The sequence below is a fragment of the Pseudomonas chaetocerotis genome, from assembly GCF_015712105.2.
Classification (GTDB): Bacteria; Pseudomonadota; Gammaproteobacteria; order Pseudomonadales; family Pseudomonadaceae; genus Aquipseudomonas; species Aquipseudomonas chaetocerotis.
Genome location: NZ_JACFYX020000001.1, coordinates 399,700 through 457,370 on the forward strand (window position 1 = coordinate 399,700; position 57,671 = coordinate 457,370).

Consider the following 57,671-nt stretch of genomic DNA (forward strand, 5'->3'; position numbering starts at 1 on the left):
TGGTGCAGCTGGAAAAAGCCCTGCAGTAGCCCCCTATCTTCACCCCATTGCTCTCTCTGGAGTTACCCATGAATCAGATCAGCGGCTGGCTGCTGGCCTTGCCCTTCATCGCCGGCGCTGTGCTGCCTCTGCAGGCCGGCATCAACGGCCAACTCGCCCGCCAGCTTTCCAGCGTCTTCGCCGCAGCGCTGATCTCCTTCGCTGTAGGCAGCCTGGCGTTGTTGCTGATGACCCTGAGCCAGCGCGAGATGCCTGGTTTCGGCGCACTCAAGGAATTGACCTGGTGGCACTGGAGTGGCGGCCTGCTCGGCGCCTTCTTCATCGCCACGGCGGCCTTCGCCGGGCCACGGGTCGGGGCACTGCTGTTTATGGTGCTGGTGATCGCCGGGCAATTGGCCATGGCCATTACCCTCGATCACTTCGGCTGGGCAGGTTTCCGCGAAGCGCCCATCACCTTTGGCAAGGTGGCGGGCTTGCTGCTGATCGTTGCCGGCATCTGGCTGATCCGCCGGGGGTGAAACCTCATTGGCGTTGCAGCCGGTAGAAGAGATTGGGTTCGCTGGCCAGGTAAAGATTTCCCTGTGCATCGAAGGTGACACCTTCGGCCTGCGGCACACTGCCATGCAAGCCTGCGAAGCCCCGAAGCAGGGAACGGAAGCTGATCAGTCGCCCATCGTTGCCCAACTCGATGAGCAAGCGCGATTCATCGCTCAGCAACACTAGATGGCCGGTGCGCTCATCGAAATGTACGGACGACAGATCGCTCGCGAATATCCGGTGGTCTATCCAGTCCTGACGATCGATCACTTCAAGGCCGAACTCGCCCTCCAGACTGCGTTTGAGACCGCGAATCTCGTAGAGCTTGCGCGGTGAGTGTTCCTTGACGACGAACAAACGGTCGCCAGCCCGATCGTAGCCGAGCCCTTCAAAGCCCTGGTTGCCACCCAGATCGATACCAAGGGTCAGTGCACGATAATCGGCACGCTGCAAGGTCCCCTCACTGTGCGGCACAGGCACCGCAACCAATGCTTGCTTGCGCTCCTCGGCCAGAAGCAGCAGGTCATCACCGAGGTAGGTCACCCCCTCGATATCCTGAAAGCCATGCAGCGGATAGCGGCCCAGGACCTCGCCATCGAGGCTCAGCCTCAACAGTTGCTCCGGGTTGTTGAGCACGGCCCAGATCTGATGGCGGTCGTCGTCGTAGCTGAGACCAGAGAAATTATCGGCAACGCCAACGACCGGTTTGGCATCGACCTCGACCCGATACTCCGGCAGCCACAGGCTGCGGTGCGCCCAGTCATCCTGATGCCAGGACGTCGTGATCCAGAAATAGAGACGGTCGTCCAGGTGCATCGCTTTCATCTGGTAGGCAGCCAGCACGGCCCCCAGCAGCAACGCCCATTTCCATGGACTCAGAACAGGAAGCTTTCCAAGCATCCCCTTGGCTGCGGACATCATCGCGTAGCGCTCGCATGAAGGTGGATGGTGCAGTGTGCGGCGGATTTGTTGCAGTCGTTCGAGACAACGAATCCTGGGCTCTGACTGCCTGCAGAGCGGCGGGTTCGCCGCAGGCAGGCGGCAAAGGTAATAAGGTGTTGAGGACTGAACGGCGCAGGATGCTGGCCAATCGACACCCTTGCTGCAAGCAAAAAGCGCTATGCTCACGCGAGAGCATTCTGTGATCACAAAAATGACCGACGCTGAATTACCGCGCCAACCCAATACCTTCGCCCTGTGGCGTGAAGTGGATGACACCCGCATCCGCACGCGTCTGGGAGGAGTCTTCTACCTGCTTGCCTGGCTGCTGACCTGGGTGTTCAGTGCCGATCCTGGCAGCCTGATTCCAAGCGGTGTGCTGGGCTGCACGGTGTTCGCCGTACTATTGGCTGCACGCCTGCTGCACCGTCCTGATGGAATCCACCACCCTGAGCAACTGCAACGTTGGCTCGATCATCACTGGGGGCTGATCCTTCTGACCGCCTTGTGCTGGGGGCAGGCTCACGCGCTGGCGCTATACAGCGACGCCTACAACGACTCGGAAATGATCGCCACCCTCGCCACGGTGGCCTTCGGTACGGCGATGACCTTCAACTTCGCCATGCGCCGTGGCCGCGCCCTGCTGGCCCTGGCCCTGCTCTACCTGCCGGGCCTGGCGGTGATGGCGCTGAATTGGCAACACCAGCACGCGATGCTGATCACCCTGACCTTCTACCTCGGCTATCTGATTCTGGTGTTGGGCCGCAATCACCGTGAATACCGGGCGACCCTCGACCTGGAGCTGAAGCTGCTGGAGCAGCAGAGTCAGCTCGATCTGCTCAGCCGCACCGACAGCCTGACTCAGCTGGGCAACCGCTATCAGTTCAACAACCTGTTCCCCAGCCTGGTAGCCAATGCGGTGCGCCAGGGCGAGCCGCTGTCGCTGGTGCTGATGGATATCGACTTTTTCAAGAAGGTCAACGATGAACACGGCCACGCCGGTGGCGATGCTTGCCTGAGCGCATTCGCCGAACGCATGCGCAAGGTGTTTCGCCGTGATGCCGATGCCCTGCTGCGCCTGGGTGGCGAAGAATTCGGCGTACTGCTGCCGGGCACCACCCTGGCCCAGGCGTGGGATCTGGCCGAGCAATTTCGTCAGGAACTGGCAACGGAAGGCCTGCTGCTGGCCGGTCAGCGCCTGGAGCTGACCACCAGTCAGGGCGTCGGCTGCTTCAGCAGCAGTCATGACGGCGACGCCGACGCCTTCTTCAGACGCGTCGACGGTGCGCTCTACCGCGCCAAACGCGAGGGCCGCAACCGCCTGGTTACGGCCGATCACTGAGGCTCCGCTGGATCGTGCGGGGCTTGGGCGGGATGCGCCGCACGCACCAGCAAGTCTGCGGCGATAAGCGGTGCACACGGCGCCCCCCACCGAGGCTGCATCCCGACTAGAGGCGGAACTTGCCCATCTGCCCGGCCAGGTCATCCGCCAGGCGGCTCAGGGTCTGGCAATCCTCGCGGCAGGCGCGCACCTCACCAGTGGTGGCGTGCGCCAGATCGGCGATGCCCTGCACGTTGCGGTTGATCTCCTCGGTCACCGAGCTCTGTTCTTCGGTCGCCGCAGCCACCTGGGTGTTCATGTCACTGATGCGCTCGACCTGCTCGGTGATGGCGCCGAGAGACTGCCCGGTGCGCTGACTCGCCTCGACGCCGGTGCCGGTGGCCGCTTGCCCCGCGTGCATGGAGCTGACGGCCGTTTCCGCGCCCTGCTTGAGGCGTTGAATCATCTGCTGGATCTCGTCGGTCGACGCCTGAGTACGGCTTGCCAGCGTGCGCACTTCGTCAGCCACCACAGCGAAGCCGCGCCCCATCTCCCCGGCGCGTGCCGCCTCGATGGCGGCGTTGAGCGCCAGCAGGTTGGTCTGTTCGGAGATACCGCGAATCACCGCCAGCACCTGATCGATGGAAGCGACCTGCTCTGCCAGCTCAGCGACCGCACCCGCCGCGCTGCCAATATCGGCGGACATTCGCTCGATATGGGCGATGGACTGGCCTACCTCCTGGCGCGCGCTCTGCGCCTCGTCGCGTGCGCTGTGCGAGGACTGCGCAGCGTTACTGGCGTTGCGCGCGATCTCCTGCACGGTCAGGCCCATCTCGTGTACGGCGGTGGCCACCATGTCGGTCATTTCCTGCTGCTGGCCGGTACGCCCTGCGGTGTTCTCCACTACCCGCGCCACCTGGCCGACTGCGGTACGCAGCCGCTCGCTGGTGGCCAGCACATCGCCGATCAGGTCGCGCTGACTGGCGAGAAAGCGGTTGAAGCCACGGGCCAGATCGCCCAGCTCATCGGCCCGCGACTCATCCAGGCGGCGCGTCAGGTCACCACCGCCACCACCGATTTCCACCAGTGCCTGGGTCACCTGACGGATCGGCCGCACCAGACCGCGAGCCAGCAGCACCACAAGCCCCAGGAACAACAGTGCAACAGCCACACCAATCAGGCTGGTCATCAGCAGCGCCTGCCGAGCCTCGGCGTAGACTTCGGCCTCAGGTACCTCGCTGACCAGCAGCCAGTCGATACTGGCGAACTTCTGCGCCACGGCGAGAAAGATCTCGCCATCGCGCTCGAACCGTACCGCCCGGTTGTCGCCTGCAAGCACCTGACGGCTGGCGTCGGCGCCGAAGAGTTCGGCGAGCTTGCCACTGCCGCTCAGCTGCGAACGCGGGTGGACCTTGACGCTGCCCTGGCTGTCGATGAGAAACACCTGGCCGCGCTCGCCGAAACGGAACTCGCTGATCATCTTCGACATGTCCGCCAGGTTATAGCCCAGCCCCGAGACGCCGAGCGTCTTGCCGCCACGCTTGATGCGCTGATTGATGAACAGCGTGGGCAGCCGCGTGGTCTTGTCGATGTCGATTTCCAGCACTCGGTCACGGTCGCTGTCGACCAGGCGATAGAACCACTGGTTCTCCGCCTGACTGCGGTCCAGGGTGCGCATCAGCCCTTCACCGGTGGTGTAGTTGCCACTGGCCAGGGCGACGATGGAGGTGGTCATGGCGTTCTGCTGAGCGCGCACGCCCTCCAGATAGCGCGCGAATTCGTCACGCCGGGTGGCATCCTCGCCAGCAGCCAGCCAATCCTGCACCAGGCTGTTCTCGGCAATCGAGGCGTTGGCGGTAATGGGCGCAGTCAGCACCCGCTCCAGGTCGTTGCGGATCGCCAGCACCCGCGCTGGCAGCGCTTCTTCGATCAGGTAGCGTTCAGTCAGGCGATTGACCACCGCCGAGTAGATGCCGACGACGATCAGAATGCTGGCCAGCAGGGCAGCGCCCATGCTGAGGATCAACTGCCACTGAATACTGCGTTGCCAGAGGCGCATGGAGGCTTCTCCCGGTTATTATTCTTGAGCTCGCCCGAGCAATTGGATACAAAAATGTACACAAATTGCAAATCGATTACCGCCAGGTTTCATATCGGCGGCTCACGACAGAGCTTTATTCGCTCCAGGCGAGATCATGTGCAGTGATGATCAGGGCGCAGGCCAGAGCGGTCGGCGCCAGCGGCGTGCTTTACGGCCCTACGTTGAATTCCAGACGAGCGGTCTGGCCACCCTCGTCGAGCACGCTCAGTTGATGCCTGCCGCTGTCGAAGGCGTGATTGAAAGGTGCATCCAGCGCTGTGTCACCCAGCGGCCGGCCATCGAGGAACCACCAGCGCCGGCCACTTCCCCCCAGCGCTGAAAGGCTGAGCCGCAGCGGCTCATGCATGCCCTGCGGGCGACGCAGACGATCACCATCGCGCACGCCGACGATGGACAGCGGCGCCACCTGGCTACTGCGCGGTGGCGGGCAGCTCGGATCGACACTAGGCAAACGTGCCGTGCGTTGTTCACGACGCGGTAGCCAGGGCTCCAATGGCGCCGGCCACAAGGCCAGTTCACGCACCTCGCCCCCCGGGCAGCCCGGACCAACGCGACGCCCATCGGCATTCAACCAATAGCGCTCGCGCAGGCCGCTGCCCAACGGCTGATCAGCGGCCAGCAGCGTGGGTGGCGTGGTGCCTTCGAGCGTCCAGGCAAAGCGCAGGCGCCGGCAGTTGGGATCATCCTTGCTCATCGGCTGCCCCAGCGGCCAACAGATGGCGGCCACGCCAACCTCGGCTGGCTGTGGATCGGCCGGCGCAGCGATGCCGCGCTGGCTGTCACGATTGACCAGCAGATCATGCACCTGCAGCAGCAGCGGGGCAGCGGAAGCCAGGCCGAACTGGCCGGGCACCGGGGTGCCGTCCGGGCGACCGATCCAGATGCCGATCAGATGACGCGGACCAACGCCGATGGCCCAGGCATCGCGAAAGCCGTAGCTGGTGCCGGTCTTCCAGGCCAGGGTCGGCCGTTGCGCCAGGTAGGCGCGCGGGTCGCGATCCGGGCGTGCCTGGCCGCTGAGAATGCGCCTGATGATCCAGGCCGAGCCGGGCGACAGCAGGCGCCGCTCGCGCAGTTGATCATCTGGTTGCAGGCGAGGTCTGGCCGCCATGCCGCCGCGCGCGAAGGCACTGTAACCCGCCACCAGCGACTCCAGGCGCGAACCGCCGCCACCGAGAATCAGCGCCAGGTTCGGCTCGGCCAGCGCCGGCAGGCGGATCGGCACACCGGCACTGCGCAATTCGCCGGCAAAGCGCTTCGGTCCGTAGGCTTCGAGCAACTGCACGGCAGGCAGGTTGAGCGAGGTGGCCAGCGCCTCGCTGGCCGACACCGGGCCGATGAAGCCGGTAGCGAAGTTGCCGGGCCGGTAGTCGCCGTAGTGCCGGGGCACGTCCTGCAGCAGCGACTCGGAGTGGATCAGCCCGGCATCCAGGGCCATGCCGTAGAGGAAGGGTTTGAGCGTCGAACCGGGCGAACGCAGGGCGCGCACCATGTCGACATGACCGAAGCGCGAGGTGTCGGCGATATCCACCGAGCCGAGATAGGCGCGCACAGCCATGCTCTCGTGTTCCACGACCAGGATCGCCGCCGAGGTGCGCTCCGGCAGACGTGCCCGCCAGCCCAGCAGCAGATCCTCCAGACGCAGCTGCAGGCCGGCATCGAGGGTGGTGTGGATCAGCGGCGGACTGCCGGCGCGATTCAATCGCCGCGCCAACAACGGCGCCAGACTCGGCTCACGGCGCGGCGCGAGAAACACCGGTTCCTCCAGCGCCTCATCCACCTGGGCCTGTGGCCACACCTGAAATTCGCCCAGACGCCGCAGCACCTTGTCACGCGCTGCCTGGGCGCGTTCGGGATGGCGGTCCGGGCGCAAGCGGCTGGGCGCCTGCGGCAGCACCGCGAGCAGCGCGGCATCGGCACGCGTGAGCTGACCTGGTGGTTTGCCCAGGTAACTCCAGCTCGCCGCCGCGACGCCCTCGAGGGTGCCACCGAAGGGCGCGCGGTTCAGATACAGGGTGAGGATTTCATCCTTGGACAGGTACCACTCCAGCTGCGCCGTGCGCCAGAGTTGCTTGAGCTTGCCGGGCAGGTCACGGCCATGCGGGTCGAGCAGACGTGCCACCTGCATCGACAGCGTACTGCCGCCGGACACCACGCGCCCGCCGGTGAGGTTCTGCCAGGCCGCCCGTGCCAGCGCCAGCGGATTCACCCCGGGGTGCTGGCGAAACCAGCGATCCTCGTAGGTCAGCAACGCCTCCAGGTAATAGGGCGAAACTGCGTCCGGCGTCACCGGATAACGCCATACACCGTCACGATCGGCGAAGCGCCACAGCGGCGTGCCGTCCTCGGCCAGCACCACCCGCGCCAGATCGTCCTCGGGCAGGGGCAACGGGAACAGTTGGTCGGCGAGCCAAAGCAGGAATAGCGGAAGCAAGAGGATAAGGAGCCAACGGCGGGTTAGGCGGGGCATGCAAGACCCTCTCCCCCAGCCCCTCTCCCATAAATGGGAGAGGGGAGCGGATCAGTGTTATGCCAAGATTTACGGCGAAGCTCATAGACCATCTTGCTCGCCAATTTCAAGACGAATCTGTTCAAGTACCGCCTCCGTTTCGGCCAGCACCTGATGATTCCAGAAACGCAGCACACGATAGCCTCGACTCTCCAGATAATGCTCACGTTGCTGGTCGTATTCGGTCTGCTGCTGGTGTTGGCCACCGTCCAGTTCGATGACCAGCCAGCATTCGGTGCAGATGAAATCGACGATATAGGGACCAATGGGTTTCTGCCGTTTGAACTTCAGGCCTAGGAAGCGGTGAGCACGCAGGTAATACCAGAGCCGTTGCTCGGCATCAGTCATCTCATGGCGAAGGCGTTTGGCGTTGTCGAGTAAGGTCATGGTTCCTCCTTGAACCGTTCTGCCCTCTCTCCCAACCCCTTTCCACTGGGCGTGCCCCCGACAAGCGGGAGAGGGGAGCGGTTCGGCGCGCGGCCGAAGCTGTTCACGATCAGCCCCCTCTCCCATTCATGGGAGAGGGTTGGGGAGAGGGTCGCTTTTAGCGCCCCCTCACCACCAGACTATCCGGCGCACTGCCCAGCGCCTGCCAGCTCGGCCGGTACATGGACTCGACCTGCGGTGGCGGCACGCGATAGCTGCCAGGCGTCACCGCGCGGGCCAGGTAGAGCAGATGGGTGGTGCCGTAGCCTTCCACATCCACCGCTGCCACGTAGCGATCACCGCGATACTCCTGATGCTTGATCCGCGCATTCTGCATGGAACGACGCCATTCTTTGACATTGCTGCCGGCGTCATCGAGGCTCGCTGCGCTTTGTGCCAGGTTCTGGTTCTCCAGCTCCAGGCCGGCCGGCAGCAGGTCGACGACCAGCGCATCCGGCACGCGCTGTCTGGCGCGCACTGCCAGGTGCACCAGCACCAGCTCGCCGCTGTCCAGGCGCTGTAGATCGAGCGGGCGGCCATCCATGCCGAGGTATTCGCGCTCGATGCTGAGGTTCTCGCCACCGGCGCGCGGCGTCTGACTCGGGTAACCGGACAGGGTCAGTTGCTGATACAACGTGGCACTGCCGGCATTGCTCACGCTCAGCGGTTCGGCCAGTTCGCCACGCTCCAGCTTGATACCCGGCTGCTGGTTGCTCAGGTCGAATTGGAAGGCACCACTGGCCAGTTTGGCGCTCCAGGCCTGCTCGGGTTTGCCGAGAATGCCGCGGCCGGCGAGGAACAGCGAGTTGCGCTCCTGGGTTGACAGCCAGCGCTGGCCGGCCAGTTCATCCGCCAGGTTGAACAGACGCTGCTCGCGCTGACCGGCGGCCAGGTCGTGCTCTTCCAGCAGGGCGAGGATCAGTGCCTGGTCACGTAGCGGGCTGCCATAGTCGGCCATCCAGCGTTCGCCATCGCGCGGCTGGATCAACCCCTGATTCAACGCCTGCTCGGCACGCGGCGCATCGCCCATCAGTTTCAGCGCAGCCGCCAGATGCACCAGCGGCAGGCCGGAACGCGCTTCGCTGCGACGGTCGAACAGACTGCGCAACGCACCCAGCGGCGCCTGCTGGCTGCGCGCCAGAACGTAGCCGGCGTAGGCCTGCACGGCGAAACGGGTATGGGCGAAGTCCTGGCTGTAACTGGCCTCGATCAGGCTGCTCTGCTGCAGGTAGCGCAGCAGGCGATCGGTGGCCTTCTTCAGTGCCTCTGGCGGCACGCCGAAGCCTTGCTCACGGGCACGCAGGAGGAAGTCGGTGACATAGGCAGTCAGCCAGTATTCCTCTTCGCTCTCGGCGCTCCACAAGCCAAAACCACCGTTGTGACGCTGCATGCCGAGCAGGCGCTCGATGCCCAGCTCGATGCTCTTGCGTCGCTGCTCATCCGGCTCGCCTTCCAGCCCCAGGCGTTTCAGACTCGCGGCGTCGGCGTAAAGCGACGGGTACAGGCCACTGGTGGTCTGCTCCAGGCAACCGTAGGGATAGGCCTTGAGCGCACGAATCTGCTCACCGAGGTTCAGCGGCGGCCGGCTCGACAGGGCCAGCACGGCCTCCAGCCCGGCAGGCTCGAACTGGTTGAGGGTGCCAGCCGGCATGCTCCAGGGCTCGCCTTCGCCGAGAACCGCACGGAAGTGTTGCAGTTGCGCCGGATAAGCCGGGCGAATCCCCAGCGTCCACTCGCGGCTGAAATCACCCAGCGTCTCATCCGGCAACGCCAGGCCCTGCACCTCGACATGAATACGGCCTTGCCCCAGACCGCCTTCGGCACGCACCGGAATTCGCAAGGTGGTGCGTTCGCCATCTTTCAGGCTGATCGGTGATTCCCCCTTGCCGAGCAGGCGCAGCTGACCTTCAACGCCGAGTTGCACGTCGAGCTTCTGCTCGCTGCCGGACAGGTTGGTCAGATCCAGTGCCAGGGTGGTTTCGTCGCCACCGGCGAGGAAACGCGGCATCGACAGCTCGGCGATCAGCGGCGCTGCGACCACTGTCTTGGCCTCGGCCATGCCGAAGCGCTCGTCGGTCCAGGCCTGCGCCATCAGACGCAGCTCACCGTTGAAGTCGGGGATATCCAGGCTGACTTCGCCCTCGCCCTTGTCGTTCAGCTTCAGTGCATCGCTCTGCAGCGCGACGATCAGCACGCTGGTATCCGGGCGTTTGCCACCGGCAGCGAGGCCGGCGTCACCGCCGAAGGCCAGGCTGGCGACACGCCCCTGAGCCTCGATCAGTTGACCGTAGATATCCAGTTGGTCGGCCCCATAGGCCTTGCGCCCGAAGAAATTGGCGAAAGGATCGGGCGTGGCGTAGCTGGTGATGTTGAGAATGCCCACATCCACCGCAGCGACCAGTACATGCACCTTCTCGGGAATGCTGCCGTCGGCGTTACGCGCGCTGACCTTGACCTTCAGCGGCTGCTTCGGACGCATCTTTTCCGGCGCGTCCAGGCTCAGCGCCAGCTTGCGCGGGGCGCGCTCCAGGGGCAGGTGCAGCAGGCCAACGGCACGCTTCGGCGTGACCTGCGCCTTGCGCTCGCCGGGGCGAATGACCAGTGCACTGAGGTAGAGATCGTGACGCGCCCATTTTTCATCAATGGGCAGCTCGAAGGTCTTGCCTTCGGCCGGCACGCTGATCTCCTGCCACCACAGCGGTCCCTCGCTGGACTCGACCAGCAGGTAGCCGTTGCCGGCCGCCGGCGGGGTGACGGTGATCTTGGCCACGTCGCCAGCAGCGTAGGCTGGTTTGTCCAGCGCCAGCTTGACCTGGTCCGGGCGTACCGCACCGCCATCGGCGTTGTCCTGCCAGCGGTAGCCGGCCCAGAAACGCAGGCTGCTGACCAGGCCGGTCTGGTTGTCCACCACCTCGACACGGTACGGGCCCCACTCCACCGGGAAGCTGACCTTGGCGGTGCCGCCAGCGGCGATCTTCAGCGGCTCGTCGCTGAGGGTGAGGAATTTCTCGTTGTAGTTGTGACGCCAGCCTTCACCGTCGGAGAAGCTCCAGAAGTAGTCGCGACGCTCGCGCACCAGGCGCACGTTGAGGTTGTCGGCGGCCAGCTTGTTACCGGCGGCATCGGCCACCAGGATTTCGAACTCGGCCAGGCTGTCGGCATCGACCTCCTCGCCCTCGAACAGCCCGCGCAGACCTGGCAGACGCTCGGCCGGCCATACCGGCTGGATGATACGCCGGGTGATCGGACGGCCACCGGACTCCTGCAGGCTGGCCTGAAGGATCAGACGCAGCGGCGACCTGGCGTCGCTCCAGCGGTTTTCCGGACGCAGCACGGCGCGACCCTGGTCGTCGAGATTGACCTCGTCGAGCTCCTGGTCCTGGCTCAGGTCGGCCTCGGTGATGTCGCCGAACTGATAGCCCGGCAGGCCGGCCACCGCTTCACGCAGCGGGCGCACGTAAAGCTGCCCGGTCAGGCGGTTGCCAGCGGCCGGCGCACCGTAGAGGTAACGCCCGGTCACCGCAAATTCGGCACTGTCGCCCGGCGCGTAGGGCTGCTCCTGGCCCTTGAGCTCCAGGGCCAGGCGCTCGGGGAGGAAGTCCTCGACGAGGAATTCGTAGAGCTGCGGGTTGCCGTCGCCCAGGTCCAGCAGCAACTGCCAGCGGCCGGTCGGCGCCTCTTCGGCAAGCGGCAGCTGATACTGATAGAGGCCGTCATCGCCAGCGTTCCAGACGAACTTGCGGCTGATCTGCTCATCCGGGCGGCGCACCTCGACGCTGACCGGCTGAGCCTTGACCGGGCTGCCGTCAGCATCACGCAACAGGCCATTGAGCAGCACGGTCTCGCCGGGGCGATACAGATCGCGCGGGCCGAACACGAAGAACTGCAGGGCATGCGCTTTCGGGCCGGTGATGTCGAATTCGGCCAGATCCAGCGCCGGCGTGTTCAGGCGCAGCAGGCTGGTCTGCTCGTCCTGCTTGGCTAGCAGCACCTGGGCCTTGGCTGGCAACGGCAGTTGCGCATGGCCAGCCGAATCGGTCTTGCCTTCGGCGAGCAGGGCACCTTCACCGTCGAGCAGCTCGAGCTGCACGCCGGACTGCGCCTTGCCCCCTTCCAGCGCCTGGGTGAACACGTCGAGACGATCGCGATAGCGGTGCGCGGACAGGCCGATATCGCTCAGGGAAAACAGCGTCGCCGGTTGCGAGTAGCTGTAGCTGCCGGCCTCACGCATCACCGCCAGGTACACGCCCGGCTGCTTGAACGGCTCCAGGCCGGCGATGGGCAGCAGCAGGGTTTCGCGGGTGTTTCGCGCCGGGTTGAGGTCGAAGCGCCCGCCATAGACCAGATCGGCCATCGGCAACAGTTCGCGCGCCTCCCAGGTATCCAGATTGCTGGAACGTCCCCAGCGGGACAGGAAACGCGGCAACGCCTCGGGCTTGATGCGGAAGAACTCGACGTTGACCTTGTCGACGTTCAGCGCGATCACTGGCAGGCCTTCAGCCAGCCGTGTCGGCAGCAGCGAACCACGGCTGGCGAAACCGACGCTGGCCTGCAGGTCGCGGGTTTCGAAGCGACTGACATGTTCGGCAGCGAGCTTGCCACCATTGATCGACTTCAGGCCGGCATCGATGGTCAGCACCAGTTTGCGCTGCGGCTCCAGATGGCGCAGGCGCAACTCGCTGATGTTGTCGGTCAGTTCCCAGGCGCCGTCGACCTTACCGGTCTTGCTGTCGACCAGATGCAGGCGCTCGGCGAAGGACTGGTCGGGGTCCAGCGGGATGGAGAAGGTCACCGACAGCGCGCTGGCACCGTCGAGCTGCACTTCGGAAACGTCCACCACCTCTAGCTCGCGGCCGGCATAGCGCTTGGCCAGCGCGTCGCGGTCGACCGCAGGCGCAGGCACCTGCGGCTGTTGTGCGGCAGGCGCGGCGGGGGTCACCGTGGCAGGGGGTTCAGAAGAATCGCAGGCACTGAGCAGGGTCAGGGGCAGTGTGAGTGCGAGGGCCAGAAGCAGTCCTTTGTTCGGCATTGCGGGCTCCGGAATCAGGGGGCGCAGAAGCCGACAACTATAGCCGAGGCGCCCTGCCAACGACGAGCCTTGCAGAAGAATTCGCCAAGCCACTCACACTCCTGAGGCGACGTGCGACCACGCCAGCGCTGTGCCTATAATCGGCGCTTTGACGGAGCCGTCCATGTCCGCCCTGCTCGATGCCTGGCGCCACGCCCCGACCCAGCGCAAGGTCTGGGCCCTTGCCGCACCGATGATTCTCTCCAACCTGTCGGTGCCCATGGTGGCGCTGGTCGACACTGCTGTCGTCGGCCATCTGCCGCATGCCCACCAATTGGCTGCCGTGGCGGTGGGCGGCAGCCTCTATACCCTGCTGACCTGGGCCATGGGCTTTCTGCGCATGGGCAGTACCGGCTTCGCCGCTCAGGCAGCAGGGCGCGAGGACGGCGGCGCACTGCGCCAGGTATTGGTGCAAGGGCTCGGGCTGGGCGTGTTCATGGCCTTGCTCCTGGGCCTGCTGGCTTTGCCCTTCAGTAACGCCGCGCTGAGCCTGATGCAGCCCTCGGCCGAGCTGGATCAACTGGCGCGCCAGTATTTCCATATCCGTCTGCTCGGCCTGCCCGCCAGCCTGGCGACCTACGCCCTGATCGGTTGGCTGCTGGGTACGCAGAGCGCCCGTGGTCCTTTGGCCATTCTGCTGACAGCCAACCTGATCAACGTGGCGCTCGACCTGCTGTTCGTGCTCGGGCTCGAATGGGGTGTGGCCGGTGCGGCCTGGGCCTCGGTGATCGCCGAATGGAGTGGTGCCCTGCTCGGCCTGTGGCTGGCCCGAGGTGCGCTCGCACACTATCCCGGCCACCTCGACAGTAGCGCGCTGAAACGCTGGAGCAACTGGCGTCCGTTGCTGGCGGTCAACCGCGATATCTTCATCCGCACCCTGGCGCTGCAGTTGGTGTTCTTCCTGATCACCGTGAAAGGCACTCGCCTCGGCGATGCCACGGTGGCGGCCAACGCGCTGCTGCTCAATGGCCTGACGCTGACCGCTTACGCCCTCGACGGTCTGGCCCATGCCGTCGAGGCCCTGTGCGGCCATGCGCTGGGCGCGCGTGATCGCGCTGCGCTGCGCCGTTCGCTACTGGTAGCCGGTGCCTGGTCGCTGCTGGCCAGCGCCGGCTTCGCCCTGTTCTTCCTGCTCGGCGGGCACTGGTTCGTCGGCATGCTCACAGATATCGCCGAAGTGCGCGAACTGGCCCTGCACTTCTTGCCGTATCTGGCCATGCTGCCGCTGCTGGCCGTATGGAGTTACCTGCTCGATGGCTTGTTCATAGGAGCAACCCGTGCCCGCGAGATGCGCGACGCCATGCTCATCGCGCTGGTTCTGGCCTTCCCGCTGGCCTGGTGGCTGCAAAGCCTGGGCAATCACGGGTTGTGGTTGGCATTTCTGGCCTTCATGGGGCTGCGCAGTCTGGTACTGGCTGGCTATGCTTGGCAACTGAGCCGTCGCGACCTGTGGTTCCCTTCCCCGGCATTAGGAGAGATCGCCCATGCTCAACGTCCCGCTGCCCGCCAATGAAGCCGAACGCCAGCAGGCCCTCGATCGCCTGGAGCTGCTCGACACCCCTGCCGACCCCTACCTCGATACCCTGACGCGCCTGGCGCACGACCTGTTCCAGGTAAAAACCGCACTGGTCACACTGGTCGACCGAGATCGCCAGTGGTTCAAGAGCCGCCAGGGGCTGGATGTAGCAGAGACGCCGCGCAGTCTGTCCTACTGTTCTCATGCGGTATTGCGCGACGAACCGCTAATAGTCGAGGACAGCCAGGTGGACGAGCGCTTTGCCGGTACCGAACTGGCCCGCGGCACGCCGGATGTGCGCTTCTATGCCGGCTGGCCGCTGCACGACGCCGATGGCCTGCCGCTGGGCACCCTGTGCCTGGCCGACCCGAAACCGCGCCTGTTCGGCAGTCAGGAGAGATGCCAGTTGCGCGACCTGGCCTTCCTGACCGAAAACTATCTGCACCTGCAGCACTGCTCGCAACAGGCCAACGACCTGCGTGACGCTCTTAGCCGCGAGCAGCGCAAGGGCATGCTCGACCCGCTTACCCAGTTGTGGAATCGCGCCGGGCTGCTGCACTTTCTGCCGCTCGAGCAGGCCGCTGCCGAACGCAGCCAGCTGCGCCTGGGCGTTATCTATTGCGACCTGGACCACTTCAAGCAGGTCAACGACAGGCATGGCCACGATGGCGGCGACCACGTGCTGTGGGAAAGCGCGCGACGCATGAGCAGTGCCCTGCGCCCGCAGGATGTGGTGACCCGCAATGGCGGCGAGGAGTTCGTCATCCTCACCCAGGTGCACGATGACCAGGAACTGCTGCAGATCGCCGAGCGCATCCGTCTGGCCATCGCCAGCCAGCCGATGCAACTGGAGCACGCCCAACTGCAGCAGACCATCAGCCTGGGCTGCACGCTGCTTGGCCCCGGCGAGAGCAGCGTGGATGCACTCAAACGCGCCGATCAGGCGCTCTACCGGGCCAAACATGGCGGCCGCAACCGCAGTGAAATCGCCCCAAGTTCCCACTGAAAGGAAGCAATCATGGCTGCCGCGCTCGTCGCTTATCTGCACTACCTGTCAATCTTCGCGCTGTTCGCTCTGCTCAGCGTCGAACACGTGCAGTTCAAGGCGCCGCTGGATCTGCGCCGTGCGCGCAGCCTTATGATCACCGACCTGGTCTACGGCATCTGTGCCGGTCTGGTGCTGGCCACCGGTGTCGCCCGCGTGCTGTGGTTCGGCAAGGACGCCGCCTACTACATGGGCAACAGCCTGTTTCATGCCAAGGTGGGGCTTTTCGTCCTGGTTGGCCTGCTGTCGATCCTGCCCACGGTGGTGTTCATCAAGTGGCGCAAACCCGTGAAGGCCGGCCAGGTGCCCGAGCCGAGCGCCCGGCAGATCGCCCTGGTGACCTGGAGCATCCGTATCGAGCTGCTGCTGTTGCTGGCGATCCCGCTGCTGGCGGCGCTGATGGCGCGTGGCTACGGGATGATCGGCTGAATCTTCGGCTCGGTGCGCACGGCGCACCCTACAGTAGGGTGTGCCGCGCGCACCAAGGGCCTCAGGAAGCACCGGAGTCCGGATGCAATCCGGGAGCGATGCCCGACGTTGCGCCACCTCCGGATTGCATCCAGGCTACCGAAGTTGCCGCTGACGGCTTACGAAGCCAGGTAGGACGAGCGGGTCAGCCCCAGACGCAAGGCATCGAGGAACTGCGTACGCTCACGGGCGCTGATCTTGGCGCTGGCCACCTTGTCGCGGTAGTGGGTCATCAGCTCTTCCGGCGACAGGTGCACGTAGCGCAGCATGTCTTCGATGGTGTCGTGAGTCTCGATACCGGCGTGCACCACGCTGCCATCGGCGCCCTGGTAGATGTTCACCGAGTCGGTATCGCCGAACAGGTTGTGCATGTCGCCGAGGATTTCCTGATAGGCGCCGACCAGGAAGATGCCCAGCACATAATCCTCACCTTCACGAATCTCGTGCACCGGCAGACTGGTCTCGATGGACTGCTCGTCGACGTACTGGCGGATCTTGCCGTCGGAGTCGCAGGTCAGGTCCTGCAGCACCGCGCGGCGCAACGGCTCCTCATCCAGACGCGACAGCGGCAGGATCGGCAGGATCTGGCCGATGGCCCAGGTGTCCGGCAGGCTCTGGAACACCGAGAAGTTGCAGATGTACTTGTCGGCGAGCTTGTCGTTGAGTTCGTCCAGCACCGCACGGTGCGAACGCTGACGCGCCTTGAGCTGGTTGTGCAGACGACGGCAGATGGCGAAGTAGCACTGCTCGGCCAGTGCCTTCTGCGCCAGGCTCAGCTTGCCGGCCGAATACTGCGCAGCCACTTCCTCGATGTAGTGGGTGGCGCGCCAGTAGGTTTCGGCGACCATTTCCGGGTCGCTGTCTTCCAGCAGCTCGATCAGCACTTGCAGCACTTCCGGCTGTTCGGCGCTGGCATCGATCTCCGGCACCTTGTCGTTGTGCCGCTCGACGTCGGTGACCTGCACCAGCAGCACGGCATGGTGCGCGGTCATCGCCCGGCCACTCTCGGAGAAGATGTGCGGATGGGGGATTTCCTGGCGGTCGCAGAATTCCTTGAGCATGTCGACCACGGCATCGGCGTAGTCCTGCATGTCGTAGTTGATCGAGCTGGCGTTACGCGAGTGAGTACCGTCGTAGTCCACGCCGAGGCCACCGCCGACGTCGATGTGATCGACCGGCAGACCCATGGCACGCAGCTCTCCGTAGTAGCGGATAGCCTCGCGAAAACCCTTGCGGTAGTCGGCGATGTTGGCGATCTGCGAGCCCATGTGAAAGTGCAGCAGGCGAATGCCCTGATCCAGCCCGGCCGCGCGGAAGCGCTCGACCACCTGTAGGATCTGCGCAGCGGACAGACCGAACTTGGACTTCTCACCGCCGGTGTCGGCCCACTTGCTCGACGCCAGCGAGGACAGACGCACGCGCAGGCCGATCTGCGGCGCGACCTTGAGTTCAGCCGCCTCCTCGATCACCAGGGCGACTTCCGACTCCTTTTCGATGACGATGAATACGTTGTGGCCGAGCTTCTGCCCCATCAGCGCCAGGCGAATGAATTCGCGGTCCTTGTAACCGTTGCAGACGATGGTGCCGCCCTTCGGTGCCAGCGCCAGCACGGCCAGCAGCTCGGGCTTGGAACCAGCCTCGAGGCCGATGGAGACGTTCTGCGTGGCGATGATGTTCTCGATCACCGCCTCCTGCTGGTTGACTTTGATCGGGTACAGCGCGGTGTAGCGGCTCTGGTATTCCAGGCGCTCGATACTGGCATCAAAGGCCCCGGTCAGGCGGCGCACGCGGTCTTGCAGAATGTCAGGGAAACGCACCAGCAGCGGCAGCGACAGGCCGCTCTGACGCAGCTCGTCGACTTGCTGATAAAGATCGATGGGCTGGCTGTCCGGGCCGTTGGGACGCACCTCGATACGCCCGGCATCGTTGATCGAAAAGTAACCGGCGCCCCAATGGCGAATGCCATAGACACTGCGGCTATCGGCTACGGTCCATTGGCTGCCGTCGTCTTTGCGGGTGCGTCGTGCGGACATCGGGTTCTCCCATGAGAAAAGCCTGACCTTGCTGGCGGCCAGTTTAGAAATGATGAAAGCAAGATGACGTTTGCTCGGTGGTTGACCGTATGAACGTCATCCAAGATTAGAAAAGGACTTATCAGCCGCCGGACTTCTTCGCGGTAAAGCCGCGCTTGCTCAGTTCGGCCAACAGCAGATCGACGTGATCACCCTGGATCTCGATCACCCCATCCTTGAGCGCGCCGCCGGTGCCGCAGCGTTTCTTCAACGCGCTGGCCAGTTCCTTGAGCGGTTCCTCGGCCAGTGGCACGCCGCTGACAGTGGTAACGGTCTTGCCACCACGGCCCTTGGTTTCACGACGCACACGGGCAATGCCGTCGCCTTCAGGAATGCGCGTCTGCTTGCAGATGCAGGCATCCACCGCCTGGTTGCAATCCGGGCAATGACGACCGCCATCGGTGGAATAGACGAGACCGCTCAGGGCGGAGAATGAAGAGGCTTTCTTGACCACCGGCTTGTCCTCGTAGGGGTCAGGATAGCGACTGGCTGAACGGGTTCAGCCGCGAAGCCCCACTCAGGCAGGGGCAGCGCAAGCGGACAGACGTCCGCCGAAAAGGCCGGGCAGTGTAACGGCAAAGGCGGCGCTTGCTAAGTATGGATTTGCGTCATTGTGCGGCACGATGGCGACGCCGTTCGCCATCGTGCACGGAGCGCTCGGAATCCGCGACGCTGCAGCGAGCTCGGCCCGTAGGGTGCGCCGTGCGCACCAGCCCCAGCATCCGAAGTAAAACCGGTGCGCACAGCGCACTCTACGAGCTCGACGACACACAGGAGGCGACACAACCACCCTCTCCCGCCATTCGGGCACCCTCTCCCACAAACGGGAGAGGGACATCAGCCGGCCGCAAGCGGCCTTTTTATGTAGCGCTCCAGCGCCGCCAGCGAATCCGGGCAATACGGCAAGCGATGGGTTTCCTCCAACGCCTGATCGATGCTGATGAAGCGCGCCTCCAGCACCTCCTCCGGCTGCAACACCAGCGGCGCATCGGATACAGCCGAGTAGGCCATGCACCACAGGCGACTTTCCGGAGCGTCATAGAGAAAGTGCGCATGCTCGGTCAGCTGGGCATCGACGATACCCAGCTCCTCGGCCAGCTCACGCTCGGCGGAGAGTCGGTAGTCCTCGCCTTCGAGCACCATGCCGCCGGCCGCCACGTCCCAGTATCCGGGATACAACGCCTTGCTCAAGGTGCGCCGATGCACGCACAGCAGCCCAGCCGTGTTGAACAGGAGAATGTAGGTGCCACGCCCGATCAGCCGGCGCTCGCGCAGCTCGACACGAGAAACACCGCCCAGCGGCCGGTCGTGCTCATCGACCCAGGCCACGCGCTCGCGGTCAGAGGCAGCACGATGCGCCGCCTCCGCTGCCGAAATCGCGACCATCAACCCTGGCTCAGCAATTGACGCAGGTCGATCAGCCCCGCGTTGGCGCGGGAGATGTAGTTGGCCATCACCAGCGAGTGGTTGGCCAGAACGCCGTAGCCGCTGCCGTTGAGGATCATCGGGCTCCACAGGGTGGCCTGCGCGGCTTCCAGCTCACGAATGATCTGGCGCACGCTGACGGTGGCGTTCTTTTTCGCCAGCACGTCGGCGAAGTCCACCTCCACAGCGCGCAGCAGGTGAGCCAGTGCCCAGGCCTGACCGCGAGCCTCGTAGAACACATTGTCGATCTGCAGCCAGGGCGTCTCGTAAACGCCGCCCTCACCCACCTGCCCGGACTCTTCGGCATCGCTGCCCACCTGCAGTTTCTCGTTCAGGCGCACTTGCCCCACGCTGGCGGACAGGCGCTGAGACAGCGACCCAAGACGTGTGCCGGCATCACCCAGCCAGTTGTTCAGGTTGTCGGCACGCGCGTAAAACTGCGCGTTTCTCTGCGCCGGGTCGGCCAGACGAGCCAGGTAGCGATCCAGCGACTTGATGCCCTCTCGGTACTCGGACTCGGACGCCGGTAACGCCCAGCTCTTGTTGTCGAAGTGAAAACGCGGCTCGGCCTTGGCCAGGTCCGGGTCCTCGGTGGACTGCGACTGCGAACGGGCGAAGTCCTTGCGCAGGGCACGCGAGAAGTCGCGTACCTGCACCAGCACGCCATATTCCCAGCTCGGCATGTTGTCCAGCCACAGACCGGGCGGCGCTAGATCGTTGGACAGATAGCCGCCCGGTTTGTCGAGCAGCGTGCTAGCGACCTGCTTGAGGGTTTCCACCGAGGTGTAACCGGTGACCATCTGCCGTTGCGCCTGCTGCGCCGAACTCTGGGCATGCTGCTGGACCTGGAAGACAGACGGCTCCTGGCTCCAGTACCAGCCGACCACCAGGGCGATGAGCAGATAGACACCAATCAGACCGCCCAGAGCTCGAGCGATCAGGCTGCCGCCACTGCGACTGCCTCCTGAGGTCTTGGCGGCGCCGCCCTGCGAGTTCGTCGCGCGATTCTTCCAGTCCAGCATGGCAGTGTCCTTTTCAAGCGAATTCGAGTGTTCGACCACAACCCAAGCAACGGGTTGCGACCTGCTACGCACTATAAGGCAAGCCCACAGCAAAACGCAGGGCAGAGGGGCAAACTTAACGCGGGTAGGGGAAAACTAAAATTCTGTCGCTTATTCGACAGAAATACCGACGCCAATTGATCGACGGCAATGTCAGCGCCTCCAGCAAGTGATAGCATCGAGCCACCACTGACTTAACCATTTATAGAAGTCGGCCCATGACCGAGCACCCGGATCCCAGTCGAGATCGACTCAAGCACCATTTCGCCCAGCGCGTCATTCACCAGGCACGCCAGGTGCTGGAAGTCTGGCAGCGCCTGCAACGCAGCGAATGGAACGATGCCGGCATGGCTGAGCTGAGCGAAGCCAACCTGCGACTGCTGCGTTACGCCGAGCGTTTCGAACAGACCGAGCACGCGCAACTGGCGCAAAGCATTGGCGTCAGCCTGGATGAAGTAGTCAAAAATCGCGGTCGCCTCAACAGCACGCTGATCGCCCGCCTCAATCAGGCCATGCAGCGCTTGTCGAGAACCGGCCTGCGTCATAGTGATGCCTTCGAACAGACCTTCCTGCCCCCACTGCGCAAACCGGTTTATCTAGCCCTGCAGGATGCCCAGCGCGCCGAGCGTCTGGCCCAGCAACTGGATTTCTTCGGCCTGGCGGCGCAGGCCCTGGGCGATGAGTTCGCCTTCCGCGCCGCCATCAGCGAGCGACACCCGGCCGCCATCGTCATGGACGTCGACTTCGCCGGCGCAGGCCTGGAACTTGCCGACTCGGTGCAAGAAGGTCTGGAGCAGAAAATTCCGCTGCTGTTCTTCAGCCACTGCGATACCGACACCCCGACGCGCTTGGCTGCCGTACGCGCCGGCGGCCAGGAGTTCTTCACCGGCTCACTGGATGCATCGAGCCTGCTCGAACGCATCGAGGTACTGACCCACGTCTCGCAGTACGACCCGTACAAGGTGCTGATCGTCGACGATTCCAAGGCCCAGGCGACCCACACCGAGCGCGTACTCAACAGTGCCGGCATCCTCACCCACACCCTCACCGAGCCGATCCAGGCAATGGACGCGCTGGCCGAATTCCAGCCGGACCTGATCATCCTCGACATGTACATGCCCGAGTGCAACGGCACCGAACTGGCCAAGGTGATCCGCCACAACGACCGCTACGTCAGCGTGCCGATCATCTACCTGTCGGCCGAGGACGACCTGGACAAGCAGCTCGACGCCATGAGCGAGGGCGGCGACGACTTCCTCACCAAACCGATCAAACCACGCCACCTGATCGCCACCGTGCGCAACCGCGCAGCCCGTGCGCGCAACCTCAAGGCGCGCATGGTGCGTGACAGCCTGACCGGCCTGTACAACCACACTCATACCCTGCAACTGCTCGATGACGCCTGCTTTCGCGCACGCCGCGAAGAGCAGCCGCTGGCCTTCGCCATGCTCGACATCGACCACTTCAAGAAGGTCAACGACACCTACGGTCACCCCATGGGCGACCGGGTGATCAAGAGCCTGGCGCTGTTCCTCAAGCAGCGCCTGCGCAAGACCGACCATATCGGTCGTTACGGCGGCGAGGAATTCGCCGTGGTGCTGCCCGATACCGACGAGCAATCGGCGCTCAAGGTGCTGGAAGAGATTCGCCAGCGCTTCGCCGAAATCCACTACCCGGCCCAGCCGCAGGACCTGTCCTGCACCTTCAGCTGTGGTATCGCCATGCTGCAACCGGGCCTGGATGGCAACACACTGTCCAAGCGCGCAGACCAAGCGCTGTACAAGGCCAAGCACGGTGGTCGTAACCGGGTGGAGCTGTACAGCAGCGAGTGACTCGCCGCAGAACGTGACACAGCTCACAGCGTCATCAGCCTGTAACCAAACCGCAATAAGCTCGCGGGCATCGTTCAGTCGTCGATCGAGCCCGCCATGCGCCTCAAGCTGCTCACCAACCTAAACACCCTGCTGCTGGTCACCGTTTGCGTTGCGCTGGCGGCGACGCTCTGGTGGTCGCAGCGCGCGTTGCAGCAACCAGTGCAACTGATGGAGCGCTACCTGACGCTGTCCCAGCAGTTCCAGCGCGAGGTGGCCGACAACATTCAGGCCTACCTGGCCAGTGGCAACGCCGTGCAACACAGCAGCGCGACCCTGGCCATCGACGCCTTCGACGACTCTCTCGAACAACTGCCGCAACAATTGACCACCGAGCTGCGCCCAAGCCTTGAGCAACTGCGCGACTTCAGCGCCAATCAGCTGCTGGCGGCCGGCAAACTGGCCGGTGATCCGCAGGGCCTGCTGTTGCAGGCCGAACGCGAGATGCTCGCTGCGCTGGAACAACTGACCCAGTACGTCGCAGATGCCAGCAGCCCTGCCGCCGGTGAGTATCGCAAACCGCTGCAGGAAGCCGGTTCGCGCCTGCTGAAGCTCGCCCACGCCCGCGAACGCTTCACCAGCCAGGGCCGTAGCGAACTGCTCGGCGATGTCGAACGCGAACTCAAGGCACTTGCCCAGCTGGCAGAGGCACTGGACAAATTGCCGCTACTCGGCGTGCAACAGGCCGACAGCTCTGCCAGCGTCGGCTTCGCCGCGCTGCTCGGGCTGGATGACACACAACAGGAGCAACAGGCAGAGGATCGCGGCATCGAGCTGAAACGCGAACTTAGCTCACTGGTGCGTCGCTACCCCAGCGAACTGCAACGCACTCGCGAGCTGGTCGAGCAACGCCAGCAACTGGCCTTGACCACCACCGAACGCGTGACCCAGGTGCAACAGGCACTGGCTGCGCTGGAGCCCCTGGTAAAAGGCGAATACGCACGCATTCAGGGCGAGGTACGGCTGATTCAGGGCCTGATGATCGGCCTGATCCTGCTCATCGCCCTGCTCATCGACCGCATCCAGCGGCGCCTCTCGCAGGTGCTCGAGCGCCTGGTACCGGCACTGTCACAGTGGGCCAAAGGTGATTTCGCAACGCCGATCAGCATCCACTCCCGCACCCGTGAGCTGCGCGATATCGAAGACTCGCTCAATCACCTGCGCCGCTATCTGGTGGAGCTGGTCGCCAGCATCCGCGGCCATGCCGAGCATGTCGCAGGCTCCAGCCGTACCCTGGCCAATCTCAGCGGCGGCCTGCACGGCGGCGCCGAGCGCCAGGCCGGCGATACCGCTCTGATCCGCGACGCGCTGGGCGAGCTGGAAGCGACCATCGGCCAGGTCGCCCAGGACGCCAGCCAGACCGCCGACGCCAGCCGCGATGCAGATCGCGCCCTGGCCCAGGGCCAGCAGGTCATCGGCCAGAGCCTTCAGGGGCTGCACGCCCTGGTCAGCGAGGTGCAGGACAACGCCCAGGCCATCGAGCGCCTGGCCGACGAGACCGCCACCATCGGCAGCGTGCTCACGGTGATTCGCGGCATCGCCGAACAGACCAACCTGCTCGCCCTCAACGCCGCCATCGAGGCCGCTCGCGCCGGCGAGGCCGGCCGTGGCTTTGCCGTGGTCGCCGACGAGGTACGCTCGTTGTCGCAGCGCACCGGCAGCGCCACTGCAGAAATCCAGGATGTCATCGGCCGCCTGCAACAGGCTGCGCACCAGTCGGTACAAGCCATGCGCGCCCAGGTCGAACACGCCGAAGCCACTGCCGGCAAAGCCGAGGCCGCCGATGGCGCGCTGGACGAGATCGTCAGCGCTATCCGCACCATCGCCAGCATGGCAGAGCGCATTGCCGAGGCCACCGCTCAGCAGAGTGACGCCGTCAGCGAGATTCGCGAACACGGCGAACGTATCCACCAATTGGGCGACGACAACCTCGGCCTGATCGCCAACGGGCGCAGCGAGAGTGAACGCCTGCTGCACCTTGGCGGCCAGTTGCACAGCGCCGTGCAGGCGTTTCGCGTCTAACTGCCTGCGACACGACAGCGCAGGCTCGATCTGCGCGGGAACTCTACAAGGCCGGCCTCCTCCAAGGTGCCGCTCATCCCCGGCAATCGACGTCCCGGCGCGGCAGCGACGATGCGGGCGGGCGCTTTCCGGTATCATGCCGCCACCTTCCGCCGAGATATTCGCCCGATGTCACTGCGTCGACTGCTACTTCCCCTGTTTCTGCTCTGCCTGAGCCTGCCCGCCAGCGCCAATCTGTTCGACCAGCGCCCAGCCGCCTCACCGATTGGCGCGCCGCTGAACAACAGCAGTGACTTCCTGCCGGTGCGCGAAGCCTTCAAGCTGAGCCTGGTGAGCAGCGATGCACAGGCAGTGACGTTGCGCTTCGTCGCGACCGAGGGTTACTACCTCTATCGCCATCGTTTCAATTTCAGCGTCGAACCAGCGGATCTGGTGCTCGGTGACGCCGAGTTGCCGGCAGGCGAGGCCAAGCACGATGAATTCTTCGGCGATGTCGAGGTGTACTACGGCGTGCTGGATATCCGCGTGCCACTGGACAACCCGGACAACCGCCCGCTGCGCCTGCAGGTCGGCTACCAGGGTTGTGCCGACAAGGGCCTGTGCTATCCGCCCGAGACCGAATACATCGAGATCGGTGATATGCCGGCGACGAGCTCCGCAAGCGCCCTGTCGACCGTGGCTAACGTGGCTGCAGCCTGGAACTGGAAAGAACTGACGTTGTTCTTCCTCGGCGGCCTGGCGCTGACCTTCACCCCCTGTGTGCTGCCGATGCTGCCGATCCTGTCCGGCGTGGTGCTGCGCGGGCAACTGGGGGGCTTTCGCAGCCTGACTCTGTCGCTGGCCTACGTGTTGCCGATGGCGATCTGTTTCGCCGTCCTCGGCACACTTATGGGGCTGTTCGGCGCCGGCCTCAATCTACAGGCGCGTCTGCAATCAGCTTGGGTGTTGGTGCCTTTCGCCGCCTTCTTCACCCTCTTCGCCCTGGCCATGTTCGGCCTGTTCGAGCTGCGCCTGCCGCGTTTCATCAGTGAACCGCTGGATCGCCTGGCCGGCAAGACCCATGGTGGCTCGCATCTGAATGCCGCAGTGCTCGGCGTACTCTCCAGCCTGCTGGTCAGCCCCTGCGTCTCGGCGCCGCTGGCCGGTGCCCTGCTTTATATCAGCGCCAGTGGCGATGCCTTGGGCGGCGGCCTGAAGCTGCTCGCGCTCGGCCTCGGCATGGGTACGCCGCTGGTGCTGTTCGCTGTTGGCGGTGGTGCGCTGCTGCCGAAAACCGGCACCTGGATGGTGAGCGTACGCAATGCTTTCGGCGTGCTGCTCCTGGCCGTTTCGATCTGGCTGCTCGAGCGCGTACTGCCGGGCAGTCTCAGCCTGGCCCTGTGGGGCCTGCTGGCGGGTGGTGTGGCAGTATTCCTCGGTGCGCTGGAGTTCGGCCCCAAAACGCATCGACAGAAACTCGGCCAGATCGCCGGTCTGGCACTGCTGGTCTATGCCCTGGCCGCCTGGGTCGGCGCCCTGCAGGGTGCGAGCGATCCGCTCAAGCCACTCGGCCAGCTGCAGGCTGGTGCCAGCCAGAGCAGCGCCAAGAGTGGTGCCTGGCAAACCCTGAGCAGCCCCGCCGAGTTGGACGCCGCACTGGCCGCAGCCAAATCCGCCGGTCAGCCGCTGCTGCTGGACTGGTACGCCGACTGGTGCATCAGTTGCAAGGTCATCGAGCGCGAGGTGTTCGGCAATGCCGAAGTCGGCAGCAAGCTTGCTGACTGGCGCCTGATCCGCTTCGATATCACCGAAAGCAACGCCGCCCAGCGCGCCCTGCTGGACCGTTACAAGTTGTTCGGCCCGCCTGCCATCCAGTTGTTTGCCGGCAATGGTGACGAACTGCTCGATCTGCGTGTCGTAGGTGAAGTCGATGCCGCCACCTTCGCTGGCCGCCTGGATCAGGCCAGCAGCCGCCTGGCAGGTCGTTGAGCGCTGTCGACGCGATCATCGCCCGCACGCTGCAAATGTCCTGGCAACGACCAAAACCAACGCTATAGTCATATTTCTGCCGTAAACAGCAGGCATCGTGTCGACTATTGCTGACATCGCGCAGCTGCGGCATAGTCCTGCGCAGCCTGAACAACAAGGAAAGCGACCATGGCCACCCTACTGGTGCTGCACGGCCCCAATCTGAATCTGCTGGGTACCCGCGAGCCCGACAAATACGGTGCAACCACTCTCGCCGAAATCAATCAGGATCTGGAACGCCGCGCACGCGAGGCGGGCCACCATCTGCTGTACCTGCAAAGCAATGCCGAGTACGAACTGATCGACCGCATTCACGCCGCAAAGGGTGAAGGTGTCGACTTCATCCTGATCAATCCTGCCGCTTTTACCCATACAAGCGTCGCATTACGTGACGCATTGCTGGCAGTGAGCATCCCATTCATCGAAGTGCACCTGTCCAACGTGCACAAGCGTGAACCTTTCCGCCATCACTCCTACTTTTCCGACGTTGCAGTAGGGGTGATCTGCGGCCTTGGCGCCAGCGGTTATCGGCTGGCCCTGGAAGCGGCACTCGAACAACTGACCGGGCGCGCCTGACGCGTAGCCTGGTAGACAAGTCCTACCTCACCTCTGGGAGTTGACCATTCATGGATATCCGTAAAGTCAAGAAACTGATCGAGCTGCTGGAAGAGTCCGGTATCGACGAGCTGGAGATCAAAGAGGGCGAAGAGTCCGTACGCATCAGCCGTCACAGCAAACAACCGGCCTATGCCCCGCAGCCGATGTACGCACCGGCACCGGCTCCGATCGCGGCGCCTGTCGCCGCAGCCGCAGCCGCTCCGGGCGCTGAAGCCGCCCCGGCCGCCGCACCGAAACTGAACGGCACCGTGGCGCGTTCGCCGATGGTTGGCACGTTCTATCGCGCCGCCTCGCCGACCTCGGGCAACTTCGTCGAAGTCGGTCAGACCGTGAAGAAAGGCGACATCCTCTGCATCGTCGAAGCGATGAAGATGATGAACCACATCGAAGCCGAAGCCAGCGGTGTGATCGAATCCATCCTGGTGGAAAACGGCCAGCCGGTTGAGTACGACCAACCCCTGTTCACCATCGTTTGATGCACGGGGAGCCTGCAATGCAGAAGCTGGAAAAAGTCCTTATCGCCAACCGTGGCGAAATCGCCCTGCGTATCCTGCGCGCCTGCAAAGAGCTGGGTATCAAGACGGTTGCCGTGCACTCCACCGCCGACCGCGAACTGATGCACCTGGGCCTGGCCGACGAGTCCGTCTGCATTGGCCCGGCAGCCGGCGCTCAGTCTTACCTGAACATCCCGGCCATCATCAGCGCAGCTGAACTGACCGGTGCCACGGGCATCCACCCGGGCTACGGCTTCCTCGCCGAGAACGCCGACTTCGCCGAACAGGTGGAGAACTCCGGTTTTGCCTTCATTGGCCCGAAAGCCGACACCATCCGCCTGATGGGCGACAAGGTATCGGCCAAGGAAGCCATGATCAAAACCGGCGTCCCGGTGGTTCCCGGTTCCGACGGCCCGCTGCCGGAAGACGAGGAAGAAGCTCTGCGCATCGCCCGTGAAGTGGGCTACCCGGTGATCATCAAGGCCGCTGGCGGCGGCGGTGGTCGCGGCATGCGCGTGGTGCACAAGGAAGAAGACCTGATCAAATCGGCCAAGCTGACCCGCACCGAAGCCGGTGCTGCGTTCGGCAACCCGATGGTCTATCTGGAAAAGTTCCTCGGCAACCCGCGCCACGTCGAAGTCCAGGTGCTGTCCGACGGCCAGGGCAACGCGATTCACCTGTACGACCGTGACTGCTCGCTGCAGCGCCGTCACCAGAAGGTGATCGAAGAGGCTCCGGCCCCGCTGATCGACGAGAAGGCCCGCGCCGAAGTGCTCAAGCGTTGCGTCGATGCCTGCATCGAGATCGGCTACCGTGGCGCCGGCACCTTCGAGTTCCTCTATGAAGACGGCCGTTTCTACTTCATCGAGATGAACACCCGCGTTCAGGTGGAGCACCCGGTCACCGAAATGGTCACGGGTATCGACATCGTCAAGGAGATGCTCAGCATCGCCGCTGGCAACAAACTGTCGATCAAGCAGGAAGACGTGAAGATCCTCGGTCACTCGGTCGAGTGCCGGATCAACGCCGAAGACCCGGACAACTTCATGCCCAGCCCCGGCAAGGTCAAGCATTTCCATGCGCCGGGCGGCAATGGCGTTCGCGTCGACTCGCACCTGTACAGCGGCTATAGCGTTCCGCCGCATTACGACTCGCTGATCGGCAAGCTGATCACCTTCGGCAAGGACCGTGACGAGGCCATGGCCCGTATGCGCAACGCTCTGGACGAGATCGTGGTCGACGGCATCAAGACCAACGTGCCACTGCACCGCGACCTGACCCGCGACAAGGGTTTCGTCAAAGGTGGCGTGAACATCCATTATCTGGAAAAGAAACTGGGTATGGACAAGCACTGAGTCCATGACCTGCTGCATCACAGGGGCTGCCGTCGGGCGGCCCCTGTCGTTTCAGCGGTCGAACTGGCAAGCCGCCCGCCCCTTCAAGTAAGCTGCGCGGCCAAACGCGCGCCCTTCATGAGGTTTTCCATGCCCTGGCTACAAGTCCGTCTCGCCATCACTCCTGAGCAGGCAGAAACCTACGAGGATGCCCTGCTGGAAGTCGGCGCCGTATCGGTAACCTTCATGGACGCCGAAGATCAGCCGATCTTCGAGCCGGATCTGGGCACCACGCCGCTGTGGTCGAATACTCACCTGCTGGCCCTGTTCGAGGCCGACACCGACGAAACCGCCCTGCTCGCCCACCTGCAGTTGCTGTGTGGCGGCGCGCTGCCAGAGCATCATGTCGAGCGCATCGAGGATCAGGACTGGGAGCGCAGCTGGATGGATGGCTTCCAGCCCATGCGCTTCGGCCAACGCCTGTGGATCGTGCCAAGCTGGCACGCCGCGCCGGAGCCGGACGCCGTCAACCTGCTGCTCGATCCGGGCCTGGCCTTTGGCACCGGCACCCATCCGACCACCGCACTGTGCCTGGAATGGCTCGATGGCCAGAACCTGGACAACTGCAGCGTGCTCGACTTCGGTTGCGGCTCGGGCATCCTCGCCATCGCCGCACTGTTGCTCGGTGCACCGCAGGCAGCGGGTACCGATATCGACCCGCAAGCCCTGGAAGCCTCGCGCGACAATGCCTCGCGCAACGGTATCGATCCGGCGCGCTTCCCGGTGTATCTGCCTGCCGACCTGCCGCAGCAGCCTGCCGACGTGGTCGTCGCCAACATTCTCGCCGGCCCGCTGGTTTCCCTGGCACCTCAGATCACCACACTGGTCAAAGGCGGTGGACGCCTGGCGCTGTCGGGTATCCTCGCCGAGCAGGCCAAGGAAGTCCGCGCCGCCTACGCAGGTGCCTTCGACCTCGACCCGACGGCCATCAAGGACGGCTGGGTGCGCATCAGCGGCGTCAAGCGCTGAACCGCGCGCAGTCGTTGCGTTAGACTAGCTGCTTGGATTTTCCGGACCCGCGCATGAGCGAAAGCCACGTCACCCAGTGCCCCAATTGCCGTACCAGCTTCCGCGTCAGTCAGGCGCAGCTGGCTGCTGCCCATGGCGCAGTACGCTGCGGTGCCTGCCTGCACGTGTTCAACGCCGCCGAGCAACTGTTCGGCCCCCGTGCAGCCGCACCTGCGCCAGCGACCGCCAAAACGGTAAGCACTGCGGTCAAGGCCCAACCCGACACCCGCACCAAGTCGCCAGCGTCCAATCCCGCCGACGATACCCTGTGGATTCATGACGACCTCGACCTCGACAACCTCGATCTCGATGAGGAACTGGCCAGGCTGGAAGAGCAGGAACAGCAGCTGTCGCAGCAGTTCCTCGCACTGGAACAGGCGCCGCGCTATGCCGAGAATTTCGCCAGCCGCGCAACGGACGAGCACGACGACACGCATGACGAGGCCTGGGCCGAAGCCCTGCTGCGCGACGAGCCAGTCAAGCGCGAGCGCGACAGCTTCGAGCTGCAACCAACCGAAGAGCAGCCGGAGCCCACCGCTGCACCTGAGCCCAAAGCTGCCATTGAGTTCATTCCTCCCGCCACATCCCGCAAGCAGCCCATCGCCGATGACCTCGACGAATCCGCTGAGCCGCGCCTGGGTGATATCGATGACGAGCAACAGGACGAAGGTCTGCGCACGGAGCGTGAAGAGTCCAAGGCAATGCGCAACGAGCCGGGTCTGCGTGAGGAGCGCCTGTTCGAACTGGACGACGAACCCTTGCAACTCGACTGGAGCCAGCCACAGAGCACGTCATGGGGGCGCCTGCTCGGCTGGGGAGTGCTCAATCTCCTGGCGGCTGGCGGCCTGCTGGCACAATACGCCGCCTACAACTTCGATGAACTGGCACGCCAGGACCGCTATCGCCCCTGGTTCGAACAACTGTGCCCGAACATCGGCTGCACCCTGCCATCGAAAGTGGACATCAGCCAGATTCGCAGCAGCAACCTGGTAGTACGCAGCCACCCGGAATTCTCCGGCGCCCTGATCGTCGACGCCATCCTTTATAACCGCGCTTCCTTCGCCCAGCCCTTCCCGCTGCTGGAGATGCGCTTCGCTGACCTGGGTGGCCAACTGGTCGCCAGTCGTCGCTTCAAACCCAGCGAGTACCTGGCCGGCGAGCTGGCCGGACAGAGCGAGATGCCACCGCAGACGCCCATCCACATCTCCCTGGACATCCTTGATCCGGGCACCCGCGCGGTGAATTACAGCCTGAGCTTCCACTCGCCCGAGTAGTCTGGAGACGGCGCGACCCGTGGTCGCAGGCCTTCCATCTAACTACTGGCGATAAGCCCATAGCTGTTCAGAATTTGTTCAAAACGACCTTTATCCGGTCATCCAGAGCGGGTATCATGCCCACCCTTTCGCGAGCACCGACCCACCGCCGTTTCCCCTGAGGACACAGTGGAGGGCGGGTGTTGATCGCCCTTTGTCTCAACTGCGCACCAACAAGCAGGGACGCCCCATGTCGGCCCCATGTATTGGCCCTTACACATTGCCCAATCGGTTGATCCTGGCCCCCATGGCCGGCGTCACCGATCGCCCGTTCCGCCAACTGTGCCGCCGTCTCGGTGCCGGCCTGGTGGTGTCGGAGATGGTCACCAGCGATGTGCGCCTGTGGAATAGCCGCAAGTCCAGCCTGCGCTTGCTGCACGCTGGTGATCCCGAGCCGCGCTCGGTACAGATCGCCGGTGGTGATCCGCAGATGATGGCCGACGCGGCGCGCAAGAACGTCGAGTTGGGCGCGCAGATCATCGACATCAACATGGGCTGCCCGGCCAAGAAGGTCTGCAACAAGGCCGCCGGCTCCGCCCTGCTGCGCGACGAGCCGCTGGTACGGGAAATCCTCGCTGCCGTGGTCGGTGCGGTGGACGTGCCGGTGACGCTGAAGATTCGCACTGGCTGGGACCGCCAGAACAAGAACGGCATTACCGTGGCGAAAATCGCCGAAGATGCCGGCATTGCTGCGCTGTCCGTACACGGCCGCACCCGCGCCGACCTTTATACCGGCGAAGCCGAGTACGACACCATCGCCGCCATCAAGCAGGCGATATCGATTCCGGTGTTCGCCAATGGCGACATCGACTCTCCACAGAAGGCCAAGGCCGTGCTCGACGCCACTGGCGCCGACGCGCTGCTCATTGGTCGCGCCGCCCAGGGGCGGCCGTGGATCTTCCGTGAAATCGAGCACTACCTGAGTACTGGCGAAACCCTGCCGGCACCGGGCCTGCCCGAAGTGGAATGCATTCTGCTAGAACACCTGGCCGCACTGCACGCCTTCTACGGCGAATTGATGGGCACGCGTATCGCCCGCAAGCATGTCGGCTGGTATCTGGCAACCCTGCCGGGCGCCAGGGAGTTTCGCGCCCAATTCAACCGTCTGGACAGTACGGACGCACAGTGCGCCCACGTTCGCGCGTTCTTTCGCGAACGGCACAACGATGGAAACGAGGTGGCCGCATGACGTTGATGACAGAGACCTTAGTGAGTGGAACTGCACCCGTGAGTGACAACACCAGCCTTAAACAGCACCTGAACACGCCGAGCGAAGAGGGCCAGACCCTACGCGGCGCCGTTGAGAAGGCGCTGCACAATTACTTCGCCCATCTCGAGGGCGCGGACGTCACCGACGTGTACAACCTGGTGCTCACCGAAGTCGAAGCGCCACTGCTGGAAACCGTCATGAATTACGTGAAAGGTAACCAGACCAAGGCCTCCGAACTGCTCGGCCTGAACCGCGGTACGCTGCGCAAGAAGCTCAAGCAGTACGACCTGCTGTAACCCTGAACTCCCGAAAAGGGCGGCCCGCATGAGCCGCCTTTTTTGCTGATATCCCCGCTCTGATGGATAGTGAAATGACCGACCAGACCACCCTTCTGCCCGTCCGCCGCGCGCTGATCAGCGTTTCCGACAAGACCGGTGTCCTCGAATTCGCTCGCGAACTGGCGGCACTCGGTGTCGAGATTCTTTCCACCGGCGGCACCTACAAGCTGCTCAAGGACAACGGCGTAGCCGCAGTGGAAGTAGCCGACTACACCGGCTTCCCGGAGATGATGGACGGCCGCGTCAAGACCCTGCACCCGAAGATTCACGGCGGCATCCTCGGCCGTCGTGCGCTGGACGGCGCGGTGATGGACGAGCACGGCATCAAGCCGATCGACCTGGTGGCGGTCAACCTCTATCCCTTCGAAGCCACCGTGGCCAAGCCTGATTGCGACCTGGCCGACGCCATCGAGAACATCGACATCGGTGGTCCAACCATGGTCCGCAGCGCGGCGAAGAACCACAAGGACGTCGCCATCGTGGTCAACACTGGCGATTACGCCGGCATCGTCGCCTCCCTCAAGGCTGGCGGTCTGAGCTACGCCCAGCGCTTCGACCTGGCACTCAAGGCCTTCGAGCACACCGCGGCCTACGACGGCATGATCGCCAATTACCTGGGCACCATCGACCAGGCGCGTGACACCCTGTCCACCGAGGGCCGCGGCGCCTTCCCGCGCACCTTCAACAGCCAGTTCGTCAAGGCGCAGGAAATGCGCTACGGCGAGAACCCGCACCAGAGTGCGGCGTTCTATGTCGAAGCGAAGAAGGGCGAAGCCAGCGTTTCCACCGCAATCCAGTTGCAGGGCAAGGAACTGTCGTTCAACAACGTGGCCGACACCGACGCCGCGCTGGAATGCGTGAAGAGCTTCGTCAAGCCGGCCTGCGTCATCGTCAAGCACGCCAACCCCTGCGGCGTGGCCGTGGTACCGGAAGACGAGGGCGGCATCCGCAAGGCCTACGACCTGGCCTACGCCACCGATACCGAATCGGCGTTCGGCGGCATCATCGCCTTCAACCGCGAGCTGGATGGCGAAACCGCCAAGGCCATCGTCGAGCGTCAGTTCGTCGAAGTGATCATCGCCCCGAAAATCAGCGCCGCCGCCCGTGAAGTGGTGGCCGCCAAAGCCAACGTGCGCCTGCTCGAATGCGGCGAGTGGCCGGCCGAGCGTGCTGCGGGTTGGGACTTCAAGCGCGTCAATGGTGGCCTGCTGGTGCAGAGCCGCGACATCGGCATGATCGCAGCGTCCGACCTGAAGATCGTGACCCAGCGCGCGCCGAGCGAGCAGGAAATCCACGACCTGATCTTCGCCTGGAAAGTGGCCAAATTCGTCAAATCCAACGCTATCGTCTACGCCAAGAACCGCCAGACCGTGGGTGTCGGCGCCGGCCAGATGAGCCGCGTCAACTCCGCCCGTATCGCCGCGATCAAGGCCGAACACGCCGGCCTGCCGGTGCCCGGTGCGGTGATGGCCTCGGACGCCTTCTTTCCCTTCCGCGACGGCATCGACAACGCGGCCAAGGCCGGCATCACCGCCGTGATTCAGCCCGGTGGCTCGATGCGCGACAACGAAGTGATCGCTGCTGCCGACGAAGCGGGGATTGCCATGGTGTTCACTTCGATGCGCCATTTCCGTCATTGATTGGCCGGTGGATGGCTTCGGCCATCCACCCTACGTCACCCTGATTTCGTAGGGTGGATAACGCTTTTCTTATCCACCAACCGGGCCAACGGCCCGCCTCCACAAGGAGACAGACATGAATGTACTGATCATCGGCAGCGGCGGTCGCGAACACGCCCTGGCCTGGAAAGTGGCGCAGGATCCGCGCGTCGAGAAAATCTTCGTCGCCCCAGGCAACGCCGGCACCGCTGTCGAAGCCAAGTGCGAAAACGTCGCCATCGATGTGCTGGCTATCGAGCAGTTGGCTGACTTTGCCGAGAAGAACGTGCAACTGACCATCGTCGGCCCGGAAGCGCCGCTGGTCAAAGGCGTGGTCGACCTGTTCCGCAGCCGCAAGCTGGATATCTTCGGCCCCACCGCCGCAGCCGCTCAGCTGGAAGGTTCCAAGGCGTTCACCAAGGATTTCCTTGCGCGCCACAAGATCCCCACCGCCGATTACCAGAACTTCACCGAGATCGAACCGGCGCTGGCCTACCTGCGCGAGAAGGGTGCGCCCATCGTGATCAAGGCCGACGGCCTGGCCGCAGGCAAGGGCGTGATCGTCGCCATGACCCTGCAGGAAGCCGAAGACGCGGTGCGCGACATGCTCGCCGGTAACGCCTTCGGTGAGGCCGGTTCGCGCGTGGTGATCGAGGAGTTCCTCGACGGCGAAGAAGCCAGTTTCATCGTCATGGTCGACGGCGAGAACGTGCTGCCGATGGCCACCAGCCAGGATCACAAGCGCGTCGGCGACGGCGACAGCGGCCCGAATACCGGCGGTATGGGCGCGTATTCGCCTGCGCCGGTGGTCACCGCCGAGGTGCACAAGCGTGTGATGGACGAGGTGATCTACCCGACCGTGCGCGGCATGGCCAGCGAAGGCAACGTCTACACCGGCTTCCTCTATGCCGGCCTGATGATCGACAAGGCTGGCAAGCCCAAGGTCATCGAGTTCAACTGCCGCTTCGGCGACCCGGAAACCCAGCCGATCATGTGCCGCCTGGAAAGCTCCCTGGTGCTGCTGGTCGAGGCTGCACTGGCCAAGGCGCTGGACAAGGTCGAAGCGACCTGGGATCCGCGTCCGACCGTGGGTGTGGTGCTGGCCGCTGGTGGCTACCCAGGCGACTACGCCAAAGGCGACGTCATCGAAGGCCTCGATGACGCCGCCAAGCTCGACGGCAAGGTGTTCCACGCCGGTACTGCGCTGAAAGACGGCCAGATCGTCACGGCGGGCGGCCGCGTGCTGTGCGCCACCGCCATCGGTCGCACGGTGGCCGAGGCCCAACAGCAGGCCTACCGCCTGGCCGAGAAGATTCGCTGGAACGGCATGTTCCATCGTAACGACATCGGTTATCGGGCTATCGCCCGCGAACGCGGCGAAGACTAGGGTCAGAGCCGTTCGACGAATGCGGCGCGGATAGCGTAAAAAGCCCTACCGCGCCGTATTCTCGCGAGCAAATGCTTGGCTATAATCCGGCCACTCATTTAGAAGGATTTTGCCCGTGCGCCGGCTCAGGATTGCCATCGGACTATTCGCCAGCATGCTGTTTATCAGCTTTGCGCTGACAGCCAGTGCGAACTCAGCCCCGACCAGCACGCACAGCTGGTCCTATCTGGTCGACGCCAGCGCCCGCCTGGGCCTCGAAGAAGTCCGCGCCCAGCGCCAGCAGTTCAAGCCTCTCAGCAAGCAGTCCTTCACCTTCCCGCCCAGTGACCATGCCGTCTGGCTTCGTGCCGAGCTAGCTGCGCAGCAGCAGCCCGCCTGGCTGTGGATCTTCTCACCACGGGTGCAGTACCTCGATTACTACCTGCTGAGAGACGGCCAGCTGGAGCAGAACCTGCACACCGGCGAAGCCATGCCGCTGGATTCGCGACCGCTGCCGTCGCGCTTCTACCTGATGCCGTTGCCGAATGACGGCCAGGCTCGCGTCGCCTATGTGCGCCTGACCTCCAACCACCCGCTGATGACCTGGTTCAAGGTGATGGATCAGGCCGAACTGGTCAGCCTGGAAAAGCCCGCCTACCTCTACGGCATGCTGTTCGGTGCTCTGCTGCTGCTGACCCTGTACAACCTCATCCGCTTCATCTACAGCCGCAGCTCCAGTGGCCTGTGGCTGGCCGGGGTGAACATCGGCCTGGCCGTGTGCTCGTCGGCCAACCTCGGCATCTTCGCCCAATGGCTGCCCGGCCTGGGTTACAACCAGTCACTGGTCGCCGACCTCTCCGCGCTGTTCGCCGCCTTCAGCGTCCTCGCCTTTGGCCTCGGATTCATGCATGGCACGCCCGTTCAGCACAGCCCACTCAATCGCCTGTTGCAGGGCAACGCCCTGTTGATACTGGCTTACGCCCTGTGCATCGTCGTCACCGGGCTGTTCTGGTACAGCTCGCTGGTCTACCTGCTCGTGGCCTTGAGCGCAATCAACCTGCTGCTGGTGAGCAGCCGGCACTGGCGCTCCGGTTATCAGCCAGCGCGCCTGATCGCCCTGGGCATGCTGGTCTTCAACATGGGCTTCGGCTTCTTCGTGCCGGTGCTGCTCGGCTTCGATCAGCTCAATCCGGGTTGGCTGGTGCTGGGCGTGTTCAGTGTCGCCACCCTGGCTGGCCTGATTCTCAGCGTGTCGCTGACCGAACGGCAGCGGCAGATCCAGCGCGACACCCTGCAGGAAAGCACCGCCCTGGCCGCCAGCAGCGCCGAGCTGCGCGCCAAGGCCGAATTCCTGGCCAAGATCAGCCATGAGATCCGCACGCCGATGAACGGTGTGCTGGGCATGACCGAGCTGCTGCTGGGCACGCCACTGTCGGCCAAGCAACGCGACTACGTGCAGACCATCCACAGCTCGGGCAACGAGCTGCTCACCCTGATCAACGAAATCCTCGACATATCCAAGCTCGAATCCGGGCAGATCGAGCTGGACGACGTGCAGTTCGATCTCGGCGCACTGATCGAGGACTGCCTCGACATCTTCCGCGCCAAGGCCGAACAGCAGCGCGTGGAACTGATCAGCTTCATCCAGCCGCAGGTACCGCGCGTGATCAGCGGTGACCCTACGCGCCTGCGCCAGGCCCTGCTGAGCCTGCTGGACAACGCCTTCAAGCAGACCGACGAGGGCGAGATCCTACTGGTCGCCGCCCTGGACAGCAGCGACGGCCAGCATCGCCTGCGCGTCGCCGTACAGGACAGCGGCCGTCCGCTGCTGCCGGAAGAGCGCGACGCGCTGCTCAATGCCGAACTGCAGAGCCGCGATTTCCTCTCTGCCACTCGTCTAGGCGGGCGTCTCGGCCTGATCATCGCGCGCCAGTTGGTGCGCCTGATGGGCGGCGAGTTCGGCATCCAGGGCAGCGGCAACCAGGGCACTACCCTGTGGCTGACCCTGCCGCTGGACGCCGCGCGCCTGGAACAGCCGGAAGCCGATCTGGACAGTCCACTGCAGGGCGCGCGCCTACTGGTGGTGGACGACAACGACACGTGCCGCAAGGTGCTGATGCAGCAGTGCAACGCCTGGGGCATGCAGGTCAGCGCCGTGCCCTCCGGCAAGGAGGCCCTCGCTCTGCTGCGCACCAAGGCGCACATGCGCGAATACTTCGATGCGGTACTACTCGACCAGGACATGCCCGGCATGACCGGCATGCAGTTGGCCGCCAAGATCAAGGAAGACCCGAGCCTCAACCACGACATCCTGATCATCATGCTCACCGGCATCAGCAACGCGCCGAGCAAGGTGATCGCGCGCAATGCCGGGATCAAGCGCATCCTGGCCAAGCCGGTGGCTGGCTATACACTCAAGACCACCCTGGCCGACGAACTGGCCCAGCGCCCCAACGACACCCCGGCGCAGGCCGCACCGACACCGGTCAGCACACCACTGAACGTACCGACCGACTTCCGCATCCTGGTCGCCGAGGACAACAGCATCTCCACCAAGGTGATCCGCGGCATGCTCGGCAAGCTCAACCTCAAGCCGGACACGGCCAGCAACGGCGAGGAAGCCCTCAGTGCAATGAAGGCCCAGCCTTACGACCTGGTGCTGATGGATTGCGAGATGCCAGTGCTCGATGGCTTCTCGGCTACCGAACAGCTGCGCGCCTGGGAAAAGAGCGAGAAGCGTCCGCGTACGCCGGTGGTGGCGCTGACCGCGCATATCCTGAGCGAACACAAGGAACGCGCGCGCGCCGTCGGCATGGACGGCCACATGTCCAAACCGGTGGAGCTGTCGCAGCTGCGCGAACTGATCGAGCACTGGATCGCCGAGCGTGAACTGCGTCGCCAGCGGGAAGTGTCTTAGAGACTGTTCACAATCTCGCGAGCTAGAACACTGCAAGGCACAACGACCAGCGGGAGTAACAGCCGAAGGCTGGCCCGCAGAGCGAGCGCCAGCGAGTCAAACAGGCGAGGAAGCGGAGTCTACGAGTTGTTAATAAGCGTTTGACCGGGCTGGCGTTCCAGCCTGTTTTTAACCCAGCAGGGTCGACGCGTAGCAGATCGTGAACAAGTTCTTAGGGCGGGTGACCCCGCCTGACTAACGATGGCGGGTTGCACCCGCCCTACTCTCAAACGAGCGCCCCATGTCCGAGTTGTTCAGCCTGTACCTGAAGATGCTGGTGCTCTACAGCCCCTTCTTCGTCCTCTCCTGTTTTATCGGCCTCAGCCGCGGCTACACCCTCAAGGAGCGCAAGCGCCTGGCCTGGAAGGTGGCGCTGGCCACACTGATCGCCAGCGTGCTGCTGTACCTGTTCGGCAAGCACATCTTCACCCTGTTCGGCATCACCATCGACGCCTTCCGTATCGGTGCTGGGTCGGTACTGTTCATCTCCGCCCTCGGCATGGCCCAAGGCAAGTCGGCGGTGCAGAGCGACAACGTGCAGCAGGACGTGACCATCGTGCCATTGACCATTCCCATCACCGTCGGTCCCGGTACCATCGGCGCCCTGCTGCTGATGGGCGCCAGCCAGCCGCACTGGGACGACAAGCTGGTGGCGGTGGCGGCGATCTTCCTCGCCAGCCTCACCGTGGGCGTGGTGCTGTACCTGTCCAACCAGTTCGAGCGCCTGCTCGGTGACCAGGGCCTGCAGATCGTCAGCCGACTGATGGGCCTGTTCGTCTGTGCCCTCGCCGCACAGATCATCTTCACCGGGGTGAAGAACTACCTGGTGCCCTGAGACAGCCGGGCCGGCAGCAACTTCGCCCCCCCGGTGCGCATGGCGCACCCTACCTAACCTCTGCAGGCCCCACAGTCCCGTTGGTGCGCCGTGCGCACCAACCGCTCACTGCACCATCTGCTTGCAGCACAGCTCCGGCTCGGTGCACGCCATCCAGCATTCGCCCCTCCGACACCCGCTGATCCCGCGGTAACACGGGCGTTCGGGGAACTGGCATCGTCATTGCTCTGCTGATCCCAACTTGGATACAAGATGGAATCTCGAAGCATGTCCAACGCACCGATCGCTTTCACCCTCGCGCAGTGGCAACAGGCCTACCGCGGCGGCCAATCCCCTGCCGAACTGCTGCACGCCCTGCGCCTGCAACTGCGCACTGACGACAGCGCCTGGATCGCCCTGGCCAGCGAAGCGCAGCTAAACGCTCAACTCGATGCCCTGGCCAGCGCACTTGAAAGCGCAGCCGGCGACCTGAGCACGCTGCCGCTTTACGGTGTGCCCTTCGCCATCAAGGACAATATCGACGCCGCCGGCTGGCCGACCACGGCCGCCTGCCCCGAGTTCGCCTATCAGGCCGAGGCCGATGCCACCGTGGTCGCTCGTCTGCGCGCCGCCGGCGCCATCCTCATTGGCAAGACCAACCTCGACCAGTTCGCCACCGGCCTGGTCGGCACCCGTTCGCCTCACGGCGCGGTGCCCAACAGCTTCAATCCGGATTACGTCAGCGGCGGTTCCAGCTCCGGCTCGGCCAGCGTGGTCGCGCGCGGCCTGGTGCCCTTCTCGCTCGGCACCGATACCGCCGGATCGGGCCGCGTACCAGCCGGTTTCAACAATATCGTCGGGCTCAAGCCGACCAAGGGCTGGCTGCCGAACACCGGCCTGGTGCCGGCCTGCCGCACGGTCGACTGCATCTCGGTATTCGCCCTGACCGTCGCCGATGCCCTGACCGTAGCCAACATTGCTGGCGGCTATGACGCCGCCGATGCCTACAGCCGCAAGAACCCTAACAACGCCAAGGTCGGTATGCCAGTCCAGCCGCGCCTGGCCGTGCCGGCCAACCCCGAGTTCTTCGGCGATAGCCAGAACCAGGCCGTCTATGAGACAGCCCTCGGCAAGCTGCGCGAACTGGGCGCCGAGCTGGTGGAAATCGATTTCGCCCCCTTCCAGCAACTGGCCGAGCAGCTTTACTACGGCCCCTGGGTCGCCGAACGCACCGTCGCGGTAGAGGGTGTGAACCCCGAGCACATCAACCCTGTGGTGCGCGGTATCGTCGAAAACGGCCACAGGTACAGCGCCTGCGACGCCTACAAGGCCGAGTACATTCGCGCCGAGTTGAGCCGCACCATCAACGATGCCCTGGCCGGCTTCGACGCCATGGTGGTGCCGACCTCGCCAACCCTCCGTACTCTGGCCGAGATGGAAGCAGAACCGGTGCTGTTCAACAGCCAGTTCGGCACCTACACCAACTTCACCAACCTCGCTGACCTGTCAGCCCTGGCCGTGCCAGCGGGCCTGCGCGCCGACGGGCTGCCAGCCGGCATCACTCTGCTCGCCCCGGCCTGGCATGACCAGGCACTGGCCGCCTTCGGTCAACGCTGGCAGCAGGCTGTCGATCTGCCGCTGGGCGCCACCGGCAAACCGCTGCCAAAGCAGACCGCCAGCGACAAGCCGGCGCCCGGCTGCATCCGTGTTGCCGTGGTCGGCGCGCATCTGACCGGCATGCCGCTGAACGTCCAACTCACCACGCGCGATGCCGTGCTGGTGGAGCAGACCACCAGCGCCGTCAGCTACCGCCTCTTTGCCCTGCCCGGCACCGTGCCGCCCAAGCCGGGCCTGGCACGTGTGGCCGAGGACGGCGCGGCGATCATCGTCGAGCTGTGGGACGTGCCGCAGGCGCGCTTCGGCGAATTCGTCGCCGAAATCCCGCCGCCGCTGGGCATCGGCAACCTGGAACTGGCCGACGGACGCTGGGTCAAGGGTTTCATCTGCGAGCCCTATGCGCTCGATGGCGCGCGTGACATCACCAGCTTCGGTGGCTGGCGCGCGTTCATCGCCAGCACCAAGGCCTGAGCCCGTTCATGCCACGTGCCACTGAGCGCCCGCAGAGCCTGGCTGAGCGTACCTACGCAAGGCTCAAGGACGATATTTTCGAATTCCGCCTGATGCCCGGTGACCGTTTCTCCGAAGGCGAGGTCGCCGCGCGCATGGCGGCCAGCCGCACGCCGGTACGCCAGGCGCTGCACCGCCTGCAGCGCGAGGGTTTTCTCGATGTGCACTTTCGCAGCGGCTGGCAGGTGCGCCCACTGGACTTCGTGCAGTTCGACGAATTGTACGAGCTGCGCATCGTCCTCGAACTGGACGCCGTGCGCCGCCTTTGCCAGCGCCCCACGGACGAACAACCACCTGCACTGCAGGCCCTGAAGCGCACCTGGTTGGTGCGAGAAGAGGCGCGACTGCAAGACGGCGCCGCCGTTTCGCGCCTCGATGAGGCGTTCCATTGCCAACTGCTGGAGGCCGCCGGCAACCAGGAGATGGCCCGCGTTCACCGCGAGGTCAGCGAAAAGATCCGCATTCTAAGGCGGCTGGATTTCACTCAGGCACAACGCATCGACCTGACCTACGCCGAACACGGACAGATTCTTCAGGCAATCCTGACTCGTCGCTCAGAAGAGGCACAGCAATTGCTCAAGAGCCATATAGAGGTCAGCAAGGCAGAGGTGCATTCGATCACCTTGCACAAGCTCTACGGCGCTCGCCAGCACGTAGAGCCCATGCCGGAACAACCGGGCCATGACCTTCACGTATGACCAATAACAACGCTGTCCACTGACTCACACTTGTGAATGGAGATCGCACCATGCAACGTCGCAGTCTGATCAAGGCCTTTACCCTTTCCGCTTCCATCGCCGCCATGGGCCTGTCCTGGTCCATCCAGGCCGCCGAGACCATCAAGGTCGGCGTCCTGCACTCGCTGTCCGGCACCATGGCCATTTCCGAAACCTCGCTCAAAGACATGGCGCTGATGACCATCGACGAGATCAACGCCAAGGGTGGTGTACTCGGCAAGCAACTGGAAGCGGTGGTGGTCGACCCGGCCTCCAACTGGCCGCTGTTCGCCGAGCGTGGTCGCCAGCTGCTGACCCAGGACAAGGTCGCGGTGACCTTCGGCTGCTGGACCTCGGTATCGCGCAAGTCCGTGCTGCCGGTCTATGAAGAGCTCAACGGCCTGCTGTTCTACCCGGTGCAGTACGAAGGCGAAGAGATGTCGCCGAACGTGTTCTACACCGGCGCAGCGCCAAACCAGCAAGCCATCCCGGCGGTGGAATACCTGCTCAGCGAAGACGGCGGCGCCGCCAAGCGCTTCTTCCTGCTCGGCACCGACTACGTCTACCCGCGCACCACCAACAAGATCCTGCGCGCCTTCCTCAACAGCAAGGGCATCGCCGACAAGGACATCGAAGAGGTCTACACCCCCTTCGGTCATAGCGACTATCAAACCATCGTCGCCAACATCAAGAAGTTCTCCGCTGGCGGCAAGACCGCCGTGGTTTCCACCGTGAACGGCGACTCCAACGTGCCCTTCTACAAGGAACTGGCCAACCAGGGCCTGGAAGCCACCGATGTGCCGGTGGTGGCCTTCTCCGTGGGTGAAGAAGAACTGCGCGGCATCGACACCAAGCCGCTGGTCGGCCATCTGGCGGCCTGGAACTACTTCCAGTCCGTTGAGAACCCGGTCAACGAGAAGTTCGTCGCCGACTGGAAGGCCTACGCCAAGGCGAAGAATCTGCCGAACGCCGACACCGTGGTCACCAACGACCCGATGGAAGCCACCTACGTGGGCATTCACCTGTGGGCGCAAGCCGTCGAGAAAGCCGGCACCACCGACGTCGACAAGGTGCGTGAAGCCATGGCTGGCCAGGAGTTCGCGGCGCCGAGCGGCTTCACCCTGAAGATGGATGAGAAGAATCACCACCTGCACAAGCCGGTGATGATCGGCGAGATCCAGGAAGACGGTCAGTTCTCCGTGGTCTGGGAAACCGAAGGCCCGGTTCGCGCCCAGCCGTGGAGCCCCTTCATCGAAGGCAACGACAAGAAAGCCGATACCCCGGTGAAGTCGAACTAAGGCAAAAGCCTCTCCCTGCGCTGGCCGCGCAGGGAGGGGACAACCGTAGCCCGGATGCAATCCGGGGAGAGCTGCCCCGGATTGCATCCGGGCTACGCCAAGGACCCCCTCATGCCCACTGCCCTTACCCGAATTCTCCTGAGCCTGCTGCTGTTGCTGCCACTGGCGGCGCAGGCTGGTGAGGCCGACGATTTCGTCGCCGCCAACGCCAGCAAGCAGGCCAAACTGCTGCAGAACTGGGCCGCCGCGCCCAAAACCGAACGCATGCCACTGCTGCAAGCCCTGCAGCAGGGCCGCGTCGGCAGCGATGCCGACAAACGTGCCTTCATCGAGCAGGACGACACCTGGCAAGCCGCAGGTGGCGCAGCCGAGGCCAACGGTACGCCGCGCAAAGTGCGCCTGAACAACCGCCTGCGCGGCCTGATTGCCTTCGCCGTGGCCAGCCATCAATTGCTCGACGACGATGCCGCCTTACGCCTCGGCGCCGCCCAACACTTGCAACGCAACACACCGCCGGCGCTGCTGCCTTTGCTGGAAAACCGCCTGAGCATGGAAGCCGACGAGAACGTGCGTGACGCCATTACCCTGGCCCTGGCCAACCTGCAGCTGGAGGCCAGCGACCCGGCCGTGCGCCTGGCCGCCGTGGAGCGCCTGGGCAAGACCGGCGACCCGCTGGCCCGCACGCGCCTGCAAAGCCTGCTCGATGGCGAGGAAAGCGATACTGCCGTGCGCACTGCCGCCGAGCAGAGCCTGGCCCAGGTGAAGAACAAACTGCTGATCGGCGAACTGCTCGGCCAGGCCTTCAGCGGCCTGTCGCTGGGATCGATCCTGCTGCTCGCAGCCCTGGGTCTGGCCATCACCTTCGGCCTGCTCGGGGTGATCAACATGGCCCATGGCGAAATGCTGATGCTCGGCGCCTACACCACCTACGTGGTGCAGCTGAGCTTCCAGCGCCTGGCCCCCGAATACCTGACGCTCTATCCGCTGGCTGCGTTGCCTGTCGCTTTTCTGGTCACCGCCTGCATCGGCATGGCCCTGGAGCGCACGGTGATCCGCCACCTCTATGGCCGCCCGCTGGAAACCCTGCTGGCCACCTGGGGCATCAGCCTGATCCTGATCCAGCTGGTGCGCGTCACCTTCGGCGCGCAGAACGTCGAAGTGGCCAACCCGGCCTGGCTGTCCGGCGGCATGCAGGTGCTGCCCAACCTGGTGCTGCCCTACAACCGCATCGTCATCATCGGCTTCGCGCTGTTCGTCGTGGTCCTGACCTGGCTGCTGTTGAACAAGACGCGCCTGGGCCTGAACGTGCGCGCAGTGACGCAGAACCGCAACATGGCCGCCTGCTGTGGCGTGCCCACCGGCCGCGTAGACATGCTGGCCTTCGGACTCGGTTCGGGCATCGCCGGCCTTGGCGGCGTGGCCCTGAGCCAGATCGGCAACGTCGGCCCGGACCTCGGCCAGAGCTACATTATCGACTCCTTCCTGGTGGTGGTGCTCGGCGGCGTCGGCCAGCTGGCCGGTAGCGTACTGGCCGCCTTCGGCCTCGGCGTGGTGAACAAGTTCCTCGAACCGCAGATCGGTGCCGTACTCGGCAAGATCCTCATCCTCGCGCTGATCATTCTGTTCATCCAGAAACGCCCGCAAGGCCTGTTCGCATTGAAAGGAAGGGTGATCGACTGATGACCATGCCACTGAATCAAACGCTGCTGGCCCGCGCCAGCGCCAAACTCGGCCCGCAGGTATCCATCGCCATCGGCCTGATGGTGCTGGCGATCCTGCTGGCCATGCCGTTGCTGCATCTGCTGCCGGCCGACCATGCCCTGCACGTCTCGGCCTACAGCCTGACGCTGGTGGGCAAAATCCTCTGCTACGCCATCGTCGCCCTGGCCCTGGACCTGGTTTGGGGCTACGCCGGCATGCTGTCGCTGGGCCATGGCCTGTTCTTCGCCCTCGGCGGCTATGCCATGGGCATGTACCTGATGCGTCAGAGCGCAGGGGATGGCCTGCCGGCCTTCATGAGCTTTCTGGCCTGGAGCGAACTGCCCTGGTATTGGTACGGCACCTCCAGCTTCCTCTGGGCCATGTGCCTGGTGGTGCTGGCGCCCGGCCTGCTGGCGTTGGTATTCGGCTTCTTCGCCTTCCGCTCACGGATCAAGGGCGTGTACTTCTCGATCATGACCCAGGCGCTGACCTTCGCCGGCATGCTCTTGTTCTTCCGCAACGAAACCGGTTTCGGCGGCAACAACGGCTTTACCGGATTCACCCGCATCCTCGGCTTCGACATCACCGCGCAGGGCACCCGTGCCGTGCTGTTCTTCGCCACCGTGGTGCTGTTGGTGGGCAGCCTGTACCTGGGCTTTCGCCTGGCCCGCAGCAAATTCGGCCGGGTGCTCACCGCCCTGCGTGACGCCGAGAACCGCCTGATGTTCTGCGGCTACGATCCGCGCGGCTACAAGCTGTTCATCTGGGTATTGAGCGCGGTGTTGTGTGGCCTGGCCGGTGCGCTGTACGTGCCGCAGGTGGGCATCATCAACCCCAGCGAGATGGCGCCGACGCAGTCCATCGAGGCCGCCGTCTGGGTCGCCCTGGGCGGTCGCGGCACGCTGATCGGCCCGCTGCTCGGCGCTGGTCTGGTCAACGGCATGAAGAGCTGGTTCACCGTGGCCTTCCCCGAATACTGGCTGTTCGCACTGGGCGCGCTGTTCATCGTCGTCACGCTGTTCCTACCGCGAGGGGTCGTCGGTCTGCTTCGCAAGGAGAAGGATCAATGAAAGCCACTCCGGTACCCGAAACCATGCTTGAAGCCGCCTTCGACCCCACCGGCCTGGCGCTGGACACCGGCAAGAACGTCGGCAAGGGCGTCAACGTCCGCCACGGCACCATCCTTACCCTGGAAGACATCAATGTCAGCTTCGACGGCTTCAAGGCGCTGACCAACCTGACGCTGTACATCGGCGTCGGCGAGCTGCGCTGCATCATCGGCCCCAACGGCGCCGGCAAGACCACCATGATGGACGTGATCACCGGCAAGACCCGACCCGACAACGGCGTGGCCTACTTCGGCGAACAGTACGACCTGAGCGCCATGAGCGAGGTGGAAATTGCCCAGGCCGGCATCGGCCGCAAGTTCCAGAAGCCGACGGTGTTCGAGGCACTGACGGTGTTCGAGAACCTGGAGCTGGCGCAGAAGACCAACAAGTCGGTATGGGCCAGCCTGCGCGCCAAACTCAGTGGCGAGCAGAAGGATCGTATCGAGGAAGTGCTGGGCACCATCCGCCTGGAAACCTCGCGCAACCGCCCGGCGGGCCTGCTCTCTCACGGTCAGAAGCAGTTCCTCGAGATCGGCATGCTGCTGATGCAGGAGCCGCACCTGCTGCTGCTCGACGAACCGGTGGCTGGCATGACCGATGCCGAGACCGAGTTCACCGCCGAGCTGTTCAAGTCCCTGGCGCGCAAGCACTCGCTGATGGTAGTCGAGCACGACATGGGCTTCGTCGGCTCCATCGCCGATCACGTCACCGTGCTGCACCAGGGCAGCGTGCTGGCCGAAGGCTCGCTGGAGCAGGTACAGAACGACGAGCGGGTGATCGAGGTTTATCTCGGTCGCTGACACTCGGTGCGCACGGCGCACCCTGCCCGGCGCGGCGTATCCCGTAGGGTGCGCCACGCACACCGCATGCTTGAGGACATCGATATGCTGCAAGTTGAGCAACTCCACCAGTATTACGGCGGCAGCCACATCCTCCGTGGCCTGTCGTTCGACGTGAAGGTCGGCGAGGTCACCTGCCTGCTCGGCCGCAACGGCGTGGGCAAGACTACCCTGCTCAAATGCCTGATGGGCCTGATCCCGGCCAAGGACGGCAACGTGCAATGGGAAGGCAAGCCAATCACCGGCTTCAAACCGCACCAGCGCGTGCACGCCGGCATCGCCTACGTGCCCCAGGGACGCGAGATCTTCGGCCGCCTGACGGTAGAGGAAAACCTGCTGATGGGCCTGTCGCGCTTTCCCGGCAGCCAGGCCAAGGCCGTGCCGGAATTCATCTACGAGCTGTTCCCGGTGCTGCGCGAAATGAAGCATCGCCGTGGCGGCGACCTCTCCGGCGGCCAGCAACAACAGCTGGCCATCGGTCGTGCCCTGGCCAGCCAACCGCGCCTGCTGATCCTCGACGAACCCACCGAAGGCATCCAGCCCTCGGTGATCAAGGAAATCGGCGCGGTGATCAAGAAGCTCGCCGCCCGTGGCGACATGGCCATCCTGCTGGTCGAGCAGTTCTACGACTTCGCCGCCGAACTGGCCGACCAGTACCTGGTGATGAGCCGCGGCGAGATCGTCCAGCAGGGTCGTGGCGAGAACATGGAAGCCGAAGGCGTGCGCGGGCTGGTGGCGATCTAGAAGAGTGCGCCGCGCGCACCGCGGCGCCCTCGAGACATAGGTTCCCACTGCCGCTTGCAGGAGCGCTTTAGCAGCGGACGGTTCATCGGGAAAGTGTCACAGCCTCTGGTGCGCACGGCGCACCTTACATGAGCGCGACGCGGCGTGTCATGCGCACCGAATTGGTTCAGGGCACGCCTCTTGCTTGCCCACTCGGTCAACTATCCTGCGGAACCGCTGCCCCATCATGAATTTGCCTGCCGCCCTGTTCACGCCAAGCTGGTCTGCCGAGCTGGAACTGGCCTACGCGCGCCACGGCGAACGCACCACACCAGTGCGCAGGCGCCACCTCGGCCCTCTTAGAGTGCAGAAGCACCTGTATGCCGAAGATCCGCAGGTGTGCCAGCACATCATCATCCACCCGCCCGGCGGCATCGCTGGCGGTGACGTTCTGAACATCTCGGCCCATGCCGGCGAAAACACCTGGGTACAGCTCACCAGTCCCGGCGCAGCCAAGTGGTATCGCGCCGCTGGCGTCGCCCGGCAGGATCTGCGCCTGAGCATCGAGGCCGGCGCCACCCTGGAATGGCTGCCGCAGGAAACCATCGTCTACGCCGGCGCCCAGGCCGAACTGCACACGCAGATCGAACTGCACGGTGACGCCCGCCTGTTCTACTGGGATATCGTCGCCCTCGGCCGCCCCGCCGCCGACGAGCGCTTTTCCAGTGGTCACTTCCAGGCTGCGTTGGATATTAGCCGGGATGGCAAGCTGCTCTGGCACGAGCGCCAGCGCTTGACCGGCGGCGATGGCCTGCTCGATTCGGCCATCGGCCTGAACGGCCAACCGGTGTTCGCCACCCTGCTGGTCAGCGGCGAAGTGGACAGCGAACTGCTGGAGCGCTGCCGCGAGTTAAAAATTGAAGGCGTGCGTGGTGACCTCAGCCAACTGTCGGGGCTGCTGGTCGCGCGTTGCCTGGCCAGCGAGGCACTCAAGGCGCGTGCCTGGCTGATCGAACTCTGGCGCCTGCTGCGCCCGACGATGCTGGGGCGCGAAGCAGTGCCACCCCGAATCTGGAATACCTGAGGCGGAGGCTGCCTGCAGCCACCCCATGAACTGGAGCGAACGATGGATCTGAGTCCACGCGAGAAAGACAAGCTGCTGATCTTCACTGCCGGCCTGGTGGCTGAGCGCCGCCTGGCGCGTGGGGTAAAGCTGAATTACCCGGAAGCCATGGCCTACATCTCCGCCGCTCTGCTCGAAGGCGCGCGCGACGGCCAGACAGTGGCCGAGCTGATGCACTTCGGCACCACCCTGCTGGCCCGCGATCAGGTGATGGAGGGTGTGCCGGAGATGATCCCGGAGATCCAGATCGAAGCCACCTTCCCCGACGGCACCAAGCTGGTGACCGTCCATCAGCCGATTGCCTGAGCCATGACCTATTCGATTCAAGACGCCAACGACACCGACCTGCCCGGCATCCTGGCCATCTACAACGACGCAGTGCAGCACACCACGGCAATCTGGAACGAGACCCTGGTGGATCTGGCCAACCGCCGCGCCTGGCTGGCAGAGCGTACGGCGTCCGGCTTCCCGGTGCTGGTGGCGCATGACGCCGCCGGCGAGGTAGTCGGCTACGCCAGCTACGGCACCTGGCGCACCATCGAAGGCTTCCGTCAGACCGTCGAGCACTCGGTCTACGTGCGCGCCGACCAACGCGGCCAGGGCCTCGGCCCGCTGCTGATGCAAGCGCTGATCGAGCGCGCTCGCGCCGCCAACCTGCACGTCATGGTCGCCGCCATCGAGTCGGAGAATATCGCTTCGATCCGTCTGCATCAGCGCCTTGGCTTCGTCACCACCGGGCAGATGCCACAGGTCGGCCGCAAGTTCGGGCGCTGGCTGGATCTGACCTTCATGCAACTGATCCTCGGCGCCAAGGAGTGACACCGTGGACGTGACGCTGCAGCGACTCGACAGCACCAAGTTCGCCAACTACCGCGAAGGTTTGATCGTCCTGCTGCTCGATGCCGTCAGCCATGGCGCATCGATAGGCTTTCTCGCCGACCTCGACGAACGAGAAGCCGCTGAATATTTCGCCCAGGTGCATGCGGCCATGACGGACGGTTCACTGCTGCTCTGGGTGGCCCATGAACAAGGCCGCGTTCTGGGCAGCGTGCAGCTGAGCCTGTGTCAGAAGCCCAATGGGCTGAACCGCGCGGAAGTACAGAAACTGCTGGTGCTCAGCACGGCGCGCCGTCGTGGCGTTGCTCGCCTGTTGATGCTAGCTGTCGAACAGGAAGCAGCTGCCCGCAAACGCGGCCTGCTGCACCTCGACACCGAGGCTGGCAGCGACGCGGAGCACCTCTATCGAAACCTGGGCTACGTCAGCATTGGTGGCCTACCCGATTACGCCTGTGGCCCGGACGGCACCTACCGGGCCAATGCCATCTACTACAAGACGCTTGCGAGGCCCAACTGATGATTCCCGGCGAATACCAGATTGCCGACGGCGAGATCGAGCTCAATGCCGGTCGCCGCACCCTGACCCTTTCCGTGGCCAACAGCGGCGACCGTCCGATCCAGGTCGGCTCGCATTACCACTTCTTCGAGACCAACGATGCCCTGCTGTTCGACCGCGCGGCCACGCGCGGCATGCGCCTGAACATCCCGGCCGGTACCGCGGTGCGTTTCGAGCCGGGGCAGAGCCGCGAGGTGGAGCTGGTCGACCTGGCCGGCGCGCGCCGAGTGTTCGGCTTCGCCGGTCGGGTCATGGGCGACCTCGACTGATCGTTCCCACGCTCGGCGTGGGAATACCGCCATGGACGCTCTGCGTCCGCTCTTAACGTCATGACGCAGAGCGTCACAGGATGCATTGCCACGCAAAGCGTGGGAGCGATCGAGGACACACAGATGAAGATTTCCCGCCAAGCCTACGCCGACATGTTCGGCCCCACCGTCGGCGACAAGGTACGCCTGGCCGATACCGACCTGTGGGTCGAAGTGGAAAAGGACTTCACCACCTACGGTGAAGAGGTGAAATTCGGCGGCGGCAAGGTGATCCGCGACGGTATGGGTCAGGGCCAGTTGTGTGCAGCCGATGTGGTCGACACACTGATCACCAACGCGCTGATCATCGACCACTGGGGCATCGTCAAGGCCGACGTCGGCCTCAAGGACGGCCGCATCGCCGCTATCGGCAAGGCCGGCAACCCGGATATCCAGCCCGATGTCACGATTGCGATTGGCGCCGGCACCGAGGTGATCGCTGGTGAAGGCATGATCCTCACCGCCGGCGGCATCGACACCCACATCCACTTCATCTGCCCGCAGCAGATCGAAGAGGCCTTGATGAGTGGCGTCACCACCATGATCGGTGGCGGCACCGGGCCGGCCACCGGCACCAACGCCACCACCTGCACGTCCGGGCCATGGCACATGGCCCGCATGCTCCAGGCCGCCGATGCCTTCCCGATGAACCTGGGCTTCACCGGCAAGGGCAACGCCTCACTGCCGGAGCCGTTGATCGAGCAGGTGAAAGCCGGTGCCATCGGCCTCAAGCTGCATGAGGACTGGGGCACCACCCCGGCGGCCATCGACAACTGCCTGTCGGTCGCTGATCAGTACGACGTGCAGGTGGCGATCCACACCGACACCCTGAACGAGTCCGGCTTCGTCGAGACCACCCTGGGGGCGTTCAAGGGCCGCACCATCCACACCTACCACACCGAGGGTGCCGGCGGCGGTCACGCGCCCGACATCATCAAGGCGTGCGGCTTCCCCAATGTGCTGCCCAGCTCCACCAACCCGACCCGGCCGTTCACCAGGAACACCATCGACGAGCATCTGGACATGCTCATGGTCTGCCACCACCTCGACCCGAGCATCGCCGAGGATGTGGCCTTCGCCGAGAGCCGTATCCGCCGCGAGACCATCGCCGCCGAAGACATCCTGCATGACCTCGGCGCGTTCTCGATGATCAGCTCCGACAGCCAGGCCATGGGCCGCGTCGGCGAGGTGATCACCCGTACCTGGCAGACCGCCGACAAGATGAAGCAGCAACGTGGCCCGCTACCCGAGGACGTGCCCGGTAACGACAACTTCCGCGCCAAGCGCTACATCGCCAAGTACACCATCAATCCGGCGATCACTCACGGCATCAGCCACGAAGTAGGCTCCATCGAAGTGGGCAAGTGGGCCGACCTGGTGCTCTGGCGCCCGGCCTTCTTCGGCGTCAAACCGACGCTGATCCTCAAGGGTGGCGCCATTGCCGCCAGCCTGATGGGCGATGCCAATGCCTCGATCCCGACACCGCAGCCGGTGCACTACCGGCCGATGTTCGCCAGCTATGGTGGCAGCCGCCATGCCACCAGCATCACCTTCATCAGCCAGGCGGCGTTCGATGCCGGCGTGCCCGAACAGCTCGGTCTGAAGAAGAAAATCGGTGTGGTCAAAGGCTGCCGCGAAGTGCAGAAGACCGACCTGATCCACAACGGCTACCTGCCGAACATCGAGGTCGATCCGCAGAACTATCAGGTCAAGGCCGACGGCCAGTTGCTCTGGTGCGAGCCGGCCGAGGTGCTGCCGATGGCGCAGCGGTATTTCCTGTTCTGACGAAAAAGCCGGGCGTGATGCCCGGCTTTCGTGGATCTATCAGGACGCCTGCTTCATCTCGTCGTACGCGCTGAGATAGTCACCCGCCAGTTGCTGCTTCTCCTTGTCGCGAAGCAGCTTGCCGGCCATCTGGAAGAAGGTGCGCTCTTCTTCCTTGAGGTGGTGCTCGACCTTTTCCGCCAGCGCCTTGGCTTGCGCCAGCCAGCTCGGGCTGCTGGGGTCGGTTTCTTCCAGGTCCTCGATCATTTCATCCATCTGATGATGCTCGGCAATCGCATGGCGCGACAAATCGACGCCCGCGTCCTGCTGCATCAGGGGGATATAGAAATGGCGTTCTTCGGCCACCGAATGCACGGCCAGCTCCTGCTTGAGCTGAGCGAACAAGGCGTGGCGCTCGGCGCTGTCGCCCTGGGTGGCGATCAGCTTCTGCGCCAGTTCGCGCTGGATGTCGTGGCTGATGCGTAGGGCTTCGAAAATCGTCATGCAGGCACCTCTTCCTGAGTCACGGTCTAGTAGCACTAGACCACAAGGGCTCGAATAGGTGCCGTACCAACCAATCAACCCGGCCTCACGAAGCTCTATGGGGAAGAAATACTTCGACTCCGTAAGCCTGTGACATGGCCCGGTGAACGCCAATTGTAAAAACTCGCCAAAACGCGAGCCTCATCATGTGAGTCCTTCTCCACGAGGCCTTATGATCCTGCTTCGTCACATGCGTAAATGCGGGCCGGCATCAGCGAAAGACCCTCTGTCTCAGGCTTTGTTGCAATACCAGGGACTCTCAAAGGACAATGCTTGCCCTAACACCCGGCCCAGGATTCCCTGGCCATTTCCATGGAAGATCAGGAATACCGCAGGATGCCCGCAACTCCATCTCGCTTGTTCAAGGGCGGCCTCTTTGCTCTGGTGGGCCTCGCGCTGATCACAGCAACGGTCGTGCAGACCTCTTCTCGCGTGGGTTTCCTGAAATCCGCTCTTCAGGCCGAAGGCAATGTCGTCGCCCTCAATGCGGGCGGCTCCCACCCGGAGATAGCCTTCACCGACAACAACGGAGCCCGTATTTCCTACCCCCAGGGCGGTTGGATTTACGGCTATCAGGTCGGCATGCCGGTCAAGGTCTACTACCGGGCCGAGGCGCAGGCCACCTCTGCCGTGATCGATGACTTCGGCGCGCTTTGGGGAACCTCGATCTTTCTCGGGCTGCTGGGCTCCATCTTCATGGTCAGCGGGCTGCTGACCCTCTTCAGACGCGCTCCTCAGCAAAGCGTCTGAGCAACATTCACAAGGAAGCGATAATGCCAAAGATACCCATCCCCCTGCCCGTCAACCCCAGCCGCTGGGACTACGTCACGGCCAGTGGTGGCGGCCTGACTCTGGCCTTTGTTGCCGGTAGCGGCGGTTCGATAACCCTGCGTTCGCCAACCGGCGAGAACGTCAAACTACATTACAGCGGTATCGGTGCAGGCCTTGGCATGGGGGCCAAACTGCCGCGCTTCGGCAAAGTGGATATCAAGATCAAGGGCAAGAGCGTCGGCGGAGTCGGGGCAGCAGAAGCCTTCCCCAGCGACGGAGCGGTGTTCGTCGCCGACGCCCTGGTGGCGGCGACCTCACCCGCGACGATATCGTCGGCCCCTGCATGTACGTGGAAGCGGGCGGTGGTGTTGCGCTAGGTGTATCCGCAACGGCCATGCTGTTCGGCCTGGACCCGAAGCTGCTGGCGGCGGTAATGCTGGCCAATACAACTCCAGCAGCCAACCTCACCCTCTCGCCGATCCTCACCCGCAAGCTGATGCAGTCCGCGAGTGGCGCCCTGTTGATGGCAGGAGCCAATCTCGGCATCCAGGCCGGTATCGGCGGCGCAGTCTATATCGGCGCGCTGTTCTGAGAGTTCAACGCAACTGACTGTCCTTGCTGCCCCGGCGGTTGTAGCCACTGTAGGCGGCATTCTCCCGGTCGTGCTCGGCCTGGCAATTGACGCACAGGCGCACGCCAGGAATCGCCTGGCGACGGGCCTCGGGAATGACAGCATCGCATTCCTCGCAATGACGCAGGCTCTCGCCCTTCGGCAGTTGGCTGCGAGCACGCGCAACGGCGTCCTCGATGCTGCTGTCGATCTGCTCCTGTACCGCGTCGTCACTTGCCCATCCGCCTGCCATGCTGCACCTCCTCGCACCCACCGGACAGATATGCGCCCGAGGAATGCGAAGTGCAAGTGCTGTTCTTGCTAGGAGCCTGTTCACGATATTGCGAGCTAGAAGCCTACAAGGCAAAAACAGGCGAGGACGCGGAGTTTACGAGCTGTAAATGAGCAGTCCGAGCCTGTTTTTAACGCCGTAGGGTCGACGCGCAGCAGATCGTGAACAGGCTCTTACTCGCGCACTTCCATGAACTCCTTGGCCCAGAGAATGTAATCCTCGGGCATGGTGTACTTGTGGGTCAGCTCGGTGGCGTTGAGGTCGCACGGCTGAGCACCGCGCTGTTCGCGCAGGCAGTCGTAGGTGGCCTTGATCGCAGCGAAGTAGGCGGCGTGGCCGTTGACCACGATACGCACGCCCAGGCGCGCCAGGCGCTGGTTATCGCGCAGTTCGGGGTTGCCGTAGGTGACCAGCATCAGGGGCACCTTGAGGCCCGCGGCGATTTGTTCCAGGTGGGCAAAATCCCTGACCCCGACCAGGCAAATGCCATCGGCGCCGGCAGCCTCATAGGCGCGAGTGCGGCGGATCACTTCGTCCACCTCCAGTACGCCGGCATGGGTACGGGCGATGATCGAGAGCTCCGGATCGACACGCGCCTCCAGCGCGGCGAGGATCTTGCCGACACCTTCCTCGATGGAGATCAGGTCGGTGGACTTGCGGCCGAACTGAGCCGGCAGCAGGGTATCTTCGATAGTCAGCGCAGCGACGCCGGCGCGTTCCAGCTCGACCACGGTGCGCATGACGTTGAGCGCGTTGCCGTAGCCGTGATCGGCGTCGGCGATCACCGGCAAGCGCGAGACGCGACCGATGCGTGCGGCCTGCTCAACGAATTCGCTGAGGGTGATCAGGGCGAAGTCCGGTGCGCCGAGCACCTGTAGGGAAGCGACGGAGCCGCCGAGGATGCCGACTTCGAAGTCGAGATCAGCGGCGATGCGGGCGGACATGGGATCGAAGACCGAAGCCGTGTGATAGCAGCGGTCGGAAGCCAGCAGTGCACGAAAGGCGCTGCGTAGCTCATGGTGGGATGCACGTTGCAAGATGGGCATGGGGCGTATTCCAAAGTCGGTTGAATCGCTTTTTTCTCTTTTTAGTAATGGCGTAGACGTGACGAATGCTAGCGCAAGGCACTTGCTGCCAGCTTTCAGACGGAGCGCCGTGGTCAATAACCAGCAAATTATCGGCCAGCCAGCTCCGCGGGCAGGGCCGGGAAGAACCCGCCGCCGGTCAGCAGGCCGTAAGCCATCCACGCGGCGACGGCCAGATAGAACAGGCGTGGTGCCCAACTCGCCAACGCCTGTTGGCTCGCAGCCAGTTGCTGCGCCTGCAGGCGGGCGAAACGCAGCAGCGCCTCGCCTGGTCGACCGGTCGCTTCACCAGTATTGAGCACCCCGATCAGCATGGATTTGCCGTGGAAACTCAGCCCATCGAAGGCACGTACCAGCGATTGTCCGGCGCTGACTCGCGGCGCCAGGGTGGCGAAATCCCGCCGCAGCCGTGCATTGGTCACCGCATTGCAGGCGCGCGGCAGGGCATCGAGCACCGGCATGCCCGCCTCCAGCAACAGCCCGAGGCTGTCGCAGAAGTTACGGATATCCGCCCGACGCTGCAGGCTGCCCAGCACCGGCAGCGCCAGGAGCAGATCGTCTAGCGGCCCCGGCTGATCGCTTCGCCGCTGCTGCCAGCGACGCCACAACGCGCGCGCACCGAACAGCAGCGCCGACAGCCAGAACACCGGCAGCAACACGGCCGCCAGGTAACCTGCAGCACTGAGGCCTCCCGCGATCAGAGAGGGCAAAGGCTTGACCGCCAATGCCAGTAACAACACACCGGCCGGCAGTAGCAGCCGTGAGGTCAGTTCTGCCGCGTGACGCGCCTGCTCGTCGTAACGCTGCGCCAACTGCTCGTAGATATGCGCCAGTGCCCCAGCGTCCTGCGCGGCGCGCACCAGGCCACTTTCCAGTGGCGTGAACACGCCACTCAACTGGCCGGAACTCGCCATATCCCGTCCGCCACCGATCATCTGCCGCAGGCGCGTCACGGCAGCTGCGTGGCGCGCCCCGAGATCCAGACTGGCCAGCGCTCGATCGATGGGCACACCCGCCCTTTCCATCGCACCAAGGTGGGCGAACAAGCCGGCGCGACTGCGCAGATCGAGAGTGAGATGACGACGCGACATGATCGGACTCGGAGGATTGCAGCGCTCAGGTTAACCAGTCGCCACGCGAGGCGCTATGGCGCAATGGGCGGCATCGGCGCATGCGGCAGCCAGCGCCTGAGGATCGCCTCGAGACTGCCGTCCTCATGCATCTGCTGTAACGCGCGCTGCCAGCGCACCACACGCACCACCGACGTCTGCGGGGAGAAGGCGATGTAGTAGGCCGAGCGCATGAACGGAACATGCGCGGTGACGTCCTGCGGCTTGAGGTCGGCAGCGGCCAGCTCGCCAGCCAGAGTGAGGTCTTCAGTGGCGATCAGATTGACCCGGCCATGCTTGAGCATGGTCACCATCTGCTTCGAACTGGGCACGCCGTAGAGGTTGGTGAAACCCCTCGCGCTGAGTGCCTCGAAGGTGTACCACTGCTTGGGCAGCGCCAGTGGTCCGCTGGCTGCAGCCTGCTCCAACGTGTCGATGGCGAGCTCACGGGACTTGAGCGAATAGAAGCTGGTAGTGCCGACCACGATGGGCCCGACCCACCGGAACCTGTTCTCGCGTTCGGCAGTGCGCACGGTGGAAAACAGCGCGACATCTTCCTGCTGTTGAGCCAGATGCAATGCGCGCGTCCAGGGCATCAGTTCG

48 protein-coding genes and 2 pseudogenes (2 of these 50 only partly in view) are annotated in these 57,671 nt (G+C 64.1%); 35 read left to right on the forward strand and 15 right to left on the reverse strand.

Annotation, left to right across the window (positions count from 1 at the left end):
• Together H3221_RS01905 and H3221_RS01910 are read left to right on the forward strand one after the other, a co-directional pair.
• A protein-coding gene (locus tag H3221_RS01905; protein WP_196473839.1) for a GNAT family N-acetyltransferase crosses the window boundary here: on the forward strand, positions 1 to 29 show its final stretch. It extends 457 nt beyond the left edge of the window; only the last 29 of its 486 coding nucleotides appear in the window; its start codon lies off the left edge, out of view; it ends in the stop codon at positions 27 to 29.
• 39 nt (positions 30 to 68) lie between these two features.
• A complete protein-coding gene (locus tag H3221_RS01910; protein ID WP_160019317.1) occupies positions 69 to 518 on the forward strand; it encodes a DMT family transporter in 450 nt (149 codons plus the stop codon).
• A 4-nt stretch (positions 519 to 522) separates the two neighbouring features.
• Here the strand turns inward: H3221_RS01910 and H3221_RS01915 are convergent, their stop codons facing one another.
• Positions 523 to 1,458: an SdiA-regulated domain-containing protein gene (locus H3221_RS01915; RefSeq protein WP_196473927.1), complete on the reverse strand. Its 936-nt coding sequence runs from the start codon at positions 1,456 to 1,458 to the stop codon at positions 523 to 525.
• Positions 1,459 to 1,690: 232 nt separating this feature from the next.
• Between H3221_RS01915 and H3221_RS01920 the strand changes: the two genes are divergently transcribed.
• Entirely contained in the window at positions 1,691 to 2,818 is a 1,128-nt protein-coding gene (locus H3221_RS01920; RefSeq protein WP_196473840.1) for a GGDEF domain-containing protein, read from the forward strand.
• 106 nt (positions 2,819 to 2,924) lie between these two features.
• On the opposite strand, the gene H3221_RS25725 is transcribed toward H3221_RS01920, so the two are convergent.
• From H3221_RS25725 to H3221_RS01940, 5 genes and pseudogenes are all read right to left on the reverse strand, one after another.
• Positions 2,925 to 3,662 carry a methyl-accepting chemotaxis protein gene (locus H3221_RS25725; RefSeq protein ID WP_397427949.1) on the reverse strand — a complete coding sequence of 246 codons (738 nt, stop codon included), beginning with the start codon at positions 3,660 to 3,662 and terminating at the stop codon, positions 2,925 to 2,927.
• Between the two features lie 126 nt (positions 3,663 to 3,788).
• Positions 3,789 to 4,856 (reverse strand): annotated as a pseudogene (locus H3221_RS25730) (HAMP domain-containing protein); the annotation flags it as partial.
• A gap of 190 nt (positions 4,857 to 5,046) precedes the next feature.
• Positions 5,047 to 7,368 (reverse strand): peptidoglycan glycosyltransferase PbpC, encoded by a 2,322-nt coding sequence (pbpC, locus tag H3221_RS01930; protein ID WP_196473842.1) that lies wholly within the window; start codon positions 7,366 to 7,368, stop codon positions 5,047 to 5,049.
• Between the two features lie 81 nt (positions 7,369 to 7,449).
• Positions 7,450 to 7,794, reverse strand: coding sequence for an endonuclease domain-containing protein (locus tag H3221_RS01935; protein WP_196473843.1), 345 nt, complete (start codon positions 7,792 to 7,794; stop codon positions 7,450 to 7,452).
• A gap of 157 nt (positions 7,795 to 7,951) precedes the next feature.
• Positions 7,952 to 12,862 (reverse strand): alpha-2-macroglobulin family protein, encoded by a 4,911-nt coding sequence (locus H3221_RS01940; RefSeq protein WP_196473844.1) that lies wholly within the window; start codon positions 12,860 to 12,862, stop codon positions 7,952 to 7,954.
• Positions 12,863 to 13,025: 163 nt separating this feature from the next.
• Between H3221_RS01940 and H3221_RS01945 the strand changes: the two genes are divergently transcribed.
• Genes H3221_RS01945 through H3221_RS01955 form a run of 3 tightly spaced genes read left to right on the forward strand, consistent with a single transcriptional unit; the run spans position 13,026 to position 15,891 of the window.
• A complete protein-coding gene (locus H3221_RS01945; protein WP_196473845.1) occupies positions 13,026 to 14,414 on the forward strand; it encodes an MATE family efflux transporter in 1,389 nt (462 codons plus the stop codon).
• Positions 14,386 to 15,423: a GGDEF domain-containing protein gene (locus H3221_RS01950; protein WP_196473846.1), complete on the forward strand. Its 1,038-nt coding sequence runs from the start codon at positions 14,386 to 14,388 to the stop codon at positions 15,421 to 15,423. The genes H3221_RS01945 and H3221_RS01950 overlap by 29 nt, the downstream gene beginning before the upstream one ends.
• Positions 15,424 to 15,435: 12 nt before the next feature.
• Positions 15,436 to 15,891, forward strand: coding sequence for a DUF2214 family protein (locus H3221_RS01955; RefSeq protein ID WP_196473847.1), 456 nt, complete (start codon positions 15,436 to 15,438; stop codon positions 15,889 to 15,891).
• Positions 15,892 to 16,049: 158 nt separating this feature from the next.
• Here the strand turns inward: H3221_RS01955 and speA are convergent, their stop codons facing one another.
• From speA to H3221_RS01975, 4 genes are all read right to left on the reverse strand, one after another.
• Positions 16,050 to 17,963 carry an arginine decarboxylase gene (gene speA / locus H3221_RS01960; protein WP_160019309.1) on the reverse strand — a complete coding sequence of 638 codons (1,914 nt, stop codon included), beginning with the start codon at positions 17,961 to 17,963 and terminating at the stop codon, positions 16,050 to 16,052.
• A 121-nt stretch (positions 17,964 to 18,084) separates the two neighbouring features.
• Complete coding sequence (locus tag H3221_RS01965; protein ID WP_074676104.1) at positions 18,085 to 18,456, reverse strand: translation initiation factor Sui1; 372 nt, start codon at positions 18,454 to 18,456, stop codon at positions 18,085 to 18,087.
• A gap of 383 nt (positions 18,457 to 18,839) precedes the next feature.
• Positions 18,840 to 19,388: an NUDIX hydrolase gene (locus H3221_RS01970; protein ID WP_196473848.1), complete on the reverse strand. Its 549-nt coding sequence runs from the start codon at positions 19,386 to 19,388 to the stop codon at positions 18,840 to 18,842.
• A complete protein-coding gene (locus tag H3221_RS01975) occupies positions 19,388 to 20,449 on the reverse strand; it encodes a DUF2333 family protein (RefSeq protein WP_196473849.1) in 1,062 nt (353 codons plus the stop codon). The genes H3221_RS01970 and H3221_RS01975 overlap by 1 nt, the downstream gene beginning before the upstream one ends.
• A gap of 257 nt (positions 20,450 to 20,706) precedes the next feature.
• Between H3221_RS01975 and H3221_RS01980 the strand changes: the two genes are divergently transcribed.
• From H3221_RS01980 to ureC, 27 genes are all read left to right on the forward strand, one after another.
• Positions 20,707 to 22,320, forward strand: coding sequence for a response regulator (locus tag H3221_RS01980; RefSeq protein WP_196473850.1), 1,614 nt, complete (start codon positions 20,707 to 20,709; stop codon positions 22,318 to 22,320).
• Between the two features lie 1,017 nt (positions 22,321 to 23,337).
• On the forward strand, positions 23,338 to 24,381 hold the full coding sequence (locus H3221_RS25735) for a methyl-accepting chemotaxis protein (RefSeq protein ID WP_397427950.1): 1,044 nt from the start codon (positions 23,338 to 23,340) through the stop codon (positions 24,379 to 24,381).
• A gap of 168 nt (positions 24,382 to 24,549) precedes the next feature.
• Positions 24,550 to 26,349: a protein-disulfide reductase DsbD gene (locus tag H3221_RS01990; RefSeq protein ID WP_196473852.1), complete on the forward strand. Its 1,800-nt coding sequence runs from the start codon at positions 24,550 to 24,552 to the stop codon at positions 26,347 to 26,349.
• A gap of 168 nt (positions 26,350 to 26,517) precedes the next feature.
• Positions 26,518 to 26,964, forward strand: coding sequence for a type II 3-dehydroquinate dehydratase (gene aroQ, locus H3221_RS01995; RefSeq protein WP_104727239.1), 447 nt, complete (start codon positions 26,518 to 26,520; stop codon positions 26,962 to 26,964).
• 50 nt (positions 26,965 to 27,014) lie between these two features.
• Complete coding sequence (gene accB / locus H3221_RS02000) at positions 27,015 to 27,482, forward strand: acetyl-CoA carboxylase biotin carboxyl carrier protein (RefSeq protein ID WP_196473853.1); 468 nt, start codon at positions 27,015 to 27,017, stop codon at positions 27,480 to 27,482.
• Between the two features lie 17 nt (positions 27,483 to 27,499).
• Complete coding sequence (accC, locus tag H3221_RS02005) at positions 27,500 to 28,855, forward strand: acetyl-CoA carboxylase biotin carboxylase subunit (protein ID WP_192980112.1); 1,356 nt, start codon at positions 27,500 to 27,502, stop codon at positions 28,853 to 28,855.
• A gap of 129 nt (positions 28,856 to 28,984) precedes the next feature.
• A complete protein-coding gene (prmA, locus tag H3221_RS02010; RefSeq protein ID WP_196473854.1) occupies positions 28,985 to 29,863 on the forward strand; it encodes a 50S ribosomal protein L11 methyltransferase in 879 nt (292 codons plus the stop codon).
• Positions 29,864 to 29,916: 53 nt separating this feature from the next.
• The gene (locus H3221_RS02015) at positions 29,917 to 31,176 is read left to right on the forward strand and encodes a DUF3426 domain-containing protein (protein ID WP_196473855.1); all 1,260 of its coding nucleotides are present in this window, start codon (positions 29,917 to 29,919) and stop codon (positions 31,174 to 31,176) included.
• Between the two features lie 229 nt (positions 31,177 to 31,405).
• On the forward strand, positions 31,406 to 32,404 hold the full coding sequence (gene dusB, locus H3221_RS02020) for a tRNA dihydrouridine synthase DusB (RefSeq protein WP_196473856.1): 999 nt from the start codon (positions 31,406 to 31,408) through the stop codon (positions 32,402 to 32,404).
• Entirely contained in the window at positions 32,401 to 32,721 is a 321-nt protein-coding gene (gene fis, locus H3221_RS02025; protein WP_159970230.1) for a DNA-binding transcriptional regulator Fis, read from the forward strand. Before dusB ends, fis begins: the two co-directional genes overlap by 4 nt.
• Positions 32,722 to 32,795: 74 nt before the next feature.
• Positions 32,796 to 34,403 carry a bifunctional phosphoribosylaminoimidazolecarboxamide formyltransferase/IMP cyclohydrolase gene (gene purH, locus H3221_RS02030; protein WP_196473857.1) on the forward strand — a complete coding sequence of 536 codons (1,608 nt, stop codon included), beginning with the start codon at positions 32,796 to 32,798 and terminating at the stop codon, positions 34,401 to 34,403.
• 115 nt (positions 34,404 to 34,518) lie between these two features.
• A complete protein-coding gene (purD, locus tag H3221_RS02035) occupies positions 34,519 to 35,808 on the forward strand; it encodes a phosphoribosylamine--glycine ligase (protein ID WP_196473858.1) in 1,290 nt (429 codons plus the stop codon).
• A 115-nt stretch (positions 35,809 to 35,923) separates the two neighbouring features.
• Positions 35,924 to 38,704, forward strand: a complete 2,781-nt coding sequence (locus H3221_RS02040; RefSeq protein WP_196473859.1) for a hybrid sensor histidine kinase/response regulator — start codon at positions 35,924 to 35,926, stop codon at positions 38,702 to 38,704.
• A gap of 280 nt (positions 38,705 to 38,984) precedes the next feature.
• Complete coding sequence (locus tag H3221_RS02045) at positions 38,985 to 39,578, forward strand: MarC family protein (protein ID WP_045734008.1); 594 nt, start codon at positions 38,985 to 38,987, stop codon at positions 39,576 to 39,578.
• A 267-nt stretch (positions 39,579 to 39,845) separates the two neighbouring features.
• Complete coding sequence (atzF, locus tag H3221_RS02050) at positions 39,846 to 41,645, forward strand: allophanate hydrolase (protein ID WP_196473860.1); 1,800 nt, start codon at positions 39,846 to 39,848, stop codon at positions 41,643 to 41,645.
• A gap of 8 nt (positions 41,646 to 41,653) precedes the next feature.
• Positions 41,654 to 42,382, forward strand: coding sequence for a GntR family transcriptional regulator (locus tag H3221_RS02055; RefSeq protein ID WP_196473861.1), 729 nt, complete (start codon positions 41,654 to 41,656; stop codon positions 42,380 to 42,382).
• Positions 42,383 to 42,432: 50 nt separating this feature from the next.
• Positions 42,433 to 43,698 (forward strand): urea ABC transporter substrate-binding protein, encoded by a 1,266-nt coding sequence (urtA, locus tag H3221_RS02060; protein WP_196473862.1) that lies wholly within the window; start codon positions 42,433 to 42,435, stop codon positions 43,696 to 43,698.
• Positions 43,699 to 43,809: 111 nt separating this feature from the next.
• Positions 43,810 to 45,378, forward strand: coding sequence for an urea ABC transporter permease subunit UrtB (gene urtB, locus H3221_RS02065; protein WP_196473863.1), 1,569 nt, complete (start codon positions 43,810 to 43,812; stop codon positions 45,376 to 45,378).
• The gene (gene urtC / locus H3221_RS02070) at positions 45,378 to 46,469 is read left to right on the forward strand and encodes an urea ABC transporter permease subunit UrtC (RefSeq protein ID WP_196473864.1); all 1,092 of its coding nucleotides are present in this window, start codon (positions 45,378 to 45,380) and stop codon (positions 46,467 to 46,469) included. Before urtB ends, urtC begins: the two co-directional genes overlap by 1 nt.
• On the forward strand, positions 46,466 to 47,308 hold the full coding sequence (urtD, locus tag H3221_RS02075; protein WP_196473865.1) for an urea ABC transporter ATP-binding protein UrtD: 843 nt from the start codon (positions 46,466 to 46,468) through the stop codon (positions 47,306 to 47,308). Before urtC ends, urtD begins: the two co-directional genes overlap by 4 nt.
• Before the next feature lie 84 nt (positions 47,309 to 47,392).
• A complete protein-coding gene (gene urtE / locus H3221_RS02080) occupies positions 47,393 to 48,091 on the forward strand; it encodes an urea ABC transporter ATP-binding subunit UrtE (RefSeq protein WP_196473866.1) in 699 nt (232 codons plus the stop codon).
• A 226-nt stretch (positions 48,092 to 48,317) separates the two neighbouring features.
• Positions 48,318 to 49,154, forward strand: a complete 837-nt coding sequence (locus H3221_RS02085) for an urease accessory protein UreD (RefSeq protein ID WP_196473867.1) — start codon at positions 48,318 to 48,320, stop codon at positions 49,152 to 49,154.
• A 42-nt stretch (positions 49,155 to 49,196) separates the two neighbouring features.
• Positions 49,197 to 49,499, forward strand: a complete 303-nt coding sequence (gene ureA, locus H3221_RS02090; RefSeq protein ID WP_004425162.1) for an urease subunit gamma — start codon at positions 49,197 to 49,199, stop codon at positions 49,497 to 49,499.
• A gap of 3 nt (positions 49,500 to 49,502) precedes the next feature.
• A complete protein-coding gene (locus tag H3221_RS02095; protein WP_196473868.1) occupies positions 49,503 to 50,012 on the forward strand; it encodes a GNAT family N-acetyltransferase in 510 nt (169 codons plus the stop codon).
• 4 nt (positions 50,013 to 50,016) lie between these two features.
• Complete coding sequence (locus H3221_RS02100) at positions 50,017 to 50,547, forward strand: GNAT family N-acetyltransferase (protein WP_196473869.1); 531 nt, start codon at positions 50,017 to 50,019, stop codon at positions 50,545 to 50,547.
• Complete coding sequence (locus tag H3221_RS02105; protein WP_196473870.1) at positions 50,547 to 50,855, forward strand: urease subunit beta; 309 nt, start codon at positions 50,547 to 50,549, stop codon at positions 50,853 to 50,855. Before H3221_RS02100 ends, H3221_RS02105 begins: the two co-directional genes overlap by 1 nt.
• A 123-nt stretch (positions 50,856 to 50,978) precedes the next feature.
• Positions 50,979 to 52,679, forward strand: coding sequence for an urease subunit alpha (gene ureC / locus H3221_RS02110; RefSeq protein ID WP_196473871.1), 1,701 nt, complete (start codon positions 50,979 to 50,981; stop codon positions 52,677 to 52,679).
• Positions 52,680 to 52,718: 39 nt separating this feature from the next.
• On the opposite strand, the gene H3221_RS02115 is transcribed toward ureC, so the two are convergent.
• Positions 52,719 to 53,162 carry a hemerythrin domain-containing protein gene (locus H3221_RS02115; RefSeq protein WP_196473872.1) on the reverse strand — a complete coding sequence of 148 codons (444 nt, stop codon included), beginning with the start codon at positions 53,160 to 53,162 and terminating at the stop codon, positions 52,719 to 52,721.
• A gap of 375 nt (positions 53,163 to 53,537) precedes the next feature.
• Here H3221_RS02115 and H3221_RS02120 point away from each other — a divergent pair, with 375 nt between their 5' ends.
• Positions 53,538 to 53,951, forward strand: a complete 414-nt coding sequence (locus H3221_RS02120) for a DUF3592 domain-containing protein (RefSeq protein WP_192980416.1) — start codon at positions 53,538 to 53,540, stop codon at positions 53,949 to 53,951.
• A gap of 23 nt (positions 53,952 to 53,974) precedes the next feature.
• Positions 53,975 to 54,564: pseudogene (locus tag H3221_RS02125) on the forward strand (hypothetical protein).
• Between the two features lie 4 nt (positions 54,565 to 54,568).
• Here the strand turns inward: H3221_RS02125 and H3221_RS02130 are convergent.
• The 4 genes from H3221_RS02130 to H3221_RS02145 all read right to left on the reverse strand — a co-directional run.
• On the reverse strand, positions 54,569 to 54,835 hold the full coding sequence (locus H3221_RS02130; protein ID WP_021487914.1) for a DksA/TraR family C4-type zinc finger protein: 267 nt from the start codon (positions 54,833 to 54,835) through the stop codon (positions 54,569 to 54,571).
• Positions 54,836 to 55,047: 212 nt separating this feature from the next.
• Entirely contained in the window at positions 55,048 to 55,911 is an 864-nt protein-coding gene (locus tag H3221_RS02135) for an isocitrate lyase/PEP mutase family protein (protein ID WP_196473928.1), read from the reverse strand.
• 137 nt (positions 55,912 to 56,048) lie between these two features.
• Complete coding sequence (locus H3221_RS02140; RefSeq protein ID WP_196473873.1) at positions 56,049 to 57,050, reverse strand: type II secretion system F family protein; 1,002 nt, start codon at positions 57,048 to 57,050, stop codon at positions 56,049 to 56,051.
• 53 nt (positions 57,051 to 57,103) lie between these two features.
• Positions 57,104 to 57,671 carry the 3' portion of a substrate-binding periplasmic protein gene (locus H3221_RS02145; RefSeq protein WP_397427951.1) on the reverse strand. It continues 191 nt past the right edge of the window, so 568 of the gene's 759 nt are visible here — the last part of the coding sequence; its start codon lies off the right edge, out of view; its stop codon occupies positions 57,104 to 57,106.

Bases quoted from the DNA above. Each gene is read 5' to 3' on its own strand.
- H3221_RS01910 (WP_160019317.1), top strand. From the start codon at position 69: ATGAATCAGATCAGCGGCTGGCTGCTGGCCTTGCCCTTCATCGCCGGC.
- H3221_RS01915 (WP_196473927.1), bottom strand. From the start codon at position 1,458: ATGATGTCCGCAGCCAAGGGGATGCTTGGAAAGCTTCCTGTTCTGAGT.
- H3221_RS01920 (WP_196473840.1), top strand. From the start codon at position 1,691: ATGACCGACGCTGAATTACCGCGCCAACCCAATACCTTCGCCCTGTGG.
- H3221_RS25725 (WP_397427949.1), bottom strand. From the start codon at position 3,662: ATGACCGACATGGTGGCCACCGCCGTACACGAGATGGGCCTGACCGTG.
- pbpC (WP_196473842.1), bottom strand. From the start codon at position 7,368: ATGCCCCGCCTAACCCGCCGTTGGCTCCTTATCCTCTTGCTTCCGCTA.
- H3221_RS01935 (WP_196473843.1), bottom strand. From the start codon at position 7,794: ATGACCTTACTCGACAACGCCAAACGCCTTCGCCATGAGATGACTGAT.
- H3221_RS01940 (WP_196473844.1), bottom strand. From the start codon at position 12,862: ATGCCGAACAAAGGACTGCTTCTGGCCCTCGCACTCACACTGCCCCTG.
- H3221_RS01945 (WP_196473845.1), top strand. From the start codon at position 13,026: ATGTCCGCCCTGCTCGATGCCTGGCGCCACGCCCCGACCCAGCGCAAG.
- H3221_RS01950 (WP_196473846.1), top strand. From the start codon at position 14,386: ATGCTCAACGTCCCGCTGCCCGCCAATGAAGCCGAACGCCAGCAGGCC.
- H3221_RS01955 (WP_196473847.1), top strand. From the start codon at position 15,436: ATGGCTGCCGCGCTCGTCGCTTATCTGCACTACCTGTCAATCTTCGCG.
- speA (WP_160019309.1), bottom strand. From the start codon at position 17,963: ATGTCCGCACGACGCACCCGCAAAGACGACGGCAGCCAATGGACCGTA.
- H3221_RS01970 (WP_196473848.1), bottom strand. From the start codon at position 19,388: ATGGTCGCGATTTCGGCAGCGGAGGCGGCGCATCGTGCTGCCTCTGAC.
- H3221_RS01975 (WP_196473849.1), bottom strand. From the start codon at position 20,449: ATGCTGGACTGGAAGAATCGCGCGACGAACTCGCAGGGCGGCGCCGCC.
- H3221_RS01980 (WP_196473850.1), top strand. From the start codon at position 20,707: ATGACCGAGCACCCGGATCCCAGTCGAGATCGACTCAAGCACCATTTC.
- H3221_RS25735 (WP_397427950.1), top strand. From the start codon at position 23,338: ATGATCGGCCTGATCCTGCTCATCGCCCTGCTCATCGACCGCATCCAG.
- H3221_RS01990 (WP_196473852.1), top strand. From the start codon at position 24,550: ATGTCACTGCGTCGACTGCTACTTCCCCTGTTTCTGCTCTGCCTGAGC.
- aroQ (WP_104727239.1), top strand. From the start codon at position 26,518: ATGGCCACCCTACTGGTGCTGCACGGCCCCAATCTGAATCTGCTGGGT.
- accB (WP_196473853.1), top strand. From the start codon at position 27,015: ATGGATATCCGTAAAGTCAAGAAACTGATCGAGCTGCTGGAAGAGTCC.
- accC (WP_192980112.1), top strand. From the start codon at position 27,500: ATGCAGAAGCTGGAAAAAGTCCTTATCGCCAACCGTGGCGAAATCGCC.
- prmA (WP_196473854.1), top strand. From the start codon at position 28,985: ATGCCCTGGCTACAAGTCCGTCTCGCCATCACTCCTGAGCAGGCAGAA.
- H3221_RS02015 (WP_196473855.1), top strand. From the start codon at position 29,917: ATGAGCGAAAGCCACGTCACCCAGTGCCCCAATTGCCGTACCAGCTTC.
- dusB (WP_196473856.1), top strand. From the start codon at position 31,406: ATGTCGGCCCCATGTATTGGCCCTTACACATTGCCCAATCGGTTGATC.
- fis (WP_159970230.1), top strand. From the start codon at position 32,401: ATGACGTTGATGACAGAGACCTTAGTGAGTGGAACTGCACCCGTGAGT.
- purH (WP_196473857.1), top strand. From the start codon at position 32,796: ATGACCGACCAGACCACCCTTCTGCCCGTCCGCCGCGCGCTGATCAGC.
- purD (WP_196473858.1), top strand. From the start codon at position 34,519: ATGAATGTACTGATCATCGGCAGCGGCGGTCGCGAACACGCCCTGGCC.
- H3221_RS02045 (WP_045734008.1), top strand. From the start codon at position 38,985: ATGTCCGAGTTGTTCAGCCTGTACCTGAAGATGCTGGTGCTCTACAGC.
- atzF (WP_196473860.1), top strand. From the start codon at position 39,846: ATGTCCAACGCACCGATCGCTTTCACCCTCGCGCAGTGGCAACAGGCC.
- H3221_RS02055 (WP_196473861.1), top strand. From the start codon at position 41,654: ATGCCACGTGCCACTGAGCGCCCGCAGAGCCTGGCTGAGCGTACCTAC.
- urtA (WP_196473862.1), top strand. From the start codon at position 42,433: ATGCAACGTCGCAGTCTGATCAAGGCCTTTACCCTTTCCGCTTCCATC.
- urtB (WP_196473863.1), top strand. From the start codon at position 43,810: ATGCCCACTGCCCTTACCCGAATTCTCCTGAGCCTGCTGCTGTTGCTG.
- urtC (WP_196473864.1), top strand. From the start codon at position 45,378: ATGACCATGCCACTGAATCAAACGCTGCTGGCCCGCGCCAGCGCCAAA.
- urtD (WP_196473865.1), top strand. From the start codon at position 46,466: ATGAAAGCCACTCCGGTACCCGAAACCATGCTTGAAGCCGCCTTCGAC.
- urtE (WP_196473866.1), top strand. From the start codon at position 47,393: ATGCTGCAAGTTGAGCAACTCCACCAGTATTACGGCGGCAGCCACATC.
- H3221_RS02085 (WP_196473867.1), top strand. From the start codon at position 48,318: ATGAATTTGCCTGCCGCCCTGTTCACGCCAAGCTGGTCTGCCGAGCTG.
- ureA (WP_004425162.1), top strand. From the start codon at position 49,197: ATGGATCTGAGTCCACGCGAGAAAGACAAGCTGCTGATCTTCACTGCC.
- H3221_RS02095 (WP_196473868.1), top strand. From the start codon at position 49,503: ATGACCTATTCGATTCAAGACGCCAACGACACCGACCTGCCCGGCATC.
- H3221_RS02105 (WP_196473870.1), top strand. From the start codon at position 50,547: ATGATTCCCGGCGAATACCAGATTGCCGACGGCGAGATCGAGCTCAAT.
- ureC (WP_196473871.1), top strand. From the start codon at position 50,979: ATGAAGATTTCCCGCCAAGCCTACGCCGACATGTTCGGCCCCACCGTC.
- H3221_RS02115 (WP_196473872.1), bottom strand. From the start codon at position 53,162: ATGACGATTTTCGAAGCCCTACGCATCAGCCACGACATCCAGCGCGAA.
- H3221_RS02120 (WP_192980416.1), top strand. From the start codon at position 53,538: ATGCCCGCAACTCCATCTCGCTTGTTCAAGGGCGGCCTCTTTGCTCTG.
- H3221_RS02130 (WP_021487914.1), bottom strand. From the start codon at position 54,835: ATGGCAGGCGGATGGGCAAGTGACGACGCGGTACAGGAGCAGATCGAC.
- H3221_RS02140 (WP_196473873.1), bottom strand. From the start codon at position 57,050: ATGTCGCGTCGTCATCTCACTCTCGATCTGCGCAGTCGCGCCGGCTTG.